This is a genomic window from Photobacterium sanctipauli, from assembly GCF_003026495.1.
GTDB classification, from domain to species: domain Bacteria; phylum Pseudomonadota; class Gammaproteobacteria; order Enterobacterales; family Vibrionaceae; genus Photobacterium; species Photobacterium sanctipauli.
Genome location: NZ_PYMA01000014.1, coordinates 1 through 57671 on the forward strand (window position 1 = coordinate 1; position 57671 = coordinate 57671).

50 protein-coding genes and 2 pseudogenes (1 of these 52 running past the window's edge) are annotated in these 57671 nt (G+C 48.3%); 36 read left to right on the top strand and 16 right to left on the bottom strand.

The genetic code is table 11. The features are described from left to right. Nucleotides 1-404 (top strand): hypothetical protein (locus C9I98_RS18700; protein ID WP_211318336.1); only part of this gene is annotated, 404 nt, incomplete at its 5' end. Nucleotides 405-426: 22 nt separating this feature from the next. Here the strand turns inward: C9I98_RS18700 and C9I98_RS18705 are convergent. Then, nucleotides 427-591, bottom strand: a pseudogene (locus tag C9I98_RS18705) (IS110 family transposase); the annotation flags it as partial. A 32-nt stretch (nucleotides 592-623) separates the two neighbouring features. Between C9I98_RS18705 and C9I98_RS18710 the strand changes: the two are divergent. The 4 genes from C9I98_RS18710 (at nucleotide 624) to C9I98_RS18725 (ending at nucleotide 4941) form a co-directional block, all read left to right on the top strand. Continuing rightward, the gene (locus C9I98_RS18710; RefSeq protein WP_036828307.1) at nucleotides 624-1112 is read left to right on the top strand and encodes a GNAT family N-acetyltransferase; all 489 of its coding nucleotides are present in this window, start codon (nucleotides 624-626) and stop codon (nucleotides 1110-1112) included. A gap of 82 nt (nucleotides 1113-1194) precedes the next feature. Beyond that, nucleotides 1195-1410 (top strand): hypothetical protein, encoded by a 216-nt coding sequence (locus C9I98_RS18715; RefSeq protein WP_036830096.1) that lies wholly within the window; start codon nucleotides 1195-1197, stop codon nucleotides 1408-1410. Continuing rightward, nucleotides 1403-3166 (top strand): ABC transporter ATP-binding protein, encoded by a 1764-nt coding sequence (locus C9I98_RS18720; RefSeq protein ID WP_107272335.1) that lies wholly within the window; start codon nucleotides 1403-1405, stop codon nucleotides 3164-3166. The genes C9I98_RS18715 and C9I98_RS18720 overlap by 8 nt, the downstream gene beginning before the upstream one ends. Next, nucleotides 3160-4941, top strand: coding sequence for an ABC transporter ATP-binding protein (locus C9I98_RS18725; protein WP_036819715.1), 1782 nt, complete (start codon nucleotides 3160-3162; stop codon nucleotides 4939-4941). The genes C9I98_RS18720 and C9I98_RS18725 overlap by 7 nt, the downstream gene beginning before the upstream one ends. A gap of 91 nt (nucleotides 4942-5032) precedes the next feature. Here the strand turns inward: C9I98_RS18725 and C9I98_RS18730 are convergent, their stop codons facing one another. The 6 genes from C9I98_RS18730 to yqeC form a co-directional block, all read right to left on the bottom strand. Then, complete coding sequence (locus tag C9I98_RS18730; RefSeq protein WP_036819717.1) at nucleotides 5033-6454, bottom strand: nucleobase:cation symporter-2 family protein; 1422 nt, start codon at nucleotides 6452-6454, stop codon at nucleotides 5033-5035. A 79-nt stretch (nucleotides 6455-6533) separates the two neighbouring features. Continuing rightward, the gene (locus tag C9I98_RS18735; protein ID WP_036819720.1) at nucleotides 6534-7031 is read right to left on the bottom strand and encodes a (2Fe-2S)-binding protein; all 498 of its coding nucleotides are present in this window, start codon (nucleotides 7029-7031) and stop codon (nucleotides 6534-6536) included. Then, nucleotides 7028-10249: a molybdopterin cofactor-binding domain-containing protein gene (locus C9I98_RS18740; protein WP_107272336.1), complete on the bottom strand. Its 3222-nt coding sequence runs from the start codon at nucleotides 10247-10249 to the stop codon at nucleotides 7028-7030. Before C9I98_RS18740 ends, C9I98_RS18735 begins: the two co-directional genes overlap by 4 nt. 430 nt (nucleotides 10250-10679) lie before the next feature. Then, on the bottom strand, nucleotides 10680-11126 hold the full coding sequence (locus tag C9I98_RS18745) for a MauE/DoxX family redox-associated membrane protein (RefSeq protein WP_036822126.1): 447 nt from the start codon (nucleotides 11124-11126) through the stop codon (nucleotides 10680-10682). 54 nt (nucleotides 11127-11180) lie between these two features. Beyond that, entirely contained in the window at nucleotides 11181-12779 is a 1599-nt protein-coding gene (yqeB, locus tag C9I98_RS18750) for a selenium-dependent molybdenum cofactor biosynthesis protein YqeB (protein ID WP_107272337.1), read from the bottom strand. 23 nt (nucleotides 12780-12802) lie between these two features. Continuing rightward, nucleotides 12803-13711: a selenium cofactor biosynthesis protein YqeC gene (gene yqeC / locus C9I98_RS18755; protein WP_245907188.1), complete on the bottom strand. Its 909-nt coding sequence runs from the start codon at nucleotides 13709-13711 to the stop codon at nucleotides 12803-12805. A 44-nt stretch (nucleotides 13712-13755) separates the two neighbouring features. On the opposite strand from yqeC, the gene mocA reads away from it, so the two are divergent. The 9 genes from mocA to C9I98_RS18800 all read left to right on the top strand — a co-directional run bounded on the left by mocA (nucleotide 13756) and on the right by C9I98_RS18800 (nucleotide 26575). Beyond that, a complete protein-coding gene (gene mocA / locus C9I98_RS18760; RefSeq protein ID WP_107272338.1) occupies nucleotides 13756-14343 on the top strand; it encodes a molybdenum cofactor cytidylyltransferase in 588 nt (195 codons plus the stop codon). A gap of 586 nt (nucleotides 14344-14929) precedes the next feature. Next, entirely contained in the window at nucleotides 14930-18058 is a 3129-nt protein-coding gene (gene ygfK, locus C9I98_RS18765) for a putative selenate reductase subunit YgfK (RefSeq protein ID WP_036815893.1), read from the top strand. A 14-nt stretch (nucleotides 18059-18072) separates the two neighbouring features. Beyond that, complete coding sequence (gene ssnA / locus C9I98_RS18770) at nucleotides 18073-19401, top strand: putative aminohydrolase SsnA (RefSeq protein WP_036815891.1); 1329 nt, start codon at nucleotides 18073-18075, stop codon at nucleotides 19399-19401. Nucleotides 19402-19415: 14 nt separating this feature from the next. After that, a complete protein-coding gene (locus C9I98_RS18775) occupies nucleotides 19416-21605 on the top strand; it encodes a xanthine dehydrogenase family protein molybdopterin-binding subunit (protein ID WP_036815888.1) in 2190 nt (729 codons plus the stop codon). Next, the gene (locus C9I98_RS18780) at nucleotides 21595-22065 is read left to right on the top strand and encodes a (2Fe-2S)-binding protein (RefSeq protein ID WP_173424657.1); all 471 of its coding nucleotides are present in this window, start codon (nucleotides 21595-21597) and stop codon (nucleotides 22063-22065) included. The genes C9I98_RS18775 and C9I98_RS18780 overlap by 11 nt, the downstream gene beginning before the upstream one ends. After that, on the top strand, nucleotides 22059-22946 hold the full coding sequence (locus C9I98_RS18785) for an FAD binding domain-containing protein (RefSeq protein WP_036815881.1): 888 nt from the start codon (nucleotides 22059-22061) through the stop codon (nucleotides 22944-22946). Before C9I98_RS18780 ends, C9I98_RS18785 begins: the two co-directional genes overlap by 7 nt. 242 nt (nucleotides 22947-23188) lie before the next feature. After that, nucleotides 23189-23749 (top strand): Crp/Fnr family transcriptional regulator, encoded by a 561-nt coding sequence (locus tag C9I98_RS18790; protein ID WP_036815879.1) that lies wholly within the window; start codon nucleotides 23189-23191, stop codon nucleotides 23747-23749. Between the two features lie 49 nt (nucleotides 23750-23798). Continuing rightward, the gene (locus C9I98_RS27150; protein WP_420848059.1) at nucleotides 23799-24644 is read left to right on the top strand and encodes an EamA family transporter; all 846 of its coding nucleotides are present in this window, start codon (nucleotides 23799-23801) and stop codon (nucleotides 24642-24644) included. Between the two features lie 293 nt (nucleotides 24645-24937). Continuing rightward, entirely contained in the window at nucleotides 24938-26575 is a 1638-nt protein-coding gene (locus C9I98_RS18800) for a tetratricopeptide repeat protein (RefSeq protein WP_211318337.1), read from the top strand. Nucleotides 26576-26694: 119 nt separating this feature from the next. Here C9I98_RS18800 and C9I98_RS18805 read toward each other — a convergent pair. After that, a pseudogene (locus C9I98_RS18805) lies at nucleotides 26695-27453 on the bottom strand (SGNH/GDSL hydrolase family protein); the annotation flags it as partial. Between C9I98_RS18805 and C9I98_RS27155 the strand changes: the two are divergent. Continuing rightward, on the top strand, nucleotides 27451-27621 hold the full coding sequence (locus C9I98_RS27155) for a GNAT family N-acetyltransferase (RefSeq protein WP_107272340.1): 171 nt from the start codon (nucleotides 27451-27453) through the stop codon (nucleotides 27619-27621). The pseudogene C9I98_RS18805 and the gene C9I98_RS27155 sit on opposite strands and share 3 nt — an antisense overlap. A 239-nt stretch (nucleotides 27622-27860) precedes the next feature. Here C9I98_RS27155 and C9I98_RS18815 read toward each other — a convergent pair whose 3' ends face one another. Further along, a complete protein-coding gene (locus C9I98_RS18815) occupies nucleotides 27861-28421 on the bottom strand; it encodes a hypothetical protein (protein WP_107272341.1) in 561 nt (186 codons plus the stop codon). 422 nt (nucleotides 28422-28843) lie between these two features. On the opposite strand from C9I98_RS18815, the gene ygfM reads away from it, so the two are divergent. From ygfM to C9I98_RS18840, 5 genes are all read left to right on the top strand, one after another. Then, on the top strand, nucleotides 28844-29638 hold the full coding sequence (gene ygfM / locus C9I98_RS18820) for a molybdopterin-dependent oxidoreductase FAD-binding subunit (protein WP_036815864.1): 795 nt from the start codon (nucleotides 28844-28846) through the stop codon (nucleotides 29636-29638). Nucleotides 29639-29640: 2 nt separating this feature from the next. Further along, nucleotides 29641-32511 (top strand): molybdopterin-dependent oxidoreductase Mo/Fe-S-binding subunit, encoded by a 2871-nt coding sequence (locus C9I98_RS18825; protein ID WP_036815862.1) that lies wholly within the window; start codon nucleotides 29641-29643, stop codon nucleotides 32509-32511. Between the two features lie 235 nt (nucleotides 32512-32746). Continuing rightward, nucleotides 32747-34162, top strand: a complete 1416-nt coding sequence (locus C9I98_RS18830; RefSeq protein WP_107272366.1) for a nucleobase:cation symporter-2 family protein — start codon at nucleotides 32747-32749, stop codon at nucleotides 34160-34162. Between the two features lie 135 nt (nucleotides 34163-34297). Continuing rightward, a complete protein-coding gene (gene guaD / locus C9I98_RS18835; RefSeq protein WP_036818661.1) occupies nucleotides 34298-35614 on the top strand; it encodes a guanine deaminase in 1317 nt (438 codons plus the stop codon). Between the two features lie 261 nt (nucleotides 35615-35875). Continuing rightward, a complete protein-coding gene (locus C9I98_RS18840; protein ID WP_036818663.1) occupies nucleotides 35876-37258 on the top strand; it encodes an NCS2 family permease in 1383 nt (460 codons plus the stop codon). A 70-nt stretch (nucleotides 37259-37328) separates the two neighbouring features. On the opposite strand, the gene mobB is transcribed toward C9I98_RS18840, so the two are convergent. Next, entirely contained in the window at nucleotides 37329-37838 is a 510-nt protein-coding gene (gene mobB, locus C9I98_RS18845) for a molybdopterin-guanine dinucleotide biosynthesis protein B (RefSeq protein ID WP_051901993.1), read from the bottom strand. Between the two features lie 274 nt (nucleotides 37839-38112). Between mobB and C9I98_RS18850 the strand changes: the two genes are divergently transcribed. The 5 genes from C9I98_RS18850 (at nucleotide 38113) to C9I98_RS18870 (ending at nucleotide 42954) form a co-directional block, all read left to right on the top strand. Next, nucleotides 38113-38598 (top strand): hypothetical protein, encoded by a 486-nt coding sequence (locus C9I98_RS18850; protein ID WP_036818668.1) that lies wholly within the window; start codon nucleotides 38113-38115, stop codon nucleotides 38596-38598. Between the two features lie 189 nt (nucleotides 38599-38787). Next, a complete protein-coding gene (locus tag C9I98_RS18855) occupies nucleotides 38788-39852 on the top strand; it encodes an endonuclease/exonuclease/phosphatase family protein (RefSeq protein ID WP_036818674.1) in 1065 nt (354 codons plus the stop codon). 91 nt (nucleotides 39853-39943) lie between these two features. Continuing rightward, nucleotides 39944-41074, top strand: coding sequence for a bifunctional 2-methylcitrate synthase/citrate synthase (gene prpC, locus C9I98_RS18860; protein WP_107272342.1), 1131 nt, complete (start codon nucleotides 39944-39946; stop codon nucleotides 41072-41074). Nucleotides 41075-41090: 16 nt separating this feature from the next. Continuing rightward, nucleotides 41091-41723, top strand: a complete 633-nt coding sequence (locus C9I98_RS18865; RefSeq protein WP_107272343.1) for an alpha-ketoglutarate-dependent dioxygenase AlkB family protein — start codon at nucleotides 41091-41093, stop codon at nucleotides 41721-41723. Between the two features lie 118 nt (nucleotides 41724-41841). Further along, nucleotides 41842-42954, top strand: a complete 1113-nt coding sequence (locus C9I98_RS18870; RefSeq protein ID WP_081878947.1) for a DUF3541 domain-containing protein — start codon at nucleotides 41842-41844, stop codon at nucleotides 42952-42954. Between the two features lie 124 nt (nucleotides 42955-43078). Here C9I98_RS18870 and amrA read toward each other — a convergent pair whose 3' ends face one another. Then, nucleotides 43079-43666 (bottom strand): AmmeMemoRadiSam system protein A, encoded by a 588-nt coding sequence (gene amrA / locus C9I98_RS18875; RefSeq protein WP_036822410.1) that lies wholly within the window; start codon nucleotides 43664-43666, stop codon nucleotides 43079-43081. Beyond that, entirely contained in the window at nucleotides 43638-44426 is a 789-nt protein-coding gene (gene amrB / locus C9I98_RS18880) for an AmmeMemoRadiSam system protein B (protein WP_036822413.1), read from the bottom strand. Before amrB ends, amrA begins: the two co-directional genes overlap by 29 nt. Nucleotides 44427-44509: 83 nt before the next feature. On the opposite strand from amrB, the gene amrS reads away from it, so the two are divergent. The 3 genes from amrS to C9I98_RS18895 all read left to right on the top strand — a co-directional run bounded on the left by amrS (nucleotide 44510) and on the right by C9I98_RS18895 (nucleotide 46859). Further along, entirely contained in the window at nucleotides 44510-45589 is a 1080-nt protein-coding gene (gene amrS / locus C9I98_RS18885) for an AmmeMemoRadiSam system radical SAM enzyme (RefSeq protein ID WP_107272344.1), read from the top strand. A gap of 113 nt (nucleotides 45590-45702) precedes the next feature. Further along, nucleotides 45703-46011 (top strand): glutaredoxin domain-containing protein, encoded by a 309-nt coding sequence (locus C9I98_RS18890; protein WP_036822369.1) that lies wholly within the window; start codon nucleotides 45703-45705, stop codon nucleotides 46009-46011. 170 nt (nucleotides 46012-46181) lie between these two features. After that, entirely contained in the window at nucleotides 46182-46859 is a 678-nt protein-coding gene (locus C9I98_RS18895) for a TPR domain-containing protein (RefSeq protein WP_036822366.1), read from the top strand. A gap of 76 nt (nucleotides 46860-46935) precedes the next feature. Here the strand turns inward: C9I98_RS18895 and C9I98_RS18900 are convergent, their stop codons facing one another. Beyond that, nucleotides 46936-47589 (bottom strand): DUF642 domain-containing protein, encoded by a 654-nt coding sequence (locus C9I98_RS18900; RefSeq protein WP_036822363.1) that lies wholly within the window; start codon nucleotides 47587-47589, stop codon nucleotides 46936-46938. A gap of 191 nt (nucleotides 47590-47780) precedes the next feature. Between C9I98_RS18900 and C9I98_RS18905 the strand changes: the two genes are divergently transcribed. Next, nucleotides 47781-48221, top strand: coding sequence for a GNAT family N-acetyltransferase (locus tag C9I98_RS18905; RefSeq protein ID WP_107272345.1), 441 nt, complete (start codon nucleotides 47781-47783; stop codon nucleotides 48219-48221). A 195-nt stretch (nucleotides 48222-48416) separates the two neighbouring features. On the opposite strand, the gene nrfA is transcribed toward C9I98_RS18905, so the two are convergent. Then, the gene (nrfA, locus tag C9I98_RS18910) at nucleotides 48417-49853 is read right to left on the bottom strand and encodes an ammonia-forming nitrite reductase cytochrome c552 subunit (protein WP_107272346.1); all 1437 of its coding nucleotides are present in this window, start codon (nucleotides 49851-49853) and stop codon (nucleotides 48417-48419) included. 546 nt (nucleotides 49854-50399) lie between these two features. On the opposite strand from nrfA, the gene nrfB reads away from it, so the two are divergent. From nrfB to gloA2, 7 genes are read left to right on the top strand one after another with little or no spacing between them, the layout of a single operon-like run. After that, nucleotides 50400-51002, top strand: a complete 603-nt coding sequence (nrfB, locus tag C9I98_RS18915) for a cytochrome c nitrite reductase pentaheme subunit (protein WP_036830951.1) — start codon at nucleotides 50400-50402, stop codon at nucleotides 51000-51002. An 8-nt stretch (nucleotides 51003-51010) separates the two neighbouring features. Beyond that, nucleotides 51011-51700, top strand: coding sequence for a cytochrome c nitrite reductase Fe-S protein (gene nrfC, locus C9I98_RS18920; RefSeq protein ID WP_036830953.1), 690 nt, complete (start codon nucleotides 51011-51013; stop codon nucleotides 51698-51700). Further along, a complete protein-coding gene (nrfD, locus tag C9I98_RS18925) occupies nucleotides 51697-52653 on the top strand; it encodes a cytochrome c nitrite reductase subunit NrfD (RefSeq protein ID WP_036830955.1) in 957 nt (318 codons plus the stop codon). The genes nrfC and nrfD overlap by 4 nt, the downstream gene beginning before the upstream one ends. 57 nt (nucleotides 52654-52710) lie before the next feature. Continuing rightward, a complete protein-coding gene (locus tag C9I98_RS18930; protein WP_036830956.1) occupies nucleotides 52711-54678 on the top strand; it encodes a heme lyase CcmF/NrfE family subunit in 1968 nt (655 codons plus the stop codon). Between the two features lie 44 nt (nucleotides 54679-54722). Next, entirely contained in the window at nucleotides 54723-55277 is a 555-nt protein-coding gene (locus tag C9I98_RS18935) for a DsbE family thiol:disulfide interchange protein (RefSeq protein WP_036830958.1), read from the top strand. Next, entirely contained in the window at nucleotides 55258-55776 is a 519-nt protein-coding gene (gene nrfF / locus C9I98_RS18940) for a heme lyase NrfEFG subunit NrfF (protein WP_245907190.1), read from the top strand. Before C9I98_RS18935 ends, nrfF begins: the two co-directional genes overlap by 20 nt. After that, on the top strand, nucleotides 55777-56175 hold the full coding sequence (gene gloA2 / locus C9I98_RS18945; RefSeq protein WP_107272347.1) for an SMU1112c/YaeR family gloxylase I-like metalloprotein: 399 nt from the start codon (nucleotides 55777-55779) through the stop codon (nucleotides 56173-56175). A gap of 27 nt (nucleotides 56176-56202) precedes the next feature. Here gloA2 and C9I98_RS18950 read toward each other — a convergent pair whose 3' ends face one another. After that, complete coding sequence (locus tag C9I98_RS18950) at nucleotides 56203-56403, bottom strand: hypothetical protein (protein WP_036817040.1); 201 nt, start codon at nucleotides 56401-56403, stop codon at nucleotides 56203-56205. Nucleotides 56404-56696: 293 nt separating this feature from the next. Then, nucleotides 56697-57671 carry the 3' portion of an amino acid deaminase gene (locus tag C9I98_RS18955; RefSeq protein ID WP_036817042.1) on the bottom strand. 300 nt of this gene lie beyond the right edge of the window, so only the last 975 of its 1275 coding nucleotides appear in the window; its start codon lies off the right edge, out of view — the gene reads right to left on this strand; it ends in the stop codon at nucleotides 56697-56699.

Consider the following 57671-nt stretch of genomic DNA (forward strand, 5'->3'; position numbering starts at 1 on the left):
CCAGTTTAAGGGCTTCTGCTTTAAATTCAGGAGAATGGATAATACGTTTCTTCTTGTTTGTCATGATTCACCTCGTTAGTGATTGTACTCACTTAACTCGGTGTCCAAAACTGCTGGTGCGGATCATTGATATGAATGGCATTAAGGAAGATATTATTTATTCATGTCACGACCCCAAATTATGTAGTGATTGCAGTGAACGGTTAGTACAAGGTACTGTCTCAATTGATGCGATCAACCAGACAAAAAAAGAGCTTAAGAAAATAAGAAAAACTCAGTTTTATATTATTGCTGACTGGGTCAAAGTTAATCCGAAACTATCGATAGTAATATCTTCAATATGGGCCATTTCACTTGGTGTCATAGGTTCACTAATTGCAACCGCATTATCTAGCAGTGCATAACAAAAGACTATGGCGCCAATAGTTATCTTTTTGCGATGTTATCGTTCCTAAGAGTTACCATCCTAAACACCGAATTTAGGAGCACAACCATCTTGTGAACACAGGAAATGATAGCGACTTTTTTGGGTTTGCCAGCCTTAACTTGCTTCGTATAAGCCGATTTAAATACTGGTTTAAGCATTGTCGCTCGTTAGCAAGGCATTAACTAGCAGGAGAAATATGGAAGTTTCATTAGTTAAAATTGAGCCGCATCTACGAAGCGTGCTCGAAAATTTATTTCAATATTACGTGTACGATATGTCTGAGTTCATGGAGTTTACCCTAAACGACGAAGGACAATATGCATTTGATTCATCCCAGTTTGATGTGTATTGGGAAAGGGATGATCACTTTCCGTATTTGATCATTGTTGGTTCAGAACTTGCTGGTTTTGCTCTTGTTCGAAGATACCCCTCGAATACTTCTATCTATGATATTGAACAGTTCTTTGTGTTACGGAAATTTAAAGGCAAGGGTGTTGGCAAGAAAGCCCTTGAGCTTGTTCTCAAGTCATACCCCGGGAAATGGCAAATTCGAGTCTTAATTGAAAATATGTTTGCGCTAAACTTTTGGAAATCGGCGGTATCCAATGTTGTTGGTTGCGAATACAGCCTTTCTGAAGATATTGATGTTGATCTTAAGATGAATTTCTTCCGATTTAAGGTATAGCCCATAAACCACACCAACTCCAGATGAAATCCCGCTTTGATAAGTGTACACTTATCAAAGTTACTTATGATCTGGACTTCCCTTGAAAGATAAAACTCACCAACACCCATGTGGCAGCAGAGGCGGCTTTAGGGCTGGCTGTGGTCGCAAGCCGGGTGTGAAAACCCGCCCAGTGCGTTTGCCGGAATGGCTGCTGGATGCGCTAGAAGAAATTGATGACCCTCGCCACTGTATTGTGAAAGCTTGTATTAAGCAGTACGGCATTGAACCACCCCGACAGAAAGCTTCACATGACTAAAAAACAACTTATCGCGCACTTTTTGCGTTTGAACCGAACGTCGTACTTGCTAGCGATCGTGTTCATCTTCCTTGTTAACTGGCTTCAGGTAGAAATTCCCCGTTATATCCAATTGGCAATCGATTTGATTGACGATGCGTCTACGTCGGGCCACGAGCAGCTGAAAACCTATGTGGGGATAGTGGTGATCATGGCGGTGTCGATGATCATCGTCCGTATATTGTCGCGAATTTATGCGCTCAACCCTGGGCGTATCACAGAAGCGGCGCTGAAAAACATGCTGCTTAAAAAGCTAAACCGCTTGCCGAACAGTTTTCATGACAAGTTTGCCTCGGGCAAGCTGATCTCAATTGTCAATAATGACCTCAGTGGCGTTAGGCTATTGTTTGGTGTTGGCTTCCTGCAGTTCTTCAATGCCTTGCTGGCGTTGTCGTTAACACCGCTGTGGATGTGGCGCATTTCGCCAGAGCTGACGATGTATTCGGTTGTGCCTATTGCCGTGGCGTTTGTGATCTTTCGCATCGGCTTCAAGCGCATGAAGGCACTGCATATGGAGCACATGCGCCGGCTGCAAAACTTATCTGCCCAGTTGATGAGCTACTTGTCTGGGATTGATTTGATCAAAAGCCAGCAGATGTCACCTTGGGTGAAGGCGGAAATCGAAACGCTGAACCAGCAGCTCTTGCGCTGCCGCATGCAAATCACCCGTATTCAGGTCTACTTTATGCCTATCTTGGATTACGCCAATGACCTGATGAAAGTCCTTATTTTGGGCCTGGGTGGCTACATGCTGATGCAGCAGCAACTGACGCTGGGTGAAATTACCGCATTCTTGACCTACTCGGTGTTGCTGGCAATGCCGCTGATGCAGCTAGGCCGTATCGCGACTATCTATCAGCGTGGCATGGTGGGGATCACCAGTGTGCAGACGATTTTGAATGCGGATATCCCTGAGCAGGATGTGACTCCTTTGCCGCAATTGGAGGTAGACAGCCTCAAGGGCCAAACTTTCTCGGTGCGAAACCTTAGCTTCAGTTATCCGGGCGAAGAGCGCTTAATTTTAGATAACATCAGCTTCGATATCCCGCCGGGCAAAAAAGTCGGTGTGTTGGGCAGTATCGGCGCAGGTAAAACGACGTTGGTAAATTGTCTTAATCATCATCTTGATGTGCCAGCAAGTACTGTGTTTCTGGGTGACAAAGACGTCACAACCATAGCCCGTAGTGATTTGCGCCGCTTTGTTAAAACCATCACCCAAGACCCTTATTTATTCTCGGCCACGGTTGAAGAGAATATTCGCTTTGGCAGCCGCGATGCTGATATTGCAAGCGCACAGGTTGATGAAGTGCTTGAGCTGAGCCAGCTGGCTGGGGATGTGTCGCGGTTTGAAGAGGGTGATCAAACCGTCGTCGGTGAGAAAGGCATCATGCTATCTGGTGGCCAGAAGCAGCGTTTGAGTATTGCCCGTGCGCTGCTTCAGCCGAGTGATTTGATCATCATGGATAACGTGTTGTCGGCCGTTGATTACGAAACCGAGCGGAAGATCCTTGAAGGGCTGTTTAGCCAACTGACAACCCAATCAGTGCTGGTGGTATCACACCGTGTGAATGCGCTTGAGTATATGGATGAAATTATTGTGCTCCATGAAGGCAAGGTGATTGCCAAAGGTAGCCATGCCACGCTACTGAAAACTTGTCCTTACTATTACGACACTTGGCAGTTACAGCAAAATGAAGCGGAGACCGAAGCATGTTAAAAGGTGTTGATGTTAAATACCTAAAGCACTTTTTTAAGTTTGCTAAGAAGTACAAGTGCTCTGCGTTGCTAGGCATTGCGATGTTGCCGCTAACAGTGATCACCAGCCTGCTGTTTCCTTGGTTGATCATCAAGGTGATTGATACTCACCTCACCCAGGGCAATATGGACGGCTTGCTGCTGCATATTTTCTATCTGTTGATGGTGCTTATCGCCAGCTATGTGGTGGATACCACCTATTCGTACCAACTACGGAAAACCGGCCAGCACACCATTACGGATATGCGAACGGTGTTGTTTGACCGGGTATTGAAATTGCCGCGTGGTTACTTTGATAATACGCCGACGGGGGTAACACTTTCGCGTTTAACCAGTGATTTAGAAACCATTGGTGAGTCGTTTGTGCAGTCGATTGTTGGCTTGGTGAAAGACTCAATCAATACCATTGCGCTGTTGATCATGATGTTCTTTATCGATTGGGAACTGACGTTGATTGTATTGGTGATCATGCCGCCGGTTATTTACCTTACCCGGTATGTTCGAAACCGTCTGCGTGCTACGTATTTGGTTACCCGTTCGGCACTGGCGCGTGGTATCGGCTTTTTGCAGGAAGTGCTGATTGGCGTTAAAACGGTGCAGTTCTATCGCGCCGAAGAGGAAGTGGAAGCCAAATACCAAGGTTACACCGACGAGTTTTTGAAAGCGCAAATGAAGGCCAACAAATACGATGCTATCTTATTTGCCTTTATCTCCGGCATTACCTCAATCACCATCGCCTTGATGATTTGGTATGGCTCCGGGCAGGTGCTCGACAATACATTAACCTTGGGTGTGTTGATTGCATTCATTAACACGTTGGAAAAAGTGTTTGTGCCTATTCGCGACTTTACTTCCCAGATCGCCTCTATTCAAAGCTCGTTTGCGGCTTTTGACCACATAGAAGAGCTATTTGTAGAGCCGATGCAAGAAGAAGGGCGCCAATTGCTCCCTAGTCACAAGGTAAAATCGCAGCTCAATGAGTTTGTTAGCCTTGAGTTCAAGAACGTTAGCTTCCGCTATAAAGATGATTCGCCATATGTACTGAAAAATGTGTCGTTCATTCTGGAAAAAGGCCATCAAATCGCTCTGGTGGGTTCAACGGGGTCCGGTAAGTCGACCATTCTTCGCCTGATCTCTAAAACTTATCAGGATTACGAAGGCAGCATCTTGCTCAACGGCGTTGAGTTGTCTGAGATCTCGATGGAAGACACCGCTCACCTGTTTTCGATGATGATGCAAGATGTCCACCTGTTCGAGGAAAGTGTCGAGTTCAATATTGCCCTGGGTAAGGATACCATCACTCGTGAGCAGGTTGAGCAAGCATCACGCTATGTCTTTGCCGATAAGTTCATCGAGCAATTGCCTGGGGGTTATGACTTCCGTTTGGATAACAACGGCTCAAACCTGTCGGCAGGCCAGACCCAGCTTGTCTCGTTCGCCCGTGCAGTGGTGCAGGGTGGACAGGTTATGATGTTGGATGAGGCAACCAGCTCGGTGGACTCCATTACCGAAGATTTGATCCAAAAAGCAATGCAGCGACTGTTCGAAGAGAAAACGGTAATCGCGATTGCCCACCGCCTAAGTACGATACGCCATTCGGATATGATCTTGGTGCTGGAAAAAGGTGAAATCGTGGAGCGGGGTAACCACCAGACGTTGCTCGCCCATGATGGTATCTACGCTGGCCTGCTCAATGAGTCTATCTCAACCACTGAGCAAGACAGTGATGCGGCTTGAGTGAATGTTGAAAAAGCGTTGATCTAGCTTAGCGACAAATGCCACCAGACATAGCCTGTACACGCTGTTCTGGTGGCAATACTACAACTGCTTACTTCCCAGCCTCTGCGGCAAGTTGCTTGGAACGCCTTGCTTTGGCTTGAAGCAGGCGGGCGGCACTTTTGTCGGGCTTGATGAGGATGCTTTTGGCCGTCATCTTCTTGTTATTGTCGCCATCGCTGGTTTTGGCCTTTTTCGATTTAGGCAAAATTTGGTTGAGGACGATAGTGGCTAACGTACCTGTGGTGATCCCCGAGTGGAAAACCATCTTCAAGCTATCAGGAAAGTGCTGAAGTAGGTTTGGCTCAAGGGTAACAGCCATACCCGAGGCGAGGCCAACACACACAACCAGTGCATTACGCCGAGAATCTGCTGCGTTAAGTAGCATTCGGATACCCGCATAGGCAATCATGCCGAACATCACAAAGCCGACACCGCCTAGCACCGGTTTAGGTACCGTGACCGCAAGTGCTGCCAGTTTCGGGAACAGGCCGCCCAGTACCAGCAATACCCCAGTGACCCCCACGACAAATCGGCTGGCGACACCGCTGATCCCGACGATACCTACATTTTGGCTAAAGCTAGCGACAGGCATGGCAGAGAGCATGGCGCCAAAGGTGCTGCCTAGTCCGTCACACAAAAGCCCGCGCTTGAGATCTTTACCGGTGACTTCGGTATGGCAGTTGTTTCCCAACGCCATGAAATCCCCCGTGGCTTCTGCGACGATAACCAAATAGACCAGCGTCATACTGATAACCGCAGGCAGCGAGAACTCCATGCCGTACTTAAAGGGTTCAGGTCCCGCAAACCATTCGGCTTCGTACAGTTGGGTTAGATCGACCATGCCTAGCGGGATCGCCATGATATAGCCAGCCGCTAGGCCGATAACGATGGCTGATGCGGCAATCGCACCTTTGCAGAAAACCGAAACGCCAATGACCACAGCCAATGATGACGCAGCGAGGAAGATTTTGGGCAAAGAGGCAAAGCTTGGATCACCCGCCGGGGCATCACCGATCCAGTTCATGGCAACAGGTAAAATGGTAAGACCTATCAGGGTAACCACGACACCACTGACTAGGTTGGGGAACAGTTTGCGGATCTGCTCCATGTAGAAGCTGGCAATGATGACGATAAAGGAGCCGACAAACGCTGCGCCTAAAATCTCAGCCATGCCAGCCGATTGGCCGATGGCAATCAAGGTGCCGAGAAAGGCAAAGCTTGCCCCCATCACCACAGGCAGGCGGATCCCGACAGGGCCGATACCGATACATTGCACGATGGTGGCGACACCAGAAACAAACAGCGAGGCACTGATCAGGGTGACAATTTCACCTTCGGGCAGGCCGATGGCGCCACCGACGATGAGCGGGACCGCGACGATACCGCCTATCGAGGCCAACATGTGTTGAAGAGCGAGAAAGAAGGTCACCCCATAGGGGGGCTTTTCATTGAGCTGGTAGAGTAACTGCATTATTCATTCCTTACGCACGAGACGTGAATAATTCGCGAGAAAATTCCCCCTGCTGGGCAGGGGGAGAGACATCATCTAATTAGGGCGATGGCTGGTTGATGTGGTTAATCACACTGGTGATGGCATTGAGAATGGGTTGATAGCCAGTACAGCGGCATAAATTACCTTCAAGGCAATCCATGATGGTGTCTTGATCGGGCTTTGGGTGCTTCTTCAGCAATGCCCATGTGCTCATCAATACACCCGGCGTACAAAACCCGCATTGTACCCCACCAAGCTCGATAAAGGCTTGTTGGAGTTGTTGGGCTAGCGGGTCTTGCTTCAACCCTTCAATAGTGATGACTTCGCTGCCGTGGCACTGGGCGGCCAGTACCATGCACGAGCACACGGTATCGCCATCCATCACAACGGTGCAGGCACCACATTCACCCACGGCACACCCTTCTTTGGTACCAGTGAGACCCAGCTCGTTCCGCAGCAGATCCAACAGTCGGGTGTTGGCAGTTACTGCTAGTTGGTATTCACGCTGGTTGACCGATATCGACAGCGGGATCTGGTTTTCAGCAGGTAAACTCATCGGGTGCCTCCTTGCTTGTTGGCAATATCAATCATCAGGTCGTGGAACATATTGAGGTAGACGGGCTGCTTGTAGGCTGCAGACCAGCGTCCGCCAATGGCTTCCTCAATCATGGCCGCCAATGTCTCGCTAGCAGTGCTGATGGTCACCAAGGTCAGCGCTTGTCCCACCATGGCTTTCTCTACCTGGTAGAGCCGCTGGGGCTTGCTAAACAGCGCCCCGTCAACCAACTTGCAATTGGCGATGGTGCCATCTGGGGCAAAGTCCATCAGGCAACTGATGCTAAGGCGGGTAATGTTGAGGGCATTACGCCGGCCTAGCTGGCGGTACTCTTCCACTTGAGCTGCCTTGGCAGGGATTGGCAAGATAACCTTGGTGAGCAACTCGCCCGCTTGTAGCTCGGTACGGTAGCCCCCGGTGATGAAGGATGACAAATCAAGGCTGCGTGTGGTGTTAGCCGATTGAAGCTCAACCTTGGCCCCATAGATCACAAGTGGCGGCACCGAGTCGGCACATGGCGCGGCATTGACGATGTTACCGCCAATGGTGGCTCGGTTGCGGATCTGATGCGAGCCAATGGTATGGCAGGCCTGGGCCAGCAGCGGGAAGTGGGCCTTGATTAGCGGGTGTTCGGTAAGCTTGTTGAAATGAACCCCACCACCAATGACTACCTCATTGCCTTGTTGCTCGATGAAACAGAGCTCTTGCAAGCGGGCGATATTGACCAAGGCTTTTGCGCTGTTCTGCAATCTGCCTTGAACCAGTACATCGGTGCCGCCAGCCAATGGCGATGCTGTTCCGTCTTCCAACATGGTTAATGCTTCAGTGAGGGTTTTCGGTGTCTGCAAACTGAAACCGTTGATGCGGTGGGTTTGCTTTTTCTCTTCCGAAGCATGCATTAACTCACTTTGGCGAGCGGGCTTTTTGAGGTTATAGCCAAGGAAAACCTGCTCAAGGGTGAGTGGCAACTGGCGATGACGGGTATTGGTCGCAAAGGCCACCGCATTGGCAATCGCTGCCGCGGCCAACTCCGCTGCTGGCTCACCGATGCTCTTGGCACCGAAAGGCCCACCGGGATCGCTGTTCTCAACCGCATGGATAGAGAGGTTAGGAATATCTTTGATGGTCGGTAGGAGGTAGCTGTCGAAGTTTTCCGATTTCACCTGACCATGCTCGATATTGTAATCCTCTAGCATGCCATGGCCGACACTTTGGGCGATACCGCCGGCGACTTGCCCTTCATAGCCGATCCGGTTGATCACCTGACCAACGTCGTGAACGGCGGTGATATCGAGCAAATCGATTTTACCGGTGCTGGTATCGACCTTGAGGTCGACAATCTGGCACCCGTATACCCAAGTAAAATAGGGCGAGCCGGTGCCTTTTTCTTCATCCCAATGAATAGCCGGCTGATCAAACCAGCCATAGGCGGCGAGGTTAACCCCGGCCCATTTCGTGGCATTGGCGGCATCGGCGAAGCTGATGGACTTATCGGGCGAGTGGCGGTTAGAGATAGTGCCATCTTGCCACAGGGTATCTTCGATTGCGGTTGCGCATAGACTGTCTTTGATGACCTCGAATATACGCTGCTTGATTTGCTCGGCACCGTTTTTCACCGCGTTACCACCCGTGACCGTGGCTCGGGAGGCAACCGTCGGGCCGCCATCGGCAATCAAGGATGTCGGTGGTTCAACAAAGGTAATTTTCTCGATGGGCAACCCCAACACTTCGGCAGTGATGGCCGACATCGTGGTTTGCAAGCCTTGGCCATTTTCGCAAACCCCGGTTGAGATGTTCACGCTACCATCGGCATTAACGGTAACCAGAGCGCTGGAGGTATCAACCCCTTCGGCACCCATGGAGCAGCCCCGGTAGCTCAAGGCAAGGCCGATACCGTATTTGATTGGGTTATCACCTTGGTTGATTTCGGCGTAGTAATCGCGCTTGGCTTGGAATTCGCAGCTTTGGGCGGCTTTATCCATTACTTCAATCGCCGAGACGGTATGGTTATCGAAGCTTTGGTTGGTAATACTGCGGCTACCTTGGCGCAGGGCATTGATTTCACGCACCTGAACCGGGTAGAGCCCACAGGCATCGGCAATTTCATCCATCAAGGATTCATTGGCAAAGATGATCTGCGGCGAGCCGAATCCGCGCATTGCGCCTGACATGCTGTTGTTGGTGTATACGCCTTTAATGTCGACCCGGACATGGTCGATGTCATAAGGGCCTGCCGCTTGTACTACCGAACGCCAAGTGACAAACGGCGTGCAGGCTGCGTAGGCGCCAGCATCGGCAATGATGTCAATTTTGATGCCCTGGATCTTACCTGCGTTGTTTACCCCTACCTTGTAATGCATATGGTAAGGGTGGCGCTTGGTACTTTCGATAATGGATTGCTCACGGGTGTAGCTGATTTTCACCGGACGCCCAGTCAGCGTGGTCAGCAGTGCGGTTCGGCAGGCGAGATGGTCAATACCATCATCCTTGCCCCCGAACGAACCGCCCATTACGGCACGGCGGATGTTGACCTTGGCTTGGTCGATGCCCATAAAGCTGGCAACGAAGCCGCGTACTCGGTGGGGGTTTTGAATTGAGCCGGTTACTACCAGTTCTTTGCTGGTAGGGTCAACAAAGGCAGTAATTGACTCCGGCTCAATGTATCCGTGTTCTTGGAAGCCAACTTGGTAGGTTTGGTCGATAACAATATCGGCTTCGGCAATGGCTTTGTCTGCATTGCCTTTTACGGTGTGGTGCTTATTCACGATATTCGAGCCAGAGGCTGGATGGATAAGCCTAGCATTGTCGGCCAGTGCTTCTTCAACCGTTGCTATCGGGGCGTAAGGCTCATAGTCGACTTTGATTTTGTCGGCGGCCAAGCAGGCGGCTTCATAGCTTTCGGCGGCTACGATGGCGACAACATCGCCGCTGTACCTTACCAAATCGCTACAAATAGGCTGGTAGTCTCGAATAATCACCCCTGCTTTAGGGTCGCCAGGGATGTCTTTGAATGTGGCAATCCGTACTACGCCTTCAATGGCGTCAGCTTCAGATGTGTCAATGCCTAAAATTTTACCCGCTGGGATATCGGTATAGCGACACACACCATACAACATTCCGGGTATTGAAATATCATCTCCATATATTGCCTCGCCAGTGACTTTGGCTTGGCCGTCTACACGGGGCAGTTGGCTGCCGACGTGATTAAAACGCGTCATAAAATACTCCCTCTTACATTGGCTTGACGAAGAGCCAATGACAAACAATGTGCGATAAAAATTGCTGCATCGAGGATGTCAGGCAAAAAATACGATCTGGTCGTATTTACGTGTTGCGAGGTGTAACCAGCATTTATCAGACCATAATTAGGTTAGGGGGAAGGCAGAGAGAGATAGAAAAGTAAAAATGTGACCCTAACGCCAGAATATTGTTCAATAAATGCGCACATTTAGCAGGTTGTTATATGGCCACTAATCAAGATCACAGTTTATTTTGTTGATAAATAAGAACTATTTTCATTTGCAGGGGTGGCATATCAATATGATAGTGATAGTTTCAAGATGATATTCATGCGATAGATAACACGCGATAGACAGAAAATAAAAAGGCTGAGTACATGGGCTCAGCCTTCTTTTCTGCACAGCCCGCTTACACACTCGGTGCGACAGGTTGATGGGGGGCTGTATTGTTGTAGTAATAAAGTGCCGCCGACACCATTAGGATGAGCGACTTAATGAGAAACTGTGGTTCAAGCGTGCTGTAAACATCAGACTGGATCGAGCCGGGCATATAGCAGCCGCAATCAAAATGCAGTCCTTGGTAGAGAGCAAGCCCCGATAAGGCGATGTATAAGCCGAAGCTCACTACGACGGGAAGTAAAGTAGTAATGCCAAAGAAGGCGAGTAATGCACTGACACCCAACGCCAGGGGGAGGGCAAAGGCCATGGGCTCGACGTACATAGCAGGGATAATGCCGGTATCTGTTAAGAGTAGCCCGGTATGCTCCGGCAAGATAAAACCTTTGGCTGCCACGGCGGTCGCGCACATGAGTACAAAGGCGGTGATAAAGTGGTGGATATATCCTTTTGTCTTCATCATTGTTCTCTTCCTGTCGTGTGGCCCAGCGGCAAGGTGCCGCTGGGCAAAAATCTAGCTCATCCGGTTCTGCTCCAGGTGCATCATGGCTTCGAGTACGCTGCCACCAATAGCACGGGCTTTGTCTGATACCGTGGTGAAGTCGGCTTCAATGCCTCTTGGATCGATGTCACCGATCTTGAAGCCCTCGGTGACGCTTAACCCTTCATTCAGTAGCCCTCGAACCATACCGCCTAAAGGTGCTACAACAGGGGTATCCCCGACATGGGCAACCACGTCACCTTCTTCGACAATATCGCCAAGCTTAACGTGGTTGTGCATTACGCCTTTGCATGGGGCGCGCAGTACACGCTGGTGGGTATAACCGCCGATATTGCCCGGGATACCCGTGTTGGCTTGAGTAACACCGCTGTAGATGATGCGGCCCAGATAGTGGCCCCGATTGGTTTCAATCACGGCATCGCAATCAACCCCTGCGGTGAAGCCCGGTCCGAGGGCGATGGTGATCGGCGCCATGTCTTTGGTGGTGCCGAGGTTGCGCTTGGCCAAGATGGCGTCCACCACGAAGGTCGGTTTGAGGTTGGATAGGCTGCAGCAAGTTTCATCGACCATGACAGGCACTTGGCCATCGTCTATCGCCTTGAATACATCATCGCAACTGGTGGCCTTGCGAGCGGTTATCCCCTCAACTTCGCAGGGCTCCCCGTACAGGCATTGGCCGAAAGAGACTGAGCAGCGGATCATAGTCGGCTGGGCAATATCACTCATCACCACTTTGAATCCGCTGTTAAACAGCCGGATGGCTACGCCTGTCGCAATATCGCCAGCACCACGGATCAAAACCAACTTATTTTGGTTGAGGCGGGTGTCGTCTTTCATTTGCCCGCCAGATGATTGGTGTTTCACCTTGAGGATTTCAGCCATGATGCTAATGGCAATTTCCTCTGGTGTTTCTGCCCCGATGTTGAAGCCGATAGGGGAATGGATGGCCTGAATGTGCGCTTCGCTAACGTTGCACTGGCGCAAATGGTTGAAGAGGGTTTGTACCTTACGGCGGCTTGCCATCAAGCCGGTGTATTGGGTATCGCAATCGACCACTTTGGTGATGGCTTCTTGATCTTGGTGGTTGGTGGCGATGACAACAAAGCTGTCTTTGGTGATCTCCAACTGGTCGATAGCATCTGCCATGGTCGAGCCTTGAATGAGTTTGGCCCCGGCTGGGAAGTACTCGGCATTGAGGCTTTCGGCGTAGGCATCTGCAACGGTGATATCGAACCCAAGCACGTGGGCGGCTTGAGCAACGGCGCGGTTGACGTGGCCAGCGCCGATAAGGAGCAGGCTAGGGCGCAAGCCGTAGACATCAATAAATACACTCATGGCACCGCCGCAGTCCATGCCCATGGCATCAATACCGGTGCGGGTCATGCGCCCTTTTACCACCCTGGGTTTTCTTTCTGTTAACGCTTCTAGTGCTTGCTCAATGACATAGCGTTCTATCATGCCGCCCCCGACGGTGCCGATGATGCTCCCATCTGCCTTGATGATCATCTGGCCTGAGTGGCGGGGTGCCGAGCCTCGGGTTTCTATAATATTGGCGAGGGCAAAAGGCGTATTTTGTTCTTCGAGTTGGGCTGCCTTGGCAAAAATGTTCATGTAATAACCTCAAAGTCGCGTGATCAGGTTGCAACGGCAAACTGCTCTTTCGCTAAAATTTTCTTTATCGGTGAGGCAGACGTCATTACAGCCAGCCAAATGGCATCAAGGTGGTGGTTTTGCTCGATGACTGACTCAGCCGTTGCGTTAAGCAGCTGGGTGTCATGGTGCAAGTCCAATTTGTTGATCAGCCAAATTTTGATGGCATGCGCAGGCGCGTTTTTAAACATTCCACTCGGGTGGGAGATGAGCTTATTCAATACACGATGATTAATTACATCGCCTTGTTGGCATTGGGTAATCGCGGAAAATGCCGACCAGCGGTGAACCGAATTCGGTGTCGCTGGGGTATTTATCGCTTCTGCGCCTGTCACACCGATAACCATATCCGAGTCATTAGGAATGCAAGGCTCATGCCTGAGAGGGGCTTTTATTGGCATGGCGCGAGCGCCATCTGATTCAATAATCAATACTGTGAAGTTTCCTTCATTTTTAAGGATTGATAGCTCGTTAAATGTTAATCCTGAGACTTTTATCTTGTTTTGGCTTTCTTTACTTTTTATTACGCCACGGTGACAAAAAGTGATACTTGGATCAGAAAAAATAAAACTGTCCTGTGCTAAAGATGAAGTGGTTTTCTCATTTTCTGAGTGAGAGTCATTAATTGAATTAACGGATGCTAAGTAATCGAAATGAATAATGTAGTCTGATTGGTGCAGTTCGGGTAAATACATTTTAGTTGTCGTGGTCACACAAACCCGGTGCCCCCAATTTTTAAAAAAATGCGCAAGCCAAAAAGCCGTGGTTGTTTTACCTCCACCACCGACTAGGGATATAACCAATGGTGATGACTGTAAAGCGAGTAGACGGCTAATATCCAGCATCGGAAATAGTGATAATAATTGCGGCTTGGAACTGTAGTTATTATTCATACTCACCACTTACAATACGTTATGGCTAAAAATAAAGGTAACTTATGAAAATCTTGACTCGCCCTGATCGATTGGATTGCGTAATGCCTGCAGCGGGTTTATCAACCAGAATGGGACGTTGGAAGTTGATGCTACCTTACCAACAAAAGACAATCCTTGATGCAAGTATCGAAAATGCACTTTCATTTTGTAGCCGGGTGATATTAGTTGCCGGACATCGTGCTGATGAACTAATCAATAAATATCAATCATATAAAGGGGTCAAGGTGGTCGTTAACCCGCATTTTGAGTCAGGGATGTTTAGTTCCATACAACAAGGCGTTAGTTGGTTGGAAACCAGCCACTTCTTTATTGCCCATGCCGATATGCCCTGTGTCTCCCCCCATGTTTACTACCAGAGTTGGTTAAATCGCGGAGACTATACCGTGTTCCCTGGCACCATTGCGCGCTCAGGCCACCCGGTATTACTGCCAGAGTCCTTGAAGCAACCTATTGCCGAGGCGAGTATTAATGACTCGATGAAAGCCATTATATTCCGACGATCAGTTAAGTACCTTAACTTGAATAGTGAGGCTATATACTTCGATGTTGATACGCCGGAAGCCTATTCGCAACTCTGCGAGCAGGAGTAAAAACAAATAGTTTTCTTTATATATAAGGAATAAAGAAATACAAAAGCTGGCTATCAAAATGAGATGATAGGGCTCTGTCACTCTCATTTTGATATTAACAAAGCGCTAAAATACTTAATTAAATGGTTTGTTTCTATTTTGTTTTTAATTGTTACTTTAAGTTAACATTCTCGGTTTTATGATTGAATTTTATAATAACTATTATTGAATTAGAAAATATCAATTAGATTCCTATCAAACTGATAATTTCATATTAATTTGATAGGCGGTATTTGTTAATTAATAATCATACTCATTCCCCAATATTTTTGCCGTTGATTTCGTGTTGTTATTAGGTTGAGCAGCGTCACAATCTAATAGCGAATTAAGATGCTGGTCACGAAATTAATTCCAAAACTCCCCTCCTTAACCAAGTTTGGCGCACTAGTTGCTCTTATAAACGCAAGTTACTTGGATATACATCGAGCAATGTCTGAATAGTCCAAGCCTTTTACTGAACCTACGCATTGCACTGAGAAATGTGCTGGCTGTGACAACAAACCCGCTTAAGGGTAACTAGAAAAATACAGCATCAAGGAGATCTATCATGGGAGATATCATGCGCCCCGTTCCGTTCGGCGAATTGCTGAATCGCGTTTTTAGCGAATACAAGCAAAAGCAGTCGATTTTTGAAATTCCATCAAAGCAGTTCTACCGCAAAGAAAGTCAAAAAGACTTATCGGTATGGGGAGAGGCTTGTGAAACTCCAGTCGGGCCAGCTGCGGGGCCACACACCCAGTTAGCGCAGAACATCATTGCCTCTTGGCTTGCTGGTGGTCGCTTCATGGAGCTGAAAACAGTCCAGAAGCTGGATCAGCTAGAGATTGCCAAGCCGTGTATTGATGCCGAAGATGAGTGTTTCAATACCGAATGGTCTACCGAATTTACCCTGTTGAAAGCCTATGATGAGTACCTAAAGGCTTGGATTGGTTTGCACCTGCTTGAAGCGGTTTTTGCCCCTCGCAGCTCATCTGGTACTCACGGCGAGCCTAAATCGTTTATCTTCAACATGAGTGTTGGATACGACCTATCGGGCATCAAGACGGCACCAATGCAGAAGTTTATCGACGATATGCTTGATTCCAGCCAGCACCCTGATTTCCACAGTTACATCACCGAGCTGAAAGCGTTCATCCAAACGCCTGAGTTTATTGAGCAGTTCGATTTAGCGGATCGAGTTGATGAGCTATTGGCGATGGCCGATGCGATCCCTGCCCAGCTGACTCAGGGTGTGACACTGTCTACCATGCACGGTTGTCCTCCGCATGAAATCGAAGCGATCTGTCAGTACATGATAGAAGAGAAGGGAATCAATACCTTCGTGAAACTGAATCCAACCCTGTTGGGCTTCGAGCGTGTTCGCAGCATACTCGACAATGCTGGGTTCGACTACATTGCCTTGAGCGAAGAGTCGTTTAGCCACGATCTGCAAATCAACGATGCCAAAGCCATGCTGCACCGCTTGGTCGACTTGGGTAAAGCCAAAGGCATCGGCTTTGGGGTCAAGCTAACCAATACCTTGGGTACCCTCAACAAGAAAGGTCGCTTACCTGATAAAGAAATGTACATGTCGGGCCGTGCCTTATTCCCGCTATCGATAAACGTCGCGTTGGAATTGTCCCGTGAGTTCAATGGTACATTGCCGATTTCATACTCGGGCGGTGCCAGCAAGTTTAATATCCGCGAGATCTTCGAAACCGGTATTCGCCCAATTACCATGGCGACCGATTTGCTTAAGCCTGGTGGCTACCTACGGTTGGCCGATTGTGCCAAAGAGTTGGAAGCGAGCGATGAATGGGGCATGCAGCAGGTTGATGTGGCGAAGCTAGAAGCCTTGGCTGAAAAGTCACTGATCGCCGAGTACACCCAAAAAGAATGGCGTGGGCCTGAGGAAATCAGCGTCAATAAAGCGGTGCCATTGACTGACTGTTACGTTGCACCGTGTGTGACCGCTTGTCCTATTAGCCAAGATATCCCTGAATACCTACGTTTGATGGGTGAGCATAAATATACCCAAGCTTTGGAAGTGATTTATGCCCGTAACGCATTGCCTTCTATCACCGGCCACATCTGTGATCACCAATGCCAGTACAACTGTACCCGTCGTGATTACGAAGGGGCATTGAACATCCGTGAAATGAAGAAAATTGCCCTTGCTAAGGGGTGGGATGGCTACAAGGCGAAATGGCATGAGCCGGATCTAGATAGAGCCAAGCACCCAATTGCCGTTATCGGTGCAGGTCCCGCTGGTCTATCCGCTGCATACTTTATGGCACGTGCTGGCCATCCGGTAACGGTGTTTGAGAAAGAGCACAATGCGGGTGGTGTGGTGAAGAACATTATTCCTCAGTTCCGTATCCCGGCTGAAGCCATTGAGCATGATATCCAGTTTGTTCGCGACCACGGCGTGCAGATTGAGTATGGCTGTAATCCGAACATCACTGTCGATACCCTCAAATCTAGCGGCTACAAGTATGTCTGCTTGGGCATTGGCGCTGATAAGGGCAACCCGATGTCGTTGGCGGGTGAGAATACCCAGGTTTACAAGTCATTGGAGTTCCTAAGAAGCTTCAACGACGGAGAGAAGCTGGAACTTGGTCAGCATGTTGCCGTGGTTGGTGCGGGTAATACCGCGATGGACAGTGCTCGCGCTGCACTGAAAGTAGACGGTGTTGAGAAAGTGACCATTCTATACCGCCGTACAATTGCAGAAATGCCTGCCTATAAGGAAGAGTACGAAGAAGCCGTGGAAGATGGCGTGCAGTTCATGTTCTTGACCAATCCTGAGCAGTTTGATGCCGATGGTGTGCTTGTTGCCCGCGTCATGGAACTGGGTGAACCCGATGAGCAAGGCCGCCGCCGTCCGGTTGCCACTGACAAGACTATCGAGCTGCAGGTTGATTCGTTGATCACAGCTGTGGGTGAGCAAACAAACCGTGATGTGCTTACCCGCATGGGCATCCCAATGGGTAGCGATGGCTGGCCTGAAGTGAACGAGAAAACCGGAGAAACCGCGGTTGAAAATGTGTTCTTGATGGGTGATGCCCAAACCGGGCCGTCATCGATCGTTTCGGCTATTTCCGGAGGCCGTAAAGCCGCGACAACCATTCTTGAGCGTGAAGCCAAGTTGGATGAGGTACTTGAAGCAGAATCTCAGGTAACAGCTGAATCTGTCTATGCCCGTAAAGGGGATATCCAAGTTAAGTTGATTGAAGCCAACAAGTTGGAAGAAGCGGATCGCGATAGCTTTATCGAGCAAGAATCTAGCCGCTGCCTAGAGTGTTCATACATCTGTAGCAAGTGTGTCGATGTCTGTCCGAACCGCGCCAATATATCGCTGGCAATACCGGGCTTTAAAGATCAGTTCCAGACCATCCACCTTGATGCCTACTGTAACGAGTGTGGCAACTGTGGCCAGTTCTGCCCATGGGATAGCAAGCCATACAAAGACAAGTTCACCCTGTTCAACTTGCGTGAGGACTTTAGCCATAGCACCAATGTTGGTTTCTTCGTTGAAGGCGACGAGGTCTTGGTCAGGGCGCAAGGGGATATCCATGCCTTCAAGTTAAACACGCAAGGGCAGGTTGATATGCCTGAGTCGCTGGCAGACGAGGCCACCATCATCAACTACATCTTGGCGAGCCATACTTATCTGCTTGGCGCAGTTGAAGTCTAGGGAAGGAGCAACATATGTTATTACTTAAAAATGCAACGGCAGTGCAGTTTGAACCTGCATTGATTAAAGAAAGTGTTGATATCGTCATTGATGGCAGCACAATCAAAGAGGTTGGTGACAACTTACAGCTGAAATATCCAGAAGCCCAAGTCAAAGACATGAAGGGCAAGTTGGTGATGCCGGGTATTGTTTGCTCCCATAACCATTTCTACTCTGGGCTTGCTCGCGGCATCATGGCTGACATCAAGCCTAGCCCTGACTTCATCTCTATCTTGAAGAACCTTTGGTGGCGAATGGATAGGGCGTTGGATGAAGAAGCGCTGTACTACAGTGGCTTGATCTGCTCGCTTGAAGCTATCAAATCGGGTTGCTCGGCGGTGATAGATCACCACGCTTCGCCAAACTACATCTCAGGTTCGCTTAATACCTTGCGTAAGGGTTTCTTGAAAGCAGGCTTGCGTGGCATGACGTGCTTCGAAACAACCGATCGCAACGGCGGCAGCAAAGAGATGATGGCCGGGGTGGAAGAGAATATCGCTTTTGCCCAGTTGATCGACCGTGCCAAGGCAAACGGCGAAGAGCCTTATCTTGTTGAAGCGCACATCGGTGCCCATGCCCCGTTCACCGTCACCAATGAAGGGTTGGCAATGATGGCTGAGGCGGTGCAGGCGACAGGCCGGGGTATCCATGTGCATGTCGCTGAAGACCGTTACGATGTCACACACAGTCATCACCATTACGACCAAGACATTGTTGAGCGCCTAGATAGCTTTGGTTTGATTAATGAGAAAACCTTGCTGGCACATGGCTTGTTCCTGTCGGAGAAAGACATTGCGATTTTGAATGCCAAAGATGGCTTCTTGGTGCATAACGCCCGCTCTAACATGAATAACAACGTGGGTTACAACGACAAGCTGACTCGCTATAACAACGTGGCGATGGGAACCGATGGGATCGGGGCAGATATGTTCGAAGAGCTTAAGTTTGCGTTCTTCAAGCACCGTGACTCGGGTGGTCCGTTATGGCCTGATAGCTTCTTGCGTCACCTGTGGAACGGTAATGAGATTCTGGCCCGTAACTTCGGTGCCAAGTTCGGCCGCTTGGATGCGGGTAACAAGGCGGATCTCACCATTCTTGACTACACCAGCCCAACGCCGTTTGTGGCCGATAACCTACCGGGTCATGTCGCGTTCGGCTTTAACGCTGGTAACGTCAATAGCGTGATGGTTGAAGGTCGCTTTGTGTACGAAGACCGCAGCTTCCCGTTCGATGTTGCGCCAATTTATGCCGAAGCCAGCAAAGTAGCCCAGCGTTTGTGGAAAACAATGGATAGGCTTGACTGATGTGAGAACCTAGTATGGATACGGTAAATACGACGTTTAAGTGGGATGAAGCCACAGGTGTTGCGAAGTATATTGCCGACCGCCATTACGAGGGACTTTTAGAAGGGCGGTTTTACCGCTCTTCTTGCCCTCGGGGGCTTATAAAGTCGGTATCCCTGCCATCGCTTCCCGATGGCTATCACTTGTTCGGGGCTGATGATGTACCCGGACAAAATGTCCTCCCTATTGTTGAAATTGATTGGCCGGCCTTTGCCGATAAAGAGGTGAGGTTTGTCGGGCAAGTGATTTACTTGCTGGTGGGCCCTAATCCTGATGAGCTTGAGCGCTTGTTGGGGCTGATTGAAGTGGAGTATCAACCGCTAACGCCTGCCTATACGGTTGAGCAGTCGAAAGCAGCGGTTGATGGCGCCATTCATGGTGAAGACAATGTGCTCGCTCATCATGTATTACACCGTGGTGATATTGATGCGGGTTTTGCCAAGGCAGTGAAGGTAATTGAGGAAACCTGCTCAACGGGTTATCAGGAGCACATCTACCTCGAAACCCAAGGGGCGGTATGCTACCCAAGTGATGGCAAGGTCGTGCTCGAAGGCTCAATGCAATGCCCTTGGTATGTTCATCATACCATGGCGGTGGTGCTTGGCCACGACAGGGTGAGGGCGATCCAGTGCCCCACTGGCGGCGGCTTTGGTGGCAAGGAAGACTTCCCTGATGTGCTGGCTGGGCCTTTGGCGGTCGCGGTTGAAAAACTGCAACGCCCGGTGCGGATCATTTTTGAACGCGGCGAAGATATTGCGACGACATCCAAGCGACACCCTGTTACTTTCCACTACAAAACCGGCGTGGATAAATCCGGCAATATTGTCGCGATGGATATCCGTTTGGATATTAACTCTGGCGCCTACTTGAGCTTGTCTGGCATTGTACTGCAGCGCTCTATTACCACGGCAACCAACGTTTACGACATACCCAATGTGCGGGTTGAAGCCCATGCATGGGCAACCAATACCGTGCCAACAGGGGCATTCCGTGGCTTTGGCTCGCCACAGACCTGCTTTGCAATGGAAACCCATATCAATCACGTTGCCAAGCAAATCGACGAAGATCCCATTGTTTTCAAGCAGCGCCACTTCCTAACATCGGATTCCACCACCTTAACCGGCGCGAAAATCTATGGTGATCTGGTGCTGGACCAGATGCTTGAGCGCTTGCTTAGCATGTCGAACTACAAGCTAAACAAGCAGTCTGTCGCTCACTTTAATTTGCAGGCGATGGCTGATAAGCATGGGCAACAAGGTAAGCACGGTAAGCAACGGGGGTTGGGGGTAGCATTCTTCCAGCATGGTTGCGGTTTTGCCGGGGATCTTGAAGACACCTTGGTTCGTGCCAAAGTCACGTTGGATAAGCAACCTGACGGTACGGTGCAGATCCTGGCTTCCAATACCGATATCGGCCAAGGGCTAAGCCTGACTTTCCGTAAAATTGTTGCCGATACCTTGGCGAGGCCAATGGATAGTATTCAACTGGCTGTGCCGGATACGGGCATCGTGCCAGACTCCGGGCCGACGGTAGCATCCCGCTCAATTTTGATAGTCGGTTACTTGTTGGAAAAAGCCGCCAAAAGGCTCAAAGCGACTTGGATTGACGGGGAAAACCAACGCATAGAGCAAAATTACCTCAAGCCTGAATATCACCAGTGGGATCAAAATAGCTACCAAGGTAACGCCTATCAGGCCACCAGTTATGGCATGAACATGGTGGAGGTCGAAGTGGATATTGCCACGGGGGAAACCCAGATCCTTGACGCCTGGGCGGTGTATGACATTGGCAAGGCGATTGATCCGGTGATCTTCAGGGGGCAAATCGATGGTGGCTTGGTGCAAGCGCTGGGTTATGGCAGTTGCGAGAAGTTGGAGCTAACGGCAGATGGTACATTTGCTCAACGCACAATGGCCGACTATGTCATTCCGACCGCGTTGGATGTGCCCAGTATTGCCAGTGACTACATCGACAATCCTTACCCTTATGGCCCAAATGGTGCCAAGGGGGGCGGTGAGCTGACCCATAACGGTGGTGCGGCAGCCTTTACCGCGGCGGTGGAAGATGCGATTGGCGAGCCGCTATCGAGTATTCCAGTGACCCCAGAGAAAATATGCCTCGCGCTATATGACCGAGCAGAGCAGGAGTATGGCGATGAAAATTAGTTTTTATCTCAATGAGCAACCAACCAGTATTGATTGCGATCCAATGCAATCGCTATTGCACACCCTGCGCAACGACATTCACCAAACCGCAACCAAGGAAGGGTGTGGTGAAGGGGAGTGTGGGGCTTGTTCGGTATTGCTGAATGGCCGGTTAGTGAACGCTTGCATGCTGCCTGTCGCCCAGGCTGAAGGGGCACAAGTGATGACCCTTGAAGGCTTGAAGCAAACTACCAAGGGCCAATTGGTGATTAATGCTTTGCTAGAAGCCAAAGGGGTACAGTGCGGATTTTGTACCCCTGGGATGGTACTGGCCTTGTACGCCCTGTTGGAAGTCAATCCGTCACCGGATGAGCACACCATTCGAACGGCCATATCGGGCAATTTATGTCGCTGTACCGGCTATGGCATGATTGTCGAAGCCGCGAAGATAGCAGCCAAAAAAGGAGAAGGGGTATGGTAAACGTTTATCGTCCTGATACCTTGCCGCAAGCGTTGGATAAGCTGGCGGTTGGTGAGCACACGGTGTTTGCTGGTGGTACTGATTTGATGGTACGCCACTCGGTACGTTCTGGCATGGCCCCCAACTTTGCCCATGACGTGGTGTTTGTCGATGCCATTGAAGAGCTAAGGTCGATTAGGGTTGTGGACGATGGTGTTCACAAAGCGCTGTATATCGGTGCTGCTGCCGTGCTTGCCGATTTGGTTGAGCACCCGTTAGTGCCAGCGATATTACGCCGGAGTGTCGCGGGTATCGCAGCCCCGGCACTGCGTAATCGAGCAACCTTAGCGGGGAATATCTGCAATGCTTCGCCCGCTGCTGATTCACTGCCGGCATTGTATGTGTTGGATGCCAAGGTGGTCTTAAAATCGGTACGAGGTCAGCGTGAGATACCCTTGGCGGAATTTATCCAAGCACCCGGCTTAACCACGCTTAAGGCCAATGAGATGCTGACGGAAGTGGTGATCCCTTGTAATGAATTTACCCATACCTTCTATCACAAAGTGGGCACCCGGGCAGCAAACGCCTTGTCTAAATTGTCGGTTGCCGGATTAGCCAAAGTGGATGGCTCAGCAGATGAAGGCTCTGAAAAGCTGATCACCGATTGGCGGGTAGCTTTTGGGGCGGTAGGGCCAACGGTGGTTCGCAGCGAGGAACTGGAATCATTGCTAGTGGGTCAACCTGTTGAGAAGCTCCGCCATCCAGCATTTTTAGAGCAGTTAGTCGGTTGCTATAGCGAGATTATTTGCCCGATAGATGATCAGCGCTCGACAGCAAGATATCGCCATCAAGCCTCGGTTAACCTGCTACGGCGATGGTTAGAGCAGCTTGGCTATTGCTAGTAGCTATAAACCCTTTTGGGTTATTACTTTGCATACTATTTGAAAGGGGGCCTTTAGGGCCCTTTCTTTGCTGATAATATGTTTTTGCCCCTTTACGAGTTAGACTATATTGTGGTTAACTTTCTTTTCTGTATGATATTGCTTGCGTGTAGAGCAATGTAAAGCGTACCATTTTTACTTCTCATTGATACCTACTAATGATTTAGACTACGAGTAGAAATCTAGGAAACCTTGTAAGTAGTATGAAAAATATAGAATCCGTATACTCTTTTTTTGAAGGGCTAGGTATTGCTCACCCTGAACAGTATTTTTCTCAATTTTCCACTTCATTAGTTGATGAATCTTGTGTATTGCTACGCCAAGGTGAAGAGCAGAGCCATGCATTCTATTTGATCTCTGGTATCTTAAAGGCCTGCCACTATACCGATTCAGGAATAGAGCGATGTAAAGAGTTTTATTTTCCACAAAGCCTTTGCTTACTTTTTTCGAGCTGGATAGAGAATCGAGAATCTAGGTATCAAATTGAATCAGTAACTAAAGTTGAATACATTAGAGTCCCTATAAGTATACTTAACTCTCAAGAATGGGTTAACGCAAGAATTCAGCTCCTAGAACAACAATTACTTTATAAAGAAAAAAAAGAGAGCTTCTTTCTACTCAATACACATGAAGAAAGATATAAGTATCTAATCAATCACTTTCCGCACTGGATCAATAACTTAACAAGCATTGATATCGCTAATTACATGGGGATAAGCCCTGTGAGTTTATCAAGAATAAAAAGCCGCATTAACAATTGTTAATTAACATTATTGAAATTCAATAGAACATAGAGCCACTATTCCTTATTTGGTGAGCTCTATTTTGTGGGTTTTATTCTCTCTTCTATCCGCTGTATTTTTAACCGTGAAAGATGTGTCACTAAAAAAGTCCACATCTAGATTATCAGCAACACAATCTACCGCAGTGATGTTGTTTATTCTTTGTCCTATTTGTTTGTCCACCATATTCACTCTCGAAAAGGTGGACTACGACGTTGAACTAGTAGTCATGATGCTCTCGGCTGCCACACTTGATGCTATGGCCATGACATTTTACCTCTTAGCTTTGCGCAAGGGCTCTTTAGCCAAAGTGGTCCCGCTTTTATGTTTTGTCCCTGTATTTCAGCTAGTTTTAAACTTTGTTTTTTACAATGAAGCTCCGTCATTGTTTGGAGCCATAGGGATAATTTCTGCGATCTTTTTTATATTATATGGTGAGAGTGCAAGTCTAACTAACCTAATAAAGGATAGAGCGGTAAACAGCATGCTCTGTGTTGCTCTGCTTTGGTCACTTAGCTCAATCATTCATAAAGATGGTTCTAGTCAGATTGGAGCTGTCAATTGGACGGCACACATATGCTTAGTCATGTTCTTATATTATTCGTCTTTTCTGTTCAGGATACGGGTATCGACCTTAAGTTTAAGTGACTTTTCTTCGTTAATTGTTCCCGCTCTTGCTCACTTACTAACTTTACTTACATTTTATCAAGCTGCTTCGATAGGAAACGTTGCTTTTGTATCTTCGCTAAGACGATTCTCGACCGTATTTTCAATTTTGATTGGTTGGTATAAGTACAATGAGACTGTAACAAATAGACTCTGCATATCGATATTTGGACTAATAGCTTCAGCTTTAACCATTACACTTTTCGGCTAATCGTATGCCAACTATCGGGTAGTCGGCTCTTGATAGCGGATATTGTCCTATCTAATATGTATGGTTAATGTTTGAAACTCCTAACTCATATTTGTCCAAAAGCGTGTTAGGGAACAAGGGTAGCCTATGTGATCTACCCCAACAAGATTCGACATTGCCGAGGTGTCAAAACACCATGATATCGACAAATACATTCCTCCGTACTTTGGATCATCGCCGGGCAGGTTTTTTACCTATACTTTCTTCAATCAAGCTTAGGTGTAAACCAATACCTATGTTCTGGAGTAAAGAAGATGAGTATGAATAGTCGGCATGGCCTGCGATTGATGGCGGCCATATTTATCAGCTCAACATTCCTTGGCCAGAGTGCTCACGCAACAAAACACTCTGATGACAAGGACAAACTAGGCACCGTTCAATTTCCTACCTCTTGCAATTCAGACAGCCAGCCCAAGCTGGAAAAAGGGCTAGCTTTGCTGCATCACATGACCTACGTCGGTGCTCAGGCAACGTTCGAAGACGTCATCAAAAGTGACCCTGATTGCGCCATGGCCTATTGGGGAGTAGCAATGTCAATGATACATCCTCTTTGGTCTGATCCGCCTGATCAAGATGAATTTGCTAAAGGCCAGGCAATGCTTGAGTTAGCCGCTAGCAAAGGAGATAAGACACCGCGGGAGCTTGCCTATATTGAAGCGGTTGAAAGTTACTATGCTCAGGGGCGCAATACCAAAGAAGCCGCTAACCTCGCCGCTTTCGAACAAGGGTGGAAAAAAGTGATGGAGTCGTTTCCGGATGATCCTGAAGCGACTGCCTTCTATGCGCTGGCCCATTTGGCGACTGCTTCACCGGACGATAAAAGCTATGTAATACAGAAGAAGGCGGGTGAGACCGCAGCCACTGTATTGGAAAAGATCCCTGAGCATCCAGGGGGACATCACTACATAATTCATGCCTATGATTATCCCGAATTGGCGCCCAAAGCATTAGATGTGGCTCGCAGTTATGGGGATATTGCCCCATCCATTCCTCATGCTTTGCATATGCCAACGCATATTTTTACCCGACTTGGCTTATGGCCTGAGTCAATCACCATGAATATCCGCTCGGCCGAAGCTGCCAAGAACCATCCTGCTGGTGATAAGCTCTCTCTTCATTATCTTCATGCTTTTGATTACTTGGCGTATTCATACCTGCAACAGGCACAGGACGCGAAAGCACTGGAAGTGGTCGAAACTATTCAAGGGCTCGATGCACCGATTCAGCCGCATGTTGCTTCGGCCTATACACTGGCCGCTGTACCTGCCCGGTATGCACTTGAAAGACAGCAATGGTCAGCAGCAGCAGAGCTAGTGCCTAAAACGCCCAGCAGCTATCCATGGGATAACTATCCGGCGATGGAGGCCATTACTCACTTTGCCAATGCACTTGGGGCTGCCCGAGCCGGTGATAAGCAAGGTGCAGAGAAAGCGCTCAAAAGGCTGGGAGAGTTGAAGACTCAAGCCGAACAAAGCTCGGCCTATTGGGGCAAACAGGTTGAAATTCAGCGCCTGTCTGCGCTGGCCTGGCATCAATTCCAACAAGGCGATCATGAACAAGCACTGCAGACCATGCAAAGTGCTGCTGACCTAGAGGCGACGACTGAAAAGCATCCTGTAACACCTGGCGAAATCATACCGGCTAGAGAGTTGCTGGCCGACATGCTTTGGGAAATGGAAATGTATCAACAAGCATTGGATGAATATGTCATAGCCTTGATCCGAAGTAAGAATCGCTTTAACAGCCTCTATGGCGCAGCCCGTTCAGCGGAGATGGCTGGAGATAAAGATAAGGCTGGGCAATATTATCAAATGCTGATTGATGTCGCCGGAGAAGGGGATGCCGATCGGCTGCGGTTGCAGCAGGCAAAAGAGTTTCTCGCTGCCAAGTAGCAATACGTGATAAGCAGAAAAAGTTAAAGCTAATGCAAAGCCACCTTTTTTAGAAGGTGGCTTTTGACTTGTCGTTTTGATAGCTAACTTCTGGTTTAAATTCGTATTGAAAACCGTAGTTAAAAATCGTACTGATTGATAACCCCAGCCAGGATCTTGTCAGCGATGTATTTGTGCGTTGCGGTGGTTGGGTGGGTGACCCCCCAGAACACATACTTGTCAGAGCCATGGTAAGCACAATCATTGGTTAGGCTGTGGCTGTAAAGGTAATCCATCGCGCTGCTGCGATTGATATTAAGGCATGCGTCTTTGGCATTCTCAAAACCATGGGCTTTTGGTGCTGTGGTTATATCGTCAAACATCTGCGCGGCATCGACCAGCGCGACGTTGATCCCTTTATCTTGATAGAACTGAGCTTGTTCACGGATATAGACATTGAGTAGCTGGATTTTAGCCCGGACTTTTTCAATCTCATCTTGGGTAGAGTATTTAAACTGTGGAGCCTTGGTGGCATCCGGTAGGGTAAACAGCATGATATTTTGCGCACCAGCGTCTGTCAGGCGAATAAGCGCGCTACTGAAGTCTGCTTTGACTTCTGCGACTTCACGGTTGTAGTTCATGAAGTCGTTCAGGCCGAACTCCAAGGTAAACAGAGTACGCTCAGGCTGATAGTTTTGTGCCATTTTCATATAGGTCAGATAAGAGGTGACCTGATCATAGACACCGGTCAGCGCTATATACTGATTGGTGCCTGCTGCGCCACCGACTGCCCAGTTATATAGCGGTATATTTTTGTCGCGAGCTAGGTATTCTGTCCATACTAGCCCATTGGAGAAGCGGCCTAAAAACCAAGAGTTAGGGTTGGGGAATAGCCATTGTTTTCTGTCTATCTTAAGGATGAAAATGAAGAAATAGTTGCAGGTTTAAAAGGGAACACCTGTGGCAACTGGTTACATGTTGAATATTTGTGGGTTGACGACAAGTGCCGAGGGCAGAACTTAGGTGCTAGGGTATTGGGCGCTGCTGAAGATGAAGCCCAAAATTGAGGATGTATTGCTTCAACGCTTGATACCTTTAGTTTTCAGGCTTTAGATTTCTACAAGAAACAAGGTTATGAGGAAGTAGCTACTTTGGAAGGATATTATGGCTCATTTAGGCGACATATCTTACAAAAGAACTTGGTTGGTTAAATACAAAAGACGTCTTTAACCTTCCAAATATGAAAGCCTAAAGACATCATGGTTTCTTTATCAATTATGTATAAGGAAATACAAAGGGAGGTACGCTAGCGAACCCACTCTTGATAATACCTTATACATTGTATTTGAGCGGCTTTTTGAGGGAATTTGATATCGTGGCCTGTAACTTTGATGTTTCTTTCATCTTGTTCATAGTTAATTGAATATAAACGGTAGTTTTCTGCGTACAATATAGGTCCGCTGCAATCGCGTTCACCGTGAAATGAAGCCCTCAACCATAAAACCCATGTCACACCTTCATCTGTGCTTGTTTGGCGATAGTTAGCAATTCGGTCGGCGTAAAACTCCCAGCCACCGTTATAAAACATTGTAAACTGAGCTGGATTTTCGTAATGAAGATCTTCTCTGAAAAAGTCTAAATTTTCCAATAAGAAGATAGGGTATGAAAGAGATCCTTTTTTATCTTTGGGTGGAAGAAGACTTTGTGTTACTGCCACTGCAGTGGCTTCTGGTCCCGCTTCATTGACAGGTTCATTGGCAACAACGTCAACACTTTCATCTTCATCAGATGAACTACATCCAAACAACAACACAGAAAGAAGACAGCTTACTAAGACTGATTGAATACGATAAGTTCTGAATAACATAACAGCCCCAAACTATAGGCAGTTTGATATGTAGTACAATTATAGTTTGCCATAGCTAATGTTCGATATAAGTTTCAGTCAGGCATGCCCCTAAAGGAACTATCACTCCCATTCATATCATTTTGATAGCCCCCTGATATTATTTTGATATTACCTCTGAGCTTAGTGATAACCGTTATTATCTGCTTGATAACCTAGATATTTATCCGGTTTTAAAAAAGTGACATGTGTCCCGACGCTGATCGCATTTTTACTGAAATTTCGGACTGTGCTCACGAATCCTTGTCTCAGCTGACCAGTTTCAGCAGTTTGGCGTGTTTGTTGCCTTTTAGATATTCAAGACATCAATAACGTTCCGTAAAAGCCTCTCGGCCGAACGCATGATGCAGGAATAACAATGAGAATGCGAAAAGGCAATTAACATGATTGAACAATATCTAACGCCTGATACCCCTGCTCAGGCACTTGAATTCAAGCAGCAGCATGGCAGTGATGCCATCTGGTTTGCAGGCGGATCCAAAATCAATGCAGCGCCAACTAAAACAGATAAAACGGTTGCTATCTCTCTGGGCAAGCTGAGCCTCTCCAAAGTTGAGCAGCAAGGTGACAGCCTACACATTGGTGCGATGTGCCACATCCAGCAACTGATTGACCACGAGTTGGTGCCAGTGGCGTTGAAACAATCTGCGGCCTTTATCTATTCCCGTCACGTCCGCAACCAGGCCACATTGGGGGGTGAGATTGCGGCTCGTCAACCAGAAGCTTTGCTTGTCCCTAGCTTGCTTGCACTAAGGGCGAAACTGAAGCTGGCAAACGGCTTGGAAGTGGATGTAGAAGATTACATCAACAGTGAAGAGCGTGAGCTCATTGCAACCATCATTATTCCAGACAGAAACCTAACTTGTATCGGTTACAACATTGCCCGCTCGGCAGCAGGGTTAGCCATTGTGACTGCGGCGGTATCTATCGATAAACAAGGCAACAAGGTGATTGCCCTTGATGGTGTGTCTCCTTTGCATGACGGCGCAGCTCGTCCGGTTCGCCTGCGCGATGTGGAAGCACAAGATCTGAAAGGGGAACTGCTAGAGCAAGCGGTGGCTGATGCGATCTATCCGGAAGCCGATATTCGCGGCAGTGTGGAGTACAAGCGATATATCGCAGGTGTGGTGATCACGGATTTGATGGCTGAATGTCAGCACTTGGTAGAGGAAGCATAATCATGACGATTCAATTTACCTTAAATGGCCGCCCTCAATCTTTGGAATGTCGTCTTGGTGATAATGTTCAAACTTTGCTTCATGGCATGGGTTATCACTCGGTGCGAAACAGTGATGATAGTTGGGGCTTCGCCGGATCGGACGTGATCCTGTTCAATGGTGAACTGATCAACGCTTCGCTGTTGATCGCCGCCCAGCTTGAAGGTGCGGAAATCAAAACCGCTGAAGCTCTTGGAGAGTGGAATCAGCTGAGCTTGGTTCAGCAGGCGATGATCGATGTCGGTGTGGTGCAATCGGGCTACAACGATCCGGCATTGGCACTGATCTTAACCGAATTGCTTGAGCGTATTCCTCAGCCAAATCGTGATGAAATTGATGACGCGCTATCAGGCTTGTTCAGCCGTGATGCGGGTTACCAGCAGTTCTACGAAGTGGTCGAACTGGCAGTCAAACGCCTTAACGATCCTGAATATACTCAGCAGTTTGCCCCTGAGTTCCGTGATGATCTGGCGGTAGTCGGTAAGAACTGTCCGAAGATTGATTCGGCCAAAATGGTTCAGGCCAAGCCTTGCTATGTAGAAGATCGCATTCCGGCCAACGCATGCGTGATTAAGATGCTGCGCAGCCCGCACCCGCACGCTTGGATCACTCATTTGGATGTGTCAAAAGCAGAAGCCCTACCGGGTGTGGTATCGGTTATTACCCATCGCAACTGCCCTGATATTCCTTATACGCCGGGTGGACAAAGTGCGCCTGAGCCATCACCGCTTGATCGCCGAATGTTTGGCCAGAAGATGCGCCACGTTGGCGACCGTGTGGCGGCGGTTGTTGCCGAAAGCCCAGAAATTGCAGTGCAAGCACTGAAGCTGATCGACGTTGAGTATGATGTGCTTGAGCCTGTGATGACCATTGACCAGGCAATGGCTGCCGATGCGCCAATCGTTCACAACGAACCGATTGAATATGGTGTCGGTGCACCGGATGATTTGGAGCAGCAGAACCTCAATGCCGATCCTCGTGAAGGCAAGCTTATTGTTAATTTCCCAATTGGCTGCTTCCCGCGCAAGAACATTGCCGCCAGTGTGCGTGGTCATATCGGTGATGTGAAAAAAGGTTTTGATGAAGCCGACTTGGTGATTGAGCGTACTTACGAGTCTAAGCAGGTGCAGCAGCTGCCTGTCGAAACCCATATTTGCTACAGCTATATGGATGGTGACCGTATTGTGATGCACGATTCAACTCAGGTGCCTTGGCACGTTCGCCGTCAAGTCGCGAAAATTCTTGGTGTGAAGCAGAACAAGGTACATATCGTCAAAGAACGTGTTGGCGGTGGCTATGGCTCTAAGCAGGATATCCTGCTGGAAGATGTGTGTGCTTGGGCGACGTGGACAACAGGCCGTCCGGTGTATTTCCATCACACCCGCGAAGAAGAATTTATCTCGAACTCTACTCGCCATGTGGCCAAGGTAACCGTGAAAGTCGGTGCCAAGAAAGACGGTACGTTAACCGCCATTGATATGGAGTTTAGGGCTAATACCGGCCCATACGGCAACCACGCGTTGACGGTGCCAAGCAATGGCCCAGCACTATCGCTACCGCTATACCCTTGTGACAACGTTGATTTCCGCGTGACTACTTACTATTCGAATATCTGCCCAACCGGTGCCTATCAAGGTTACGGTGCGCCAAAAGGTAACTTTGCGCTGACCATGGCGATGGCCGAGCTGGCTGAGGAGCTAGGTATTGATCATCTCGATATGGTTGAGAAAAACCGCGTGGTCGAAGGGCAGGAGCTGAAAATCCTCGCCGCTATCGGTGAAGGTAAGATGCCGACCAGCGCACCGAAAGTACATAGCTGCGCCCTAGAGCCTATCTTGCGTGAAGGCCGTAAGTTGATTGAGTGGGATACACCGAAAAACGCTGACGGTGATTGGAAAGTCGGCCGTGGTGTCGCCATTATCCAGCAGAAATCCGGTATCCCCGATATCGATCAGGCGAACTGCCGTATCAAGATGGCCTCTGACGGTACGTTCATTGTTCACTCCGGCGGTGCAGACATAGGTACCGGCCTTGATACAGTGATCAGCAAACTGACGGCAGAAGTACTGTGTTGCCCAATGGACGAGATCACGGTTCACTCCGGCGATACCGACCATGCACCATTCGATAAAGGGGCTTATGCGTCTTCGGGAACCTGCTTCTCGGGTAATGCCGCTAAGCGTGCCGCCGAGGCGATGCGTGAGAAAATCCTTAAATGTGGCGCCGAGATGCTCGAAGAGCCAGTGGAAGATGTCACCCTTGTGGCACCGGGTTTGGTGAAAGGCAAGAAAGGTGAAGTGAGCTATTTCGACATTGCCCACAAAGCCGAAAGCGGCACGGGGTGGGGGCAGCTTTTAGCTTCAGGCTGCTTTATTACACCTGAGTTTGCCTTCCCATACGGGGCAAACTTTGCCGAGGTGGCGGTTAATACCCGAACCGGTGAAATCCGTTTGGATAAATTCCACGCCCTGCTCGATTGCGGTACACCAGTGAACCCAGACTTGGCCTTGGGGCAGATTTATGGTGCCAGCATGCGTGCTATCGGCCACAGCCTAACGGAAGAGCTGGTATACGACGATAACGGTATCCCGCTAACCCGCGACCTTAAGAGCTATGGCGCGCCAATGATCGGGGATATTCCTCGCGACTTCAAAGCGGTATTGGTGCCAAGTGATGATCCGGTAGGCCCTTATGGCGCCAAGTCTATCTCGGAAATCGGGGTTAATGGTGCCGCGCCGGCCATCGCCACCGCTATTCATGATTCCTGTGGGGTCTGGATCCGTGATTGGCATTTCACACCGGAGAAAGTACTAAGAGGACTTAACAAGCTCTAGCAATTGATAGGCGGTCACCTTTAGGGGATGAGAGGTGGCCGCTTTATTTGCGAATGAGCCGTTTTAGCTTGGCTAGTGAGGTGGTGAAAAGCCACAGCGGTGCGGGGAGAGGCAGCAATTCAATGGCTTGGTTTGGCAACAGTGAACACTCAAGCACTTGAAAAGATAGGCCCTATGTTCTGGCTAGGTTATCGATTCATTACGCGTCCAAAAATTAGCAATGGATGGTATTGAAATGAAACTGTTTTACAACGTAGAAGATAAACCTCCGGTGGGTGCCTCAATCTTATTGGCGTTGCAGCACATGCTGGCGGCGATGGGGGCGATTATTGCTGTGCCTTTGGTCGTTGGTAGTGCAATTGGCTTACCGACCGATCAGATGGTGATACTGGTGAATGCCGCACTGATGGTGTCGGGTGTAGTGACCATTATCCAATGTAAAGGGGTTGGTCCGGTTGGGATCCGCTTGCCTGTGGTCATGGGGACGAGCTTTACCTTTGTTGCCATTTCTATTTCTATCGGCCTTGATGCAGGTATTTCGGGTATTTTCGGCGCATCCCTGATTGGCTCGCTGGTGATGATCATCGGTAGCCGCTTCATGCCGCAAATCCGAAAACTGTTCCCGCCTGTGGTATCAGGTACGGTGGTGGTGTTAATTGGTTTGACCATTTTACCCGTATCTGTCGATTGGCTAGCTGGTGGCTTTGTCGGCCAGGAAGAATACGGTCAATTGAACAACCTAATGTTAGGTATGTTGGTACTGGTGGTGGTGATTGTCTTGTCGCAAGTTGGCAAGGGGCTGATCTCTGCGGCAGCCATTGTGATTGGCATGATGGTGGGTTACATCGTCGCGATGATGATGGGGATAGTGGACTTCACGCCGGTAAAAGACGCCAAGTTTTTTGCCCTACCCGAAGTGCTGCCGTTCGGTTTGGCCTTCACCGTGAGCGGTATCATCGGCATGTCGATAGCCTATCTGGTCACCATTATGGAATCGACAGGCGATTTTCTTGCCTTGAGCGATGCAACCCACACTAAGCTAACCGGTAAAAAGCTATCTAAGGGGATTTTGTGTGACGGGGTAGGGAGTGCGCTTGCCTCTGTATTTGGTGCCACGCCGTTTTCATCGTTCAGCCAGAATGTCGGTATTGTGTCTATCACCGGTGTTGCTAGCCGTCACGTGGTCGCAGTAACCGGGGTGATCATGCTATTTGCTGGCATGTTCCCGAAACTGGGGGGCTTGGTGGTCACCATTCCTTCTCCGGTACTGGGTGGCGCAGGCTTGGTGATGTTCGCGATGATCATCTCTGCGGGGATCGGCATTCTGTCACGGATTAATTTCACCAAGCGCAACATGCTTATTATCGCTGTCGGTGTGGCTTCGGGTATGTCGGTGACAGTTCGTTCCGAAATCCTGACTTATATGCCTGACTCCCTTCAAGTCATCCTTGGTTCGGGGATCACCACAGGATCACTGGTCGCGCTGGCGTTAAATATCATGCTAGGAATTAACCGTGCCGATGAAGCTGAAAGTGCCAAGGAAAAGCGCGAAGCACTCAAAGAGCAGATCAAAGAATGTGAAGCCTGTGATAAAGCACTGGCAGAAGAAGAGTTAGAACAAGCACGCCAGCAAGAAGGCAAGGCCCTGTAATAAAGCAAGGCCTAGACAAAAAATTTAAGCGTCAAATACAACAGAAGATAATAATCCCGCCACCGGGTGTCGGCATGACCCTACATTTTTTGCCGAGCAGTCTCCCGGTAGGCGAAGGACAAATTAGAGGTAGTTATGGAATATACCCAATCAATTAAAGCAATCAGGGCATCAATACTCGATATAGCGCAAGTTGTCGACAAGCCGGAAGAGATAGAGGAACAAGTTCGGTTTATCGAAGATGGCTTGATGTTGGTGGATAATGGTCATATCGAGTGGGTGGGACCATGGGAAGAAGGCAAGGACAAGATCCCGGCATCGGTAAGGATAAGGAGTTATCCGGGAAAAATCGTCATGCCTGGGTTTGTCGATACCCATATTCACTATCCGCAGGCTGAAATGGTCGGCGCTTATGGCGAGCAATTGCTAGAGTGGCTGAATAATTATACCTTCCCGACAGAAGCGCGTTACAAAGACAAAGATTACTCGCGTGAAATGTCGAAGTTCTTCGTGAAGCAATTATTGCGTAACGGTACCACCACCGCACTGGTGTTTGGCACCGTGCACCCTGAATCGGTGGATGCCTTGTTTGAGGAAGCAGAAAGCATCAACATGCGCATGATTGCCGGTAAGGTGATGATGGATCGCAATGCGCCGGATTACCTGCTTGATACCGCCGAAACAAGCTATACAGAAACCAAAGCGTTGATTGAAAAATGGCACAAGCGCGGTCGTTTACTTTACGCCATTACCCCACGCTTCGCGCCGACCTCTACTCCAGAGCAACTGGATATGGCGGGCCGCCTAAAACAAGAGTATCCAGATACTTACCTGCATACCCACCTTTGTGAGAACAAGAACGAAATTGCTTGGGTGAAAGAGCTTTACCCAGAGCAAGACGGTTATCTAGATGTCTATCACCACCACGGGTTGACGGGGGACAAGAGTGTATTTGCCCACTGTATCCACCTCGAAGACAAAGAGTGGGATTGTTTGAAGGAAACGGATTCGGCGGTCGCCTTCTGCCCGACTTCTAACCTGTACCTAGGTAGTGGCTTGTTTAAGTTGCAAGAGGCGTGGAAACGCAAAGTGAAAGTGGGAATGGGGACTGATATTGGCGCCGGCACCACCTTCAATATGCTGCAAACGCTGAACGAAGCCTACAAGGTGATGCAGTTGCAACAGCATCGTCTATCGGCGTTCGAGGCATTCTATCTTGCGACCTTGGGTGGGGCTAAGTCGTTGTCTCTAGACCATCAAATCGGCAACTTCGATATCGGCAAGGAAGCGGATTTCGTTATCGTCGACCCTTGCTCGACACCCTTGCAGCAACTTCGTTACGACAGTTCAAAAGACTTATCTGAAAAGATATTCATGCTGATGACACTGGGCGATGACCGTTGTATTTATCGCACTTATGTTGATGGACGCTTAGTTTACGAACGCGGCTAATTTTGTCCATTTTTGAAATATAAGTTTCTGACAATAAAGGGTAAGTGGCGCGTATAATCGCCGCCAATTTACCCGACCCCAGTTCTGGTTTTAAGGACATTGATGGGTTCCACGTGAACTGGGGATATATTGCTTAAAGTTAAGCCATTATTGCCCCCAGAAAAGCAAACGATTGCTACGGGCGGGTTGAGAGGAAGCTCAACGTTTACTAGGGCGGACAGGCAAAAGGCCTGACGCCATATTTTTACAAGGAATCACATCATGTCTGAAAATAGTTCGATTCATAATGAATCTACAGTGGTAGCAGATGACACACCCCGCAAAGGCGGGTTGGATGGGTATTTTAAAATTTCACAGCGCGGTAGCTCGGTGAAGCAAGAGGTCGTAGCGGGCCTGACGACTTTCCTTGCGATGGTCTATTCGGTCATCGTTGTGCCGAGTATGCTGGGCGCAGCAGGCTTTAACCAAGGTTCGGTATTTATCGCTACCTGTTTGGTTGCAGCATTCGGTTCTTTGCTGATGGGCCTTTGGGCTAACCTACCGATGGCCATCGGTTGTGCCATCTCCCTGACAGCATTCACTGCATTTAGCTTGGTCTTGGGGCAGGGCATCAGTATTCCAGTTGCGCTGGGCGCAGTGTTCCTAATGGGTGTGGTGTTCACGGCTATCACGGTAACCGGTGTACGTCAGTGGATACTGACTAACCTGCCGTATGGTATCGCTCATGGTACGGGTATCGGTATCGGTTTGTTCCTATTGCTGATTGCCGCTAACGGCGTTGGCATGGTGGTGCAAAACCCACATGACGGCCTGCCAGTTGCCTTGGGTGAGTTCACTTCTCTGCCTGTATTGATGTCTATCCTTGGTTTGGCAGCTATTTTCGGTCTTGAAAAACGTCGTGTACCGGGCGGTATTCTATTGGTGATCATCGCAATTTCTGTATTTGGTTTGATTTTCGACCCGAACGTGAAATTCCAAGGTCTATTCGCAATGCCAACCTTTGGCGGCGAAGGAGAATCACTACTGGGTAGCATGGATATCATGGGGGCGCTGAACCCGATTGTTATCCCAAGTGTGTTGGCGCTGGTAATGACGGCGATCTTTGATGCCACGGGTACTATCCGAGCGGTAGCAGGGCAGGCAAACCTACTGGATAAAGACAACCAAATTATCGATGGTGGTAAGGCTCTGACGTCTGACTCAGTCAGTAGTATTTTTGCGGGCTTCGTTGGTGGTGCCCCGGCAGCGGTATACATTGAGTCAGCAGCGGGTACTGCAGCGGGTGGTAAAACAGGTCTGACAGCGACGGTTGTGGGTGGCTTGTTCTTGCTAATGCTATTCCTTGCGCCTGTGAGCTACTTGGTACCGGCTTATGCAACAGCACCGGCACTGATGTACGTGGGTCTGCTTATGATGAGCAATGTTAGCAAGCTAGATATGTCAGACTCGGTTGATGCACTTTCTGGCATGATGTGTGCGGTATTTATCGTCCTAACCGGTAACATCGTAACAGGTATCATGCTTGGCTTTGCTTCATTGGTAATCGGTCGTGTGATTGCTGGTGAGCACAAGCGCTTGAATGCAGGTACAGTGATTATCGCTATCGTGCTCGTTGCATTCTATGCGGGGGGCTGGGCGATTTAAGCTCTCACGTGTTCTTATCGATGTTGAAAAGACGAGGTTGCTACCTCGTCTTTTTTTTGGCTGGGTGGTACTACTTCATCCAATCAATGATGAACGCTGCAATGGCTTCAGGTTGATTGAGATTAAGCTGGGGTAAATCACAATCTTTTGGCTCACCTTCGTCAGTAGCAAAGGCGATGATATGGCTATCATTTGGGTGTAATAGCGGCTTGCCGTAGCTAGGGCGGTGGATTTCAATCTTTGGAATCGGCTCTTCGCGAAACCCTTCCACCAAGATCAGATCAAGCTGGCTGTGGTCGAGTTGGGCAAGGCATTGCTGCAATTCGGGTTCATCACGCTCTGGCTCTGGGTATTCGAAGTAAAGCATATGCCTTTCTTTGGTAGCCAGTAAGGTTTGGGCACAACCGGCATGGCGCAAGCGGTAGCTGTCCTTTCCCGGTTTATCAGGATCGATGCTGTGGTGGCTATGTTTCACCAAGCCAATACGTATGCCACGCTGTTTTAAACAAGGAATAAGTTGTTCTAGTAGGGTTGTTTTGCCCGAGCCGCTGTATCCAGCAAAACCAAGAATAGGGGTCATGATTGCCATAGTTGTGTTGTTTCTGTCGGCGCAAAGTTTAATTGAACTGTCTACCGATCGCATTACAAATTCAGGGTAAAGTGTCTCAAAAGTGAGTGGCTCCAATTTTTTTCCATGCCAGTTCAACATTCCAGCTACATTTATTGTGTAGTTGGGTTGCATCTGCTATTACCAATTCAGGTGCAGCAATCTTTGCATCTCTGTGGTTCAGTGTTTTGACAGGAAGTCGTGGTTCTGAGCAACAGATCATCATCACCACATCAGGGAGAGTGCAATGTGGGCAACATTGGATTTTGAAGCATCCGGTCTTTCTGACCAGTCTTATCCTATTGAAGTTGGTTATTCCTTGCCTGACGGTACAGGCCACAGCCTGTTAATTAACCCGTTGACTGCCAGTGATGTTTGGCAGCATTGGGATGAGTATGCCGAGCAGGAAATTCATCAGATCACCCGTCAGGAACTGCACCATAGTGGCTTGCAAGTGGTAGAAGTTTGCCAGCATTTAAATGCCGTTTTGGGCAAATACGAGCAGGTTTTTTGCGACAGCCAGTGGGACCTATTTTGGCTCGGGCGTTTATATCATGCCGCGCATATGCGACCGTCATTTACCTTAACGGAAGTGGGTTTATGGCTGATGCAGAAAAATGGCATCCAACGGGCGCATTTTCAGCAAACCATGGCAGATTTGGGGCCGGCCAAGCACCGGGCCGAGTCTGATGCCAAGCAGATAAGGCAAGCGATTTACCAACTGATGGGATAAGTTTTCCTAATTAGGTAAGAAGGTTATCTTCCTGGTTCGCCTTGTGTAGAGTTTGGGGTATCGCTTATATTGTTTAGCGACTACCACGCCGCTTACTGTCAGGAATTGCTGTTGAAGACTCAAGCTTTTAATCAGCGCAGTGATACGTCACTCGCGCCATCACTTCGTGTTGCTGTTTTTAATGTTTCTATGTCTTTGCCCGAGGCCGGGGCGATAAGGCAGCAACTACTTGCACCTGACAACCCTCGCTTTTCAAAGCTCGCGGCGATTATCCAAAATCAGCGTCCTGATATTTTGATGCTGTGTGAGTTTGACCACCCTGGCAACGGTGGGGATGACGGCGCGTTGGCTGATTTTTGTCACCGTTACTTGGGCGTCGCCCAACATGATCAGCAGCCGATTGACTACCCCTACCGTTACTGCCCGCCGACCAATACCGGCCTAGCGTCTGAATACGATCTTGACGGTGATGGGGAAGTGACCTTGCCAAACGATGCGCATGGTTTTGGCGAGCATCATGGCCACTTTGGTTTTGTTATTTTGTCTCGCTTTCCCATTGTTCTTGATTCGGTTCGTAGCTGGCAGCATTTATTGTGGCAGTCATTGCCCGACAACCAAATGCCCGTGGGATATTACAGCGAAGCGGCGGTGTCTACGTTACGTTTATCGTCGAAGAATCATTTGTTGGTCCCAGTGAAAGTGGGGGACGAGGTTTTGCATTTGATTTGCGCTCATCCAACCCCGCCTGTTTTTGATGGCGATGAAAAGCGAAACGCCCGCCGCAACCACGATGAACTGAAACTGCTCCAGGCCATTATCGATGATGCAGCGTATCTAGTGGATGACAACGGGCATCAAGGTGGGCTAAAAGCGGACAGCAAGTTTGTGGTCTTGGGCGATTTAAATGCCGACAGGCAAGATGGTGATGGGATGAAGTCTGCCATTAGCGAGCTGCTATTTCATCCGCGAATTTACCGCAGTGTCGCGTCGGGACGAATGACACCTAAGAGCTTAGGTGGGCGCTTTCTGAGGCCTTGGCAAGCTCGCAAGGGGCGGGCAAGTGAGTGGACCCATATTTCTGGTTTAAGGCTTGATTATGTGTTGCCTTCAGCTAACTTGAATGTACTGCAATCTGGGGTGTTTTGGCCTGACAAGAAAGATGCCCTGCGGCATCTGATCACGGATGAGCGAGGGCGTGAGCGACCACAGGCTGGTTCCGACCACCGGATGGTGTCGGTAGATATTGCCCTTTAACATCGCATGAAAAGTCCTATTTAATGGAATGGTTGTTGTTGATTTTCTGACCTAAGCTTTTACCAAAGCAAAACAAAACAGGGAGTTAATGATGCCAGATTCATTGAAGCCTCTTGGTGGGGAAGGGTTGCGCGGTCAAAGTGCGGGAACCACCGCCTTATGTACGGTGGGTAAAACCGGTACCGGTTTGACTTATCGCGGTTATGATATTTCTGATCTTGCTGCGCATGCTGAGTTCGAGGAAGTCGCCTATTTATTGTTAAAGGGTAAGTTGCCGACCCAAGCAGAACTCACCAATTACAAAACCAAGTTAATTTCCTACCGTGGCTTGCCGTTAGCCCTAAAGCAGGTGCTTGAGCAGATCCCAGCGGATGCCCATCCGATGGATGTGATGCGAACAGGTTGCTCGATGTTGGGCAACCTTGAGCAGGAGCATGGCTTCGCAGAAGAGTATGACAAGGCAGATCGCTTGTTAGCTTTGCTGCCTGCCATTATCTGTTACTGGTATCGTTATAGCCATCATGGTGAGCGCATCGAGACCTATTGCGACCAAGATAGCATTGGGGGCTATTTTCTTCGGATGCTAACGGGTGAGTCGCCATCTGAGTTACATAAGCAGGTGATGCATTGCTCGCTGATCTTATATGCTGAACATGAATTCAATGCGTCGACTTTCGCCGCAAGGGTTTGTGCTTCTACCTTGTCTGATATTTATTCCTGCGTCTGCGCTGCCATCGGGACATTGCGTGGCCCATTGCATGGCGGTGCAAACGAAGCGGCGATGGAAATGATTGAGCAGTGGCATACGCCCGATGAAGCTGAAGCCGGTATTTTGCAGATGCTCGAAAATAAAGAGAAGATCATGGGGTTTGGCCATGCGATTTACCGCGAGTCAGATCCCCGAAATGCGTTGATCAAGGTATGGTCTGAAAAGCTATCGCAGCAAGCCAATGATCCTCAGCTCTATGCTATTTCTGAGCGGGTAGAATCTGTTATGAAGCGGGAAAAGAACTTGTTCTGTAATGCGGACTTCTTCCATGCTTCGGCATATCATTTTATGGGGATCCCAACGAAATTGTTTACCCCTATTTTTGTTATGAGCCGGGTAACAGGCTGGGCGGCACATGTGTTCGAGCAGCGGGATCATAACCGGATCATCAGGCCGAGTGCCGACTATATCGGCCCAGATCATCAAGACTGGCTACCGATAGAAGAAAGGTAAGGAAAATAAAAGACAAATGCAGCAACTCTATCTACTGGCACCTGCCAATGAAAGTCTGTCGCAGCCTGACGTTCAAGCAACAGGTTGGCAGAGCATCACGGATGGGCAACTCTTGTGGTTGCCCCAGTTTTTCTCACCTTCAGAAGCGGATCGTTTATACCGGGAGCTGGATTCCAGCTTGGCATGGCAGCAGTTGCCCATTCAGATGTTTGGTCGCCAAGTGCTGCAGCCCCGCTTACAGGCATGGTGCGGTGATGCCGTGTACCAGTATTCTGGCTTAACGATGCACCCAGATCCTTGGACACCGGCACTGGTTGATATTAAATCCAGGCTTCAATCTACACTAGGCCGAGACTTTAACTCAGTACTGGCCAATAAATACCGCGATGGTCGTGATTACATGGGCTGGCATCAAGATAACGAGCCAGAGTTGGGGCATCAGCCTGTTATTGCTTCTGTCAGTTTGGGAGAGGAAAGGCGGTTTGTGCTAAAGCACCTCGCAACAGGTGAAAAGCGTGAATATGCCTTATCCCATGGTTCGCTGCTTGTGATGGCTGGTGCATTGCAAACCCATTGGCTGCATTCTGTGCCCAAGACGCAACGTCCTAAAAAATCGAGGATAAACTTAACATTCCGCACAATTATTTAACCAAACGCTGACTTGGTTTATCATAGATTCTGTTAGCGTAATTATGCGTGTACAGAATATAGGGACATAGGTAATGTTGTTGAACAAGCAAAAACGGAATACGTTACTTTCAGTCGGCATGTTTTTTTCAGTGGCGGTAGTGCCTGCCGCTATCATTCCTGCGGCACCGGCTTTTGCTGCTCAGGCCAGCGACAGCCAGGTCAGCGATAGTCAAGTTCAGGCCGAGACTCTTCCTAGTTATCAGCAAGATGCTGAACTCATAAAGCAAACGTTTGAAAGCCAGCTCTATACCTTACCGGCATTCAAAATGGGCCATTACGGACTACGCATGTACCGTCAAACCCAAGATCATAAATATGAAGCAGCGGTATGGGCAGATATGGCGCGGGTTGCGAGCCGTCTAAATTACTTTGCAACCGAAGTGCATACCCCCGAACAAATCAAGGCCTATTCTGCTGAGCGTATTGCCCGGTACGATAAGAAAAAAGATGTACGCAGTGACCTACGCTACGAAGAGACGATTGATCAACCAGAGTACTTGTACCTCGGCGTTGATTTGTTGGGCTCGATGGCACGGGCGAATGAATATGGCCTAAAACACCGAGAGGACGAAAAGCTACGCCAGGTCATTCGACGCTATGATTTTAAGGCGTTTGCTACCGACCATGGCTTGATCCGAGCTTGGGCGGCGCAATTGGCTAACCAAGTCTACTGGTTGCAGCAACTGGGCGAGCAAGATGTGGTGGCTGAGTTTATCGAGGCGTTTAAAGCCACTTACCCAGATAGCCAAGATGAGCAACTGACTGATCAGCAGTTCATGAACAAGATCTACGGGATGACCCATATTATTTTTGCGGCTGCCGAATACTATCAGCACTCGGTTAATGAAGCAGACTTCCAGTGGATCTACGACTATTACCGCGACAATGTTGAGCAGATCCTAGCGCGTTCCAAGGAGGATGTGCTGGCAGAGGTGGGTATTAACTTTTTGCTAGCAGGGCTTGAGGACGATCCTGTGGTTGAAAAAATGCGCAAGGCGATCCAACAGTCGATTGATCGTGAAGCAGGCATGGTACCGGCCGTGAACGGTAGCACTGATCTTGAAGACGGCGAGCACCGTAATGTGTTGGCAATCATGCTGCTGGACTGGAAAGGGGCGAGGGAAGTTCCAACCATTAACCGGGACCCGGAGATGTTTTCCAGCATTCCGTATGGTTTGGTCCGTCAATAATTCAAAGACAGTGACCTAAATTGATACAACGAAGCCCTGACTATTCAGGGCTTTGTCGTATTTGAACTTGGTACTTGAGAGTTGTCGCTGAGAGAGGTGTTGTATTTGTTGATGAGCGCAACGATTAGAAGTACTTACCGTGGATACTGTTCACATCAAACGTTTGGATTTTCATTGTTGGTGACCAATAAACCGCATTCCAACCGGCTTTGATTTTAAGCTGGCGGATGAAATCAACGGGTTTCGGTAGGCTTTCCCATACCTGCGGCAAGAACAGGGCCTGCTGGTGGTTATCAGACAGAATCACCCCGACCTTGTTTGTCGCCAGGTAGTCGAGTAGCTCTTGCTCTGATTGCACAGCCAGTGGTTTAGGCTTAGAAAGCACCGAGACTTCAATGGTCAGGCTATCCAGTTGCTCCTCGACAAGGGGCATGAAGCGGCGATCTTGGTATGCACTGGCCCTTGCCTTATTGTGCACTTCCAGCACTAGAGGGGAATGGGCAACAGTGGTGCCCAAACAGCCTTGCAGTTGGCCGTCGACTTTGAGGGTAACAAAGCAAGCACCCGGTTCGATAAGTTTTTTACCGTAAAGATCTAACTGGGGTGCCTGAGGCATTTGCTCGGAAAAGTGGCCTCGTATTGCCTCACGGGCAATATCAAGTAATTGGGTTAGTTCACCTTTATTAAGGTTCTGATACAAGGTAGCTGACATATCCTACGACTCTCTCCTTATCTCCGACTTTGGTATCGCCGGAGTTGATTAATGCTTTTCGGGTAAGTTGATATCCCCTTTTTTTGGCAAGTAATAACAATGTATTGATGCCGGTTGAACCACATGCTTGTTCTGGTGTTAATGATGGTTCATAACGTTCAATGAGATTACACGTATGGCTATCAATATGTTGCGCATCTTTATAGGAATGAAAATGGCTAAGGTCGCTACTGACTACCAGTAAACAGTTATCTTCTTGCCATAACTTATCGATGAGCGTTGCCACCTTGGCTGGCGACACATTGCTGGTTAATAGCGGTAATAGGGTAAAATCGTTTAAACAGGTTTGCAGAAAAGGCAATTGCACTTCGAGGCTATGCTCCAGTGCGTGTACTTGTTCTGATACTTCAATATCTTCTATTTCTCGCAGCTTTTCAACAGATTGTGTGTCTATGGCTACTCTGCCTAAAGGTGTTTCGAAATAGTCGGCTGCTGGAAGGGCGCAACCTCGGAAATAATGGCGATGGCTGGGGCCGATAAGAATGACTTTCTTGATGCGGTCTGCCTGACTGTTAAGGTATTGATAGGCTTGGGCAGCGACGGCACCAGAGAACACATATCCAGCATGCGGCACAATTAAAGCGCGAATGGGTTGATCGCAGCTCTCAGGTTGAGAAAGCCAACCGGTTAATTGCTGTTGAAGCTGTTCGGGGGAGTGGGTGTAAAACCGGCCCGCCACCGCTGGATGACGAATACGCATAAAAAACCTATCAGATTAGCCGCGACAATTTTTAATTTCCTATACTTGAGTATAGAAAAGGAATACTCAATTGGGTGAATAAGATGCGCGCACCTCCACAGTTTTATCCAACAAAATATTGGCATCAGCTCGATGATGGTCGAGTTGTGTGCGATTTGTGCCCACGGCACTGTCGGCTACGTGATGGAAAACGTGGCGCTTGCTTTGTTCGGCAGGCGCATGACGGTGAAATTGTCCTGACCAGTTACGGCCGTTCGAGCGGCTTTTGTATCGACCCGATAGAGAAGAAGCCCCTCAACCATTTCTACCCCGGCAGTTCGGTATTGTCGTTTGGTACTGCGGGGTGCAACCTAGGTTGTAAGTTCTGCCAGAACTGGAATATCAGTAAATCACGGCAAATAGATACCTTGGGTTCATCGGCGATGCCTGAGCAGCTGGCGCAAGCGGCGAAACGGTATAACTGCGATAGCATCGCTTTTACCTACAACGACCCGGTTATTTTCCTTGAATATGCCGTCGATGCGGCGCAAGCCTGTCGTGAGCAGGGCATAAACAGTGTTGCTGTGAGCGCCGGTTATATTACAGACCAAGCCAGACCGGACTTTTTCCGTCACATGGACGCGGCTAATATCGATTTGAAAGCGTTTACCGAGCGCTTCTATCACAAGATTTGCAGTGGCCATTTGGCACCCGTCCTCGACACATTGCTGTACCTTCGCCATGAAACCAATGTTTGGTTTGAAATTACTACCCTGTTGATCCCGGATGAAAATGACAGCAATGAGGAGCTAGAAGCGCTGTCTAAATGGGTGTATGACAACTTAGGGCCAGATATTCCCATTCACTTCAGTGCGTTCCATCCTGATTTCAAAATGATGGATAAATCACGTACGCCACCGGAAACGGTCAAACGTGCCCGTGAAATAGCAGTGAAGAATGGCCTGAATTATGCCTATGTCGGTAATATTTTTGATGAGAAGGGCGACAGTACCTACTGCCCAAGTTGTAAGCAGAAAGTGTTGTCGCGCAATTGGTACGAATTGGGCGACTGTCATTTAACGGGGCAGGGGAAGTGTAAGCACTGTGGTTACCAAATCGCTGGACGCTATGCCCGCCGCGAGAAGGCGTTTGGCAGGAAACGTATTCCTATCAAGATTGGTTAGTAACTTGGGTATATATATAACTATTAGAGTGAAGTTATAACGCCAAAAAATTGCGGCAGGGTTAGCTTTCGATTATCTTAGCGTGCAGAGTTAACCTGAAAAAGTGAAGAACCATGTCTGAAATGACAATTGAACAACTATCAAGCTACCAAAACCTTGTTGTTACCCAACCAAACTGCCCATTTTGCGTAAGAGCAAAAGCCATTCTTGATGAGCGTGGTACTGAATACACGACGCTGGTACTAGGCCAAGATTTGCCGAAAACCATGATGGTTGATTTTATCGAGCAAACCACGGGTAACCTAGTGCGAACTGTGCCTCAAATCATTCTAGATGGCCAATACATTGGTGGTCATGACGATCTGGTTGCTTTCCTTGAGCGTCAAGTAGAAGGTGATGCTTTCGGTGGTTTCGAACTATAATTCAAACCGAAGCACAAACAGTTTCTCTTAAAACAAAGGCAGCAATTTCGCTGCCTTTATTGTTTTTGATCTGAGTTAAACCTTTCTTTAATAGGCAAGTTATCTTTGTCGGTTCTGGTAAAATACGGCTTAGTTGTGGTGGGTATTACCAGCAAAATGGAGTTCGGGCTTTGGGTTATCAAATTTTACTTTTCGTGTTGTTGCTAGTCGCTGCAGGCCTATTACTGGCAAGGCATTCGTATCGTTACCACAACAAAGTGACTCCCACCTTTATCTGCCTATTCGGCCTTGTCTCAGTGCTATCTGTAGGCACGTATGCCTATTTGGGTAACAGCAAGTCTGATACTCAGGTGATAACGGCACAGCCAATGCCGGACGAGCACGCGGGTGATGACATGGCATCGATGAGTGCATCAGAACTAAACCAGAAACGCATTGAAGAAATTCAGGACAAGTTGCGGGAAGACACTCAGAATGGCGAGCTATGGTATGCACTCGGCAACGCTTATATGTACGTTTCACAGTTTGAAAATGCCAGCAAAGCCTTTTTCTATGCCTCGAAGTTAGCCGAAACGCCTCAAGCCAATATTTACTCAGCCATGGCGACGGCGAGTTACTACAGCGAAGGCCAGCGTTTTAATGTACAGAGCCAACAGTGGCTAGAGACGGCGCTTTCCCTTGATGAAGATAACGTGCCTGCGTTGATGTTACAGGCTACGGATTACTTTCTTACCGCGCGATACCAGCGAGCTATCGATAGTTGGCAGCAAGTACTGGACACGCAACGCACCGATATTAACCGTGTTGAGTTAATCAATGCCATCAATCGGGCAAAAGATCTGCTTTAGGCCGTCTTTTGCTGGTTTAGCTCTTTGTTTCAGGGAAGTGGTGATAAGTGAATGGCCACTCGGGCCATTCTAACAGCTATTGGTGTCGGCGGATCTGGTAGCGAACGGCCAGGAACAAAATCAACAGGATTAGCGGAAACAGCAGGTCAGGCTCAGGGATCACATTTAGCGCGTTATTCACAGGGGTAACACTGACATTATCGATGAGGTTACCCAGCGTCCCATCGTTATTGGAGGTAAAGCGCAGGGTGGTCAGCGAACTGTCAGCGGTGAACATCCCAGAGTAGGTCCGCCAACTGAAGCGGGTATGATCATCTAGCTGGTAATCTAACAAGGTGTTATCGCCCGTCACACTAACGTTGAAGCTCTCGTTTCTGTTTCTTCGGGCAGCATAATCAAAGCTCAACTGATACAAAGCGTTTTCAATGGTATTGAACGTTTGAAAGATAGAAAACTTGTCTCCTTGGTTAGGGTGAGCATTCAATTCGGCATGCTGCTCACCGTCACTGGCTTCAAAGCCAAACAATGAATCCCAAATTTCGACATTGTCGCCTTGCCATCCTAGCCCCGTTGCTCTTGGTGTCCCAGGGACAAAGTAGCTCCAGCGCCCGTCTCTAACGTCGATATCTTCGAAACTACCATTGATGATAAGGTTAGCTTGTGATGAAAAACTAAATACCAGACTAAAAGCCAATACCAGCTTTAATGCAGAATTTGTTACCCAACGCATAATCACTCCCTGAGTATGAGATGTGTTGTTTATGATCTTCACGTAAAGTGTGGTCAATGGATCACGATATGACAAATTTGTGCTCTTTAAGGTGACACAATTTGCGACGTTGATTAGGTTAGGAGTCTGAAGTGACTATCGCGGGAAATTAACAACAGAAGTTAATTGGAACTGGTAAGGAGCGTCATGCCATGGAGCAGACTATCAAGGTGAGAGCCGCAAACCTGACGGAGTTGGATTGGGTTGACGGGCAATATGACAAAGTAGGCTTCAAGCGTTCAACAGGTACTAATGAGCTGATTGCCATTGTTGAGGTAAACAATGTACCGGTTGGGTTGGGGCGATTACAACATATTGAACCATCTGTTGCTGAGATGGGGGGAATTTATGTTGATGAAAACTATCGCGGATTAGGGTTGGCAGCAAAAGTTGTGGAATACCTGATCACACACTCAACGCAATACACAGTGCTATATTGCTTGCCATTTTCTCCTCTCGCGCATTTTTATAATGGGTTTGGGTTTAAATCGGCTGAGAATTTACAAGATATTCCAAAGCCAATTTATGAAAAGTACCTATGGTGTAATCAAACTTATAATGATGAAGTGCTGTTGTGTGTTTTAAATAAATAGAAAATGAACCTTAATTAGAAAAATTTGTGATCGCAATCTAATTTAATTATCTTGCCATCAATATTGTGATTACTTGTTGTGGCAATTATTAAATTTTTTACTCATCAAGTTTGTTTTAACTGTTGATGATGTTAGTTACCGAAAAATAAAACCCCAGCCGAGGCTGGGGTTTGTTATGGGGTATATCAAAGAAACTTATTTGTCGTACGAGGCTTCACGTACTTTTGCTTCTTCTTCCCACTTAGGAATAACGTTTTGTAGGAAGTCTTCTTTTTCAGCTTCCATCGCTTCCATATCCATACCAAGTGCTTGCTGTGCTTTTAGCTTGGTAGAAATATCAGGGATTTCTACAGGCTCAGTGATGCCCTTGGTTGCCAGTAGGCGAACAACTTGGGTACGTGCATCACTTGCCTTATCAATGGCAGTACCCAGTACGCGTAGTGCAACCTCAGGCGCGTGCATGTGTACACCGTGAGAAGCAATTGCATAGTCCCAACGCCATTGAGCGTGACGGATGTCTGTTAGGATTGGCTTCATTTCTTCTTCGGTTGCACCTGCATCCCATGCTGCTTTTGCTTCAAAGTGAGCGGCAACAATTTGCTTCTCAGCACGAAGCTTCATTTCTAGTACCTGTGCTTTACGAGTAGAGACAATGCCTTGTAGTGTTGCTTTGTCTTGGGTATGGCACTGGGCACAAGTATCTTCGAAACGGTCGAATGGGTTGCCGATCTTGTGATCAGTGAACACAACACCGTCTTCGTTTTGTACTTTAGGCATGTGACAGTCAATACAAGTCACGTCGTTCTTACCGTGGATACCATCTCGCCAAGTTTCGTACTCAGGGTGCTGAGCTTTGATCATTGGTGCCTTAGATAGGCCGTGAGTCCAATCGGCAAAGCCTAGGTTGTCGAAGTAGATTTCCATTTCATCAACGCCAGTACCAAGATCCCACGGGAACTTGACTGCGTTGTGGCTTTCTTTCTGGAAGTAGTACTCAACGTGACACTGGCCACAAACCTGGGCTTGCTGGTCAAGGCGAGACTGGTCTTCAAATTTCTTGCCAATCGCTTCCATCGCACGCTCAGCATATGGGCGTGAAAGGGCTAGGGCAGGCTTGCCTTGCTTGAAGTCTTCGCTGTTGGTGTTGTGACAGTCAGCACAACCGATGGTGTTGCTGATTTCAGAACCTAGGCGTGCCCACTTACCTTCAAAGTAGCCATCTTCGCCACGTTCGTTGATTACACGTGCAACGTCAGGGCTTTTACAGCTCCAACATGCCATTGGCATTGGGCCTGAGTTTTCGTCTTGCGGGCTACCGGTACGCAGGGTATTACGTACATCGTCAAGTGCATAGAAATGTCCGCGAGCCTTGTTATAGTCTTTTGCGAAGCCGTAGCCAGCCCACAAAATAACCATGTTAGGATCGCCTTCAAGAGCATCTTCGATATCTTCACTTTCCTTGGTTGCTTCCCAAGTTAAGTATTGATCGACATGCTCTTTCGCATATGTTGAATTGCGCGCCTCTATATGAGCTTTCTCGGCTTCTTCAGAAGCAGCCTGAACCCCAGTAGATAGAAATATTGCAGACAACAAAGCTGCAACCGCGGCAGTGTTTCTCGTCCAATTACTCACAGTGTGTTACTCCATAATTCTAATTATTAATAGAGCCAAGCGTTGTGAGAGCGGCCATTGATGAATAAGAATTGGAGATCATGGTAAGGATAGCAAAAAGATGACTGTTCGCATTTTAAAGCAAAAAGTTTATTGTTTTGGATCAATTGTGAAAAATTAAGAATGGGATTTGGTTTATATTTATAACTATATACCCCTTTTTGGGTATTTAGGGGTAGGTGAAATGCTGCTTCATACCTCTTTGTAATTAGAATAAATAAAACAGCATCTTATCCCGTTCATTTAATTGATCTAAATCAGTAAATCGGCTTATTCAATCCTTCCTTAGTGGTATTTATTAATTGATGCATGTTTTCACATCTTGAAATATCGTTTAATATTAATGTTGTTAAGCGTTGTGGCTTATTGTTGATGAAAATAAGAATCGATATCAATTAAGGTGTTTTTACACTGGTATTTATCGGTGCATTTCGTTGCACTTAACTCTTTATATCAACGCCTATTACTTTTATTCAAAAGTAATTATGGAAGATGAAAAGGTGAAAAATGGGCAATTATAAAGTAGCCCTAAATAGCATGGTGACGTTATTTGTTGCGATGTGTATTTGGGGTTTCTCAATCAATGTTGCCGCAGACTCACAATCGACAGAAGCCACAGCAGCAAACTCTTCTGTTAGCCAATCTGAGTCAGGTAGACATGTTGTCGATTTTATCCGTGACCGTGATTACGCGTGTACGCAATGTCACAAGGATGAAAAAGACATGCTTAAAGGCGCTCATAGTGAAGCGCTACATCCCGAAACCAGTCGAAGCGTTACTTGTGTCGACTGCCATAGCAATATCGGCAAAAACCACCGTGTAGATGGTTCTGTTGTGACTAAATTTGCACCGTCGCAATCCGTTGCGGGCAGTGAGAAGCCGGCAAGTGACGTGGCTTGGATCACTAAGCAAAACGAATCATGCATGAACTGCCATGAGCCTAAGCTATTAAGCGAAGCTGACTGGACCCATGATGTGCATGCATTAGATCTGTCTTGTGCATCTTGCCATAACATCCACCCAGAAACTGATCCAATGAAAGCGATCGAGAGAAAGCCAAGAATCAAGCTTTGTGTCGACTGCCACTCTGATCAGATAAAAGAAGAGTAGGGGCGATTATGACGTGTTCAAGACGTAATTTTTTGGCAGGCGCTGGTGCAGTTATTTTTACAACAGGTGTTGGCGTTAATGCCCTTGCTGGCCGCAAGACATTAGCCAATACAATGGAAGACGGTAAGAAGCGCTATGGCATGGTACACGATGAAACATTGTGTATTGGCTGTACAGCGTGTACCGACGCGTGCCGTGAAGTAAACGATGTACCTGAAGGGGTTTCCCGCTTAGAAATCGTTCGCAGTGAGCCTCAGGGCGAATACCCGAATGTTGACTACAAGTTTACGCGTATCTCTTGTCAGCATTGTGAAAACGCACCTTGTGTGCATGTTTGCCCAACGGGTGCTGCATTTAAAGATGAAGAAAACGGCATTGTTGATGTCGATAACTTCAAGTGCGTAGGTTGTGGCTACTGCTTAGCAGCTTGTCCTTACCAGATCCGTTTCTTCAACCCTGAAACAAAATCTGCTGATAAGTGTGACTTCTGTAAGAAGACTAACTTGAAAGAAGGTAAGCAGCCGGCTTGTGTTGAATCATGCCCAACGAAAGCGCTGACTTTCGGTGATCTGAATGATCCGAATAGTGAAATTAGCCAGCTGATCGTTGAAAAGCCTGTGTATCGCCAAAAAGTGGAACTAGGGACTCAGCCTAAGATGTTTAAGGTGCCACATGGAAAAGGGGAGATAAAAGGATGAGTACATTTGCAGATGCCTTTTATTTTGATTCGCTAGTGTGGGACTGGATCATCGCGGTATACCTATTTTTAGCCGGTATGTCTGCGGGTGCAGTTATGATTGCCATTTACCTTAAGCGCAAGGTGATCGAAGGTGACCCGAGCACCAATGGGATTATTAAGGCAACGGCCATTCTTGCACCGTTCGGTATCATCGTCGGCCTGCTGATCTTGGTATTCCACCTGACGAAGCCGTGGTCGTTCTGGAAGATCATGATCTTCTATAACCCGAGCTCGGTGATGTCGATGGGTGTCATCCTGTTCCAGGTTTACATGGTTGTGTTGTTCGCTTGGATTGCCATTATCTTTAAAGATGAGCTGATGAAGCTGCTTAACGGCCGCTTCCCAATTGTTGATAAGGTAATGGGCGTGATCACCCGCTTTGAAAATAGCCTTGAGCTGTTCCTTGGTTTCTTGGCATTGATCCTTGCGGCATACACTGGCTTCCTACTATCTGCACTACAGACATATCCGCTACTGAACAACCCGGTACTGCCAGTACTGTTCCTGTTCTCTAGCCTGTCTTCTGGTGCGGCTGCGTGTATCTTGTTTGGTGTGGTGTTCTTCAAGGAGTCAGCGCACAGCGCAAGTACGCAATGGATCCACAAGTTTGAGCGTCCAGTTGTGATGTTTGAGCTGTTTATTATCTTTGCGTTCTTCACTGGCCTTTACTTTGGCGGCGGCCAGAGCACGGCAGCAGCCATGGCAGCTATCGGTGGCGGCTTCTGGGCATCTTGGTTCTGGTATGGGGTGATTGGCATGGGAATGCTGGTACCACTTGGCCTGAATCACTTTAGTCCAGCGGGCGTTCGTCATAACAAGGCATTTATTATGCTGGTAACGACCTTAAGTTTGATCGGGGTACTGATGTTACGTACCTTCATCCTTTATGCTGGTCAAATGACAACGCTGTAACACGTAGTATTATAATCGCCACGGCATGCGCTGTGGCGATTACTGAAAGGAAACACAATGCTCCCTGAAGTTGGACATTTTGCCCTAATCGTAGGGATGGTTTTAGCAATTCTGGGTTCTCTTGTCCCAGTTGTTGGTTTAGTCAAAAAGGATTCATACCTTACCCGCTACGCTTGGCCGTTAAGTTATGGCGCCTTTATATTTATCGCGATCTCTATATTCATCCTCGGGGCAGGGTTTGCACTGGACGACTTTTCTGTTGCCTACATTACCCATCATTCTAATACCCAGTTACCTGTTTTCTTCAAGCTAGCCGCGGTATGGGGCGGGCATGAAGGGTCATTTCTGTTCTGGCTTTTCTCCTTGGCATTCTGGGCTGCGGCGGTGGCTTGGGTTTGTCGTAAGCGGGATGAAGCCTTTATGGCTCGGGTACTGATCACCCTCTCTGTCCTTGTCGCTTTATTCAGTGCATTCGTATTATTTTCCTCGAACCCGTTTGAGCGGCTATTTCCGGTACCAATGGAGGGGCGGGATCTTAACCCGATGCTGCAAGATGTCGGCCTCATTTTCCACCCGCCAATGCTGTACTTGGGCTATGTCGGTTTTGCTGTCAGCTTTGCCTTTGCGGTGGCGGCATTGACCTCAAAAGAAGCGCAAACTAACTGGGCGAAGTGGAGCCGACCGTGGACGCTAGCGTCCTGGGTATTTCTTACCGGCGGTATTGCTTTGGGCTCGTGGTGGGCGTATTACGAGCTAGGCTGGGGCGGCTGGTGGTTCTGGGATCCGGTTGAAAATGCCTCTTTGATGCCTTGGCTAACCGGGACAGCCTTGTTGCACTCACTGATGATAACGGAGCAACGACGGGCCTTGATTGGTTGGAGCTTGCTACTGGCTATTTTTACCTTCTCGTTGAGCTTGTTGGGCACTTTTATTGTTCGTTCAGGCGTGTTGACTTCGGTCCATGCTTTTGCGGTTGATCCAACCCGTGGAGTCATCTTACTGTCGATTCTGGCGTTGATCTTGGTGGTTGCACTCAGCCTGTTTGCCATTAAGTCGGCACAGTATTTTGTGCCGGCAAAGTTTGGTTTCCTATCGAAAGAAGCCATGTTCATGATTGGCAATAGCTTGTTTGCTGTTGCGACTATCACCGTACTATTGGGCACCTTCTATCCCCTTGTTTTCCAAGCGCTGGGAATGGGGAACATTTCGGTGGGCGCCCCGTATTTCAATGCCATGTTTGTGCCGATGAGTTTCGTGTTGTTTTTCTTCATGGGCTTTGGCGTGTTGATCCGTTGGCATCGTGTCACCATGGATGATTTGATCACCCGAACATTGGCGCCAATGTCGGTCTCGATCGTTCTGGGCGTTGCACTGTCGGTGATGTTTGAGCGTGGGGTGAATATTGTTGTTTGCTTTGCCTTTATTACCGCGATTTGGGTTGCTTTTACTGCCTTGCAGGCTTTCTTTCTTCGGGTTAAAAAACGTCGCTCGAAGGGCTTGAACGGTATCGTTTGGAAGCAGGCGGCAATGGTGATTGCCCATGTCGGCGTGGCTATTAGCATTATTGGTGCGGCCTTGGTAAGCCACTACGATATAGAAACCAGCGATAAGATGGGGCCGGGTGATAGCGTCCAACTGGGTGAGTATACGTTTACCTACAATGAGACCGAGTTGCTTATCGGGCCGAACTATACCGCAGAGCAAGCCAATATCTTGGTGACCAAAGATGGCAAGCTAGAGGCCGTTATCAAGCCACAGCGTCGTCACTATGCGGTACGTACCATGAACATGAGCGAGCCGGGTATCAAGTGGTACTGGCATGGTGATTTATACATTACCATGGGTGAAAAGCTTAACCGGACTGATTATGCCATGCGCATCCAATACAAGCCGTTTGTTCGTTGGCTGTGGCTGGGTGGTGTGCTAATGATGATCGGTGGCGCGATGGCTGTATGGAGCCTGAGAAAAGGGAAGGTTTCCCATAAGCAAATGGCGCCAGCGAAAACCATCGTGGTATGGAAGTAGCGGCATGGTATATATAAAGGACGTAGTAGCCCGATAAACTGCCTATGAAAAAAGTAACTCGTTTTATTCCGCTGATTGCCGTGATCGCTGTTATTGGGATCATTGCTGTCTCAATGAGCAATGATCAACCTTCTTCTTTGGCAAGGGTAGAGAAGACGCCTATTCCACAGTTCCAAGTGCCGACGTTTTCACCAACAGCAGTGCTTGCCAGTGAGTCTATGTTCAAAGACAGGCTGACGCTTTTGAACGTTTGGGCGTCGTGGTGTGCAGTGTGCCAGTCAGAGCACCCGTTCTTGATGTCCTTGGCTGAAAGCAAGCGTATCGACATCGTCGGGTTAAATTACCGAGATAGCATGATTGACGCCCGTGGCATTTTGCAGCGTACTGGCAATCCTTATCACACTGTTTTGTATGACCCTAAGGGGCAACTGGCGTTGGATTTAGGAGTATACGGTACGCCGGAAAGCTATTTGGTCGATCAGCAAGGCAATATCCGCTACCGTTATTCGGGGGCACTGGATGAGCAAATTTGGCAGGAACAATTTGAGCCTGTGATTCAATTGATTAAGGAACAGCAAGATGCAAGCGTCAGTGGTTGATGGTTCGATGAAATCGCATGGGCGTGGTGTCAGGGCATTCATAGGGTTAGTGTTAGGCGGGCTGGTCTCTTTACTGGTTAGCTTGAGCTTTACGGCTTCGGCGCAAGTTGATCAGATTTTTGTTGGTGCTGACAGCAAGGTTGTCGAAAGTGTAGAAACCTTCAAGTTCCGCTCCCAAGCGGATCAGCGACGTGCCATTGAGCTTTCTCGTCGACTTCGCTGTCCACAATGCCAGAACCAAAACCTGATTGAATCCAACTCTCCGGTAGCAAAAGATTTAAGGCTAGTTGTTTATCAGATGGTGAATAAGGGTAAGACAGACAGTGAGATTGTCGAATACATGACTTCTCGCTTCGGGGATTTTGTGCTTTATAAGCCAAGGTTATCACCACAGACTTACTTGTTGTGGGGGGGGCCTATCCTGCTCGTCTTAATTTTTGGTGCCATTATTTTTGTGACAGTCCGCCGGCAGCAGCGCTCGGCTGAAAAGGAAGTTTAAGTGCTCAAATCTATCCACCATGCGGCCATCATTTGTTCCAATTATGCCGTTTCCAAACACTTCTATGTTGATATTTTAGGCTTGAAAGTTTTTGCTGAACATTACCGAGAAGCACGGGATTCATTCAAGTTAGATCTTGAATTGCCGGATGGTAGTCAGATTGAGTTGTTTTCTTTTCCTAACCCGCCTGAGAGGGTGAATGCGCCAGAGGCAAGGGGATTGCGGCATTTGGCTTTTGCGGTTGATTCGGTAACGCAGGTCGCCAGTTATCTAGAAAGCCGTGGCATAGAGGTGGAGCCCATCCGTGTTGATGAATGTACCGGTAAACAGTACACGTTTTTCAAAGATCCGGATGGACTGCCGCTCGAACTGTATCAAGCTGGGGGAATTGGCTTATAAGGATCAGTCCGAGCTGGGTATTAGGTGCTAGTTTAAAATGCCTGTTAGCAGGGCTGCAAAGACAAGGCTTGCAACACCGTAGAAGCCGAACTCAATGCGCGACTCGGTAGCCGTCATCTCGTCTGTCGACTTGGCGGTTGCCATGGTGAAGAATGACCCACCAGATAGGCCAATAAGCAGGACGATAAGGCCAAACAGCAATCCTTCAATTAAAAATGTTAATTCCATCTAAATGTCCTTGTAGCACGGGATAATACACTTGACGTGGAATAATACACAGCTAATTGCATTTGGCAATCGATAAATTTCGAGATTATACCTAGTATAAACAGGGTTTTAATTACTTATTGAGTTGCTTTGCATTCATATGCATAAAAGCATTTAAAAACACAAAAGTATGAAATGGCTTGATAAGTTTGATTGTGGTGAAAAAGGAATGAGCCCTAACGAGTAGGGCTCAGGTTTTAGTCATCGTGAATCGATAACGATAGATTTATACCTTATTGGTATATGCGGGGCCGTTAGAAGCAGGTCTCGACAAATTGGTGAACATTATGCGCTTCATCGGCGACACAAATGTATTTCCACTTATCGAAGGTTAGGCAAGGGTGAGATGTTGAGAAGGCGATAATATCACCAACTGCAAGATCACTGCCTTCTGGAACCGTCACGAAGGTGTGCTGATCCATAATGGCCGTTGCGACTAAGCCCTGCACGGCGATTTCTGCACCATCACGGTATCCACGCTCTGGGATCGGTAGGCCAGCATCAAATGCTACATCGCGCTTGCCCAAGCCGATCACGGCTTTGTTTGGCTCCGGTCGAGAAATAACGTAAGCCCATACTTCAAGGGCCGACTCAAGGTTGCCACCCAAATCACAAGCATAGCCTTGGTTCTTCTGGGCGCGCGCCATCACCAGATCCTGTGCATCTTGGTAGATACCCGTATCGTGGATCAGGTAGCAGCCTGGACGAATGATGGCATTGAGATGCTGACAAGCAGCGAAGCTTTCTGCCACAACGTCATACCATGCTGAACCGGCACCGGTAACAATCGGGTGCTGTTCTGTGATCAACTTGTTTTCCGCCAGTTTCTCAACGGTTTTCACCGTTGTGGCCAGAAACTGTCGAATATCGTCCTCGGCGTTATCACCGTGGATCACGCCTTCGTAAACTTCAAGGCCGGCGAGGTTGAGGCTATCCAGTTGGCTGACATGCTTGGCTAGGGCAACCACTTCTTCAGGGTTGCGGCAACCACAGCGACCACCTTCAACACCAAACTCAATCAACACATTTGGCTTAACGTCGTGTTGGCTGAAATATTGATGTAGCTGATCAGCATTTGCCACCGAATCAACACAGCAATAGAAGTTCACACCGTATTGTTCAATGGTTTGTTTCACCATTGCCATGTTGGCTTTACCCACAAGCTGGTTTGCCATCATGATGTTTTTTGCCCCAGCTTCCGCAGCAACTTGTGCGTGTGGTGCTGTCGC

Bases quoted from the DNA above. Each gene is read 5' to 3' on its own strand.
- C9I98_RS18710 (WP_036828307.1), top strand. From the start codon at position 624: ATGGAAGTTTCATTAGTTAAAATTGAGCCGCATCTACGAAGCGTGCTC.
- C9I98_RS18720 (WP_107272335.1), top strand. From the start codon at position 1,403: ATGACTAAAAAACAACTTATCGCGCACTTTTTGCGTTTGAACCGAACG.
- C9I98_RS18725 (WP_036819715.1), top strand. From the start codon at position 3,160: ATGTTAAAAGGTGTTGATGTTAAATACCTAAAGCACTTTTTTAAGTTT.
- C9I98_RS18730 (WP_036819717.1), bottom strand. From the start codon at position 6,454: ATGCAGTTACTCTACCAGCTCAATGAAAAGCCCCCCTATGGGGTGACC.
- C9I98_RS18735 (WP_036819720.1), bottom strand. From the start codon at position 7,031: ATGAGTTTACCTGCTGAAAACCAGATCCCGCTGTCGATATCGGTCAAC.
- C9I98_RS18740 (WP_107272336.1), bottom strand. From the start codon at position 10,249: ATGACGCGTTTTAATCACGTCGGCAGCCAACTGCCCCGTGTAGACGGC.
- C9I98_RS18745 (WP_036822126.1), bottom strand. From the start codon at position 11,126: ATGAAGACAAAAGGATATATCCACCACTTTATCACCGCCTTTGTACTC.
- yqeB (WP_107272337.1), bottom strand. From the start codon at position 12,779: ATGAACATTTTTGCCAAGGCAGCCCAACTCGAAGAACAAAATACGCCT.
- yqeC (WP_245907188.1), bottom strand. From the start codon at position 13,711: ATGAATAATAACTACAGTTCCAAGCCGCAATTATTATCACTATTTCCG.
- mocA (WP_107272338.1), top strand. From the start codon at position 13,756: ATGAAAATCTTGACTCGCCCTGATCGATTGGATTGCGTAATGCCTGCA.
- ygfK (WP_036815893.1), top strand. From the start codon at position 14,930: ATGGGAGATATCATGCGCCCCGTTCCGTTCGGCGAATTGCTGAATCGC.
- ssnA (WP_036815891.1), top strand. From the start codon at position 18,073: ATGTTATTACTTAAAAATGCAACGGCAGTGCAGTTTGAACCTGCATTG.
- C9I98_RS18775 (WP_036815888.1), top strand. From the start codon at position 19,416: ATGGATACGGTAAATACGACGTTTAAGTGGGATGAAGCCACAGGTGTT.
- C9I98_RS18780 (WP_173424657.1), top strand. From the start codon at position 21,595: ATGAAAATTAGTTTTTATCTCAATGAGCAACCAACCAGTATTGATTGC.
- C9I98_RS18785 (WP_036815881.1), top strand. From the start codon at position 22,059: ATGGTAAACGTTTATCGTCCTGATACCTTGCCGCAAGCGTTGGATAAG.
- C9I98_RS18790 (WP_036815879.1), top strand. From the start codon at position 23,189: ATGAAAAATATAGAATCCGTATACTCTTTTTTTGAAGGGCTAGGTATT.
- C9I98_RS18800 (WP_211318337.1), top strand. From the start codon at position 24,938: ATGAGTATGAATAGTCGGCATGGCCTGCGATTGATGGCGGCCATATTT.
- C9I98_RS18815 (WP_107272341.1), bottom strand. From the start codon at position 28,421: ATGTTATTCAGAACTTATCGTATTCAATCAGTCTTAGTAAGCTGTCTT.
- ygfM (WP_036815864.1), top strand. From the start codon at position 28,844: ATGATTGAACAATATCTAACGCCTGATACCCCTGCTCAGGCACTTGAA.
- C9I98_RS18825 (WP_036815862.1), top strand. From the start codon at position 29,641: ATGACGATTCAATTTACCTTAAATGGCCGCCCTCAATCTTTGGAATGT.
- C9I98_RS18830 (WP_107272366.1), top strand. From the start codon at position 32,747: ATGAAACTGTTTTACAACGTAGAAGATAAACCTCCGGTGGGTGCCTCA.
- guaD (WP_036818661.1), top strand. From the start codon at position 34,298: ATGGAATATACCCAATCAATTAAAGCAATCAGGGCATCAATACTCGAT.
- C9I98_RS18840 (WP_036818663.1), top strand. From the start codon at position 35,876: ATGTCTGAAAATAGTTCGATTCATAATGAATCTACAGTGGTAGCAGAT.
- mobB (WP_051901993.1), bottom strand. From the start codon at position 37,838: ATGACCCCTATTCTTGGTTTTGCTGGATACAGCGGCTCGGGCAAAACA.
- C9I98_RS18850 (WP_036818668.1), top strand. From the start codon at position 38,113: ATGTGGGCAACATTGGATTTTGAAGCATCCGGTCTTTCTGACCAGTCT.
- C9I98_RS18855 (WP_036818674.1), top strand. From the start codon at position 38,788: ATGTCTTTGCCCGAGGCCGGGGCGATAAGGCAGCAACTACTTGCACCT.
- prpC (WP_107272342.1), top strand. From the start codon at position 39,944: ATGCCAGATTCATTGAAGCCTCTTGGTGGGGAAGGGTTGCGCGGTCAA.
- C9I98_RS18865 (WP_107272343.1), top strand. From the start codon at position 41,091: ATGCAGCAACTCTATCTACTGGCACCTGCCAATGAAAGTCTGTCGCAG.
- C9I98_RS18870 (WP_081878947.1), top strand. From the start codon at position 41,842: ATGTTTTTTTCAGTGGCGGTAGTGCCTGCCGCTATCATTCCTGCGGCA.
- amrA (WP_036822410.1), bottom strand. From the start codon at position 43,666: ATGTCAGCTACCTTGTATCAGAACCTTAATAAAGGTGAACTAACCCAA.
- amrB (WP_036822413.1), bottom strand. From the start codon at position 44,426: ATGCGTATTCGTCATCCAGCGGTGGCGGGCCGGTTTTACACCCACTCC.
- amrS (WP_107272344.1), top strand. From the start codon at position 44,510: ATGCGCGCACCTCCACAGTTTTATCCAACAAAATATTGGCATCAGCTC.
- C9I98_RS18890 (WP_036822369.1), top strand. From the start codon at position 45,703: ATGTCTGAAATGACAATTGAACAACTATCAAGCTACCAAAACCTTGTT.
- C9I98_RS18900 (WP_036822363.1), bottom strand. From the start codon at position 47,589: ATGCGTTGGGTAACAAATTCTGCATTAAAGCTGGTATTGGCTTTTAGT.
- C9I98_RS18905 (WP_107272345.1), top strand. From the start codon at position 47,781: ATGGAGCAGACTATCAAGGTGAGAGCCGCAAACCTGACGGAGTTGGAT.
- nrfB (WP_036830951.1), top strand. From the start codon at position 50,400: ATGGGCAATTATAAAGTAGCCCTAAATAGCATGGTGACGTTATTTGTT.
- nrfC (WP_036830953.1), top strand. From the start codon at position 51,011: ATGACGTGTTCAAGACGTAATTTTTTGGCAGGCGCTGGTGCAGTTATT.
- nrfD (WP_036830955.1), top strand. From the start codon at position 51,697: ATGAGTACATTTGCAGATGCCTTTTATTTTGATTCGCTAGTGTGGGAC.
- C9I98_RS18930 (WP_036830956.1), top strand. From the start codon at position 52,711: ATGCTCCCTGAAGTTGGACATTTTGCCCTAATCGTAGGGATGGTTTTA.
- C9I98_RS18935 (WP_036830958.1), top strand. From the start codon at position 54,723: ATGAAAAAAGTAACTCGTTTTATTCCGCTGATTGCCGTGATCGCTGTT.
- nrfF (WP_245907190.1), top strand. From the start codon at position 55,258: ATGCAAGCGTCAGTGGTTGATGGTTCGATGAAATCGCATGGGCGTGGT.
- C9I98_RS18950 (WP_036817040.1), bottom strand. From the start codon at position 56,403: ATGGAATTAACATTTTTAATTGAAGGATTGCTGTTTGGCCTTATCGTC.